Raw genomic sequence first — 56,464 nt, forward strand, 5'->3', positions numbered from 1 at the left:
TGGCGGCCATCAGCAAGCGCGGCTCAAGCAATTTACCCGACGCTAGTCGCGCCGGCATAACCGCCAGCTGGATCGGATTGATCAGGACGTAACCTTGGCCGATCGAGGTATTGGCCGTGTCATAGCCCTGCCATTCGCGATTATACTTTTTCCGAAGCCATTCCGGGTTTGGCATCGTGCCAAAGCGCTGGGTCGGGATCGGCAAATCGAAGTGCTGGCCATAGCCCAAATACTGAACCATTTCGGTGGTCTGCCCAGGATCGGTGATCAGGCCGGTCGCCCAGAAATAGGTATTGCAGCTGCGCTCGATCGCCTGATGCATGTCCATCAACCCATGGACCGCGTCGCACCGGAAGTAGCGATTGCCGATCCTCAAGCCACCTGGACAATTAACGCGTCGGCTGGGGTCAATACCCTGCTTTAGGAAGGCCAGCGCCATGGCCGGCTTGATCGTCGATCCGGACGGATAGAGACCTTGTGTGACCTTGTTGAGAAGCGGAATATGATCGTTCTCGGACAAGACCCGCCATTCGGTCCGGCCGATACCGCTGCTGAAACTGTTTGGGTCGTACGCAGGCATGGACACGAAGGCCAATAGATCGCCGCTTGCCACGTCCATGGCGACCAGCGCCCCCGATTGGTCGCCCATTCGCCGCGCTGCATATTGCTGAAGCCCCTGGTCGATGGTCAGCTGGACGGTATTGCCGCTGCGGTCGGGCTTGGGCTCGAGCTCGCGCACCAGTTTGCCGCGGGCGGTCAGTTCGACGCGCTGCCCGCCGGGCGTTCCGCGCAGACTGCTTTCGAGAGTCTTTTCAAGGCCTTCCTTGCCGATCTTGAAGCCCGGCGTAATCAGCAGCGGGTTCTTGTCGCGCTCATAATCCTTGGCCGACGCGGCGCCGACATAACCGACCAAGTGCGCCACCGCCGGCCCGTCGGGATAGAAGCGCGAGAATCCGCGCATTGGCTGGACCCCCGGGAGTTCCGGCAGCCGAACAACGACCTTCGCATAATTCTCGTATGGGACGTTCTCGGCGACCTGGACCGGCTGATAGCCACGTGCCGCCTTCATATCCCTGAGAATGCGGTCGACATCGTCGATGCTGAGGTCGAGCAGTTGGGCCAGCGTCTTCAGCGTCTGTTCGAAGTTCTCGACCTGCTCGGGGATAAGATCGACTCGAAAATCGCTGCGGTTGATCGCGATCGGCTTGCCGCGGCGGTCGACCACCCAGCCGCGCCGCGGGGGCACGATAATCAATTGCACTCGATTGCTTTCGGACAGCAATTGATAATGCTCGTTCTCGGCCACCGACAGCCAACCGAGCCGGCCGATGAGCACCGCGCCGACCCCCACCTGGGCGCCGCCGGTAAGCAGCATCCGCCGCGAAAACGTCATTGACTGGTGGGCCGACGTGACGCGCTTGCCGTTCCGTAACGGCCCGCGTTTTACCGGTCGCTTGCTCGTTGGAACTTTGCTCATCGACCAAGTCTCCAGCGATCGATCCGGCCCACCAGCCAGGCCGCGATCGGGAACACAAATATCGCAATCAGCAGCGGCGGCAGGATCGTGGCGAAGGCTCCGGCCGGGCCGGTCAGGCTGGCGATCCAATATTCGAAGCATTCACCGAGCAACAGCAACAGCGCCGCGAGGCCCCACTCGATCCAATAATCACGCCACATCGTGCGCCGGTCGACAAGGTCGAGCAGCACCATGGTGGCGCTCCACAATACGACCGACATGCCTAAAGGAGCGCCGGTGACGAGGTCATTGGCGAAACCCAGCGGCGCCGCCCACCACGCCGGCCACGGATCCGACCGCAGCAACCGCCAGGCGATCAGCACCAGGAAACCGAGGTCGGGATACCAGCCGCTGGTCGAAACCAGCGGCAGCGTTGACAGCATGGTGCCGGCGAAGACTGAAATCGCCGGAATATAGGGCGCGGTGGGGCGTGGACCTTGCCCGATGCGTCGTCCCGAACTGAGCGCGGCGCGAACCATCACGGTGCCTCCGCGAGCGGCAAAGGCTCGGTTGCTTGGGCTTCAGGCTCGAACGGCGCTTCGACCACCGCGAAGCTGGTGTTGACGGGGTCGGCTAGCGGTACCGCGATCGCGCCGTCGTCGTCGAGGCGGACCACCCGGGCGATGGGCACCAGGGGCGGATAAAGCCCGCCAGTACCTGAAGTGACGACGATATCGCCACGGCGAAAGGGATTGTGTCCGACTTCCAGCGGCCTCAAGTCCACCGTACCGTCGCCGCGCCCTTGGGAAATGACCGGTTGCCCGCCGCGCAGGATCCGCGCCGGGACAATGTTCGAGCGGTCGGAAATCAGCAGCACGCGCGACGCCAGCCGGCCGGCGTCGATGATCCGGCCGATCAGCCCATCGGGGGAGCGCACCGGCATGCCGACCTGGACGCCATCGCCAGTGCCGACCGACAGCACCGCGAACCGGCGCGGGCTGCTCAGCGATGAGCCGACGATCCGACCGGCGGCGATGGCGGCGCGGCTGTGCTCCCGCAGCTGCAAGGCGGCCTTGAGCTGCCCATTTTCCTGCAGGATGGCCTTGGCTTCGATCATCCGCTGCAGCATTTTCGTGCGCTCGGCCTTGAGCTTGGCGTTCTGGTGCGCGGCATCCCAATAATTGCCGGCGCCGCTGACTAGTCCCTCAGCAGTCGAAGCGACTTCGTTAAGGGCGCCGCTGATCGGCGCGGTGACATCGAGCGCGGCACCGCGCACCGTTTCAAAACTATTGGGGGCAAGCAGCGACAATGCGAGTAGCAAGACGCCGGTAACCAGCCCGGCCATAACCGCCAGGAAGCTGAAAAACAGCCCGTATTGAGCGCGTCTCGACCAGCCCGGACGCGGCGGCGCCATCGTTCAGCGCCCGTCAGGCGGTTTGCAACACACCGCGGAACTGCTCTTCTTCGAGCGCCCGGCCGGTGCCCAGCGCAACGCAGGTCAGGGGATCGTCGGCGACGGTGACTGGCAAGCCGGTTTCGTCGCGCAGCACCTCGTCGAGGCCCTGCAGCAGCGCGCCGCCGCCGGTCAGCACGATGCCCTGGTCGCAGATATCGGCGGCGAGTTCGGGAGCGGTATTTTCAAGCGCGATGCGGACCCCTTCGACGATCGTGCCAACGGGCTCCGACAGCGCCTCGGCGATTTGCCCCTGGTTGATCGAGATTTCCTTGGGGACGCCGTTGACCAGGTCGCGGCCCTTGATGTGGACGGTCTTGCCGATGCCGTCGACCGGCGGCTTGGCGATGCCGACTTCCTTCTTGATCCGCTCGGCAGTGGCTTCGCCGATCAGCAAATTATGGTTGCGCCGGACGTAGGAGCTGATCGCTTCGTCCATCTTGTCGCCGCCAACCCGCACCGACGTGGTGTAGGCCAGGCCGCGCAAGGACAGCACGGCGACTTCGGTGGTGCCGCCGCCGATGTCGACGACCATCGATCCAATCGGTTCGGTGACCGGCATGTCGGCGCCGATCGCGGCCGCCATCGGCTCCTCGATCAGATAGACCGAGCTGGCGCCGGCATTGGACGCGGCGTCGCGGATCGCGCGGCGTTCGACCGAAGTCGATCCCGATGGCACGCAGATGACGATTTCGGGAAAACGCCAGGCGCGCATCTTGCCGCCTTGGACCTTGTGAATGAAATGCTTGATCATCTGTTCGGCGACATCGATGTCGGCGATGACTCCGTCGCGCAACGGCCGGATGGCCTCGATTTGGTCGGGCGTCTTGCCCATCATCAGCTTGGCGTCGACGCCGACGGCCTTGACCCTTTTGACCCCGTTGATGGTCTCGATCGCCACCACCGACGGCTCGTTGAGGACGATGCCGCGCCCGCGCACATAGACCAAAGTGTTGGCGGTCCCGAGATCGATCGCCATGTCGTGCGACATCCATTTGAACCAGCGCGCCCAGAACATCCGTTTTATGTCTTTCGTTTTATCCGCGACTGGCGGTTAACGATGCCGCTAACCCATTCACGAATAAGTAAACCCCGACCCGTGAACGCGTTGTAAATTCCGGTGAAAATCAACCCTTCGCGGAAGTGATTCGATTGGGCTAGGACCCTTAACATGTCAATAACGCTGCTGCCTTCCGAACTGATTGATCGCATCGCCGCCGGCGAGGTGGTCGAACGGCCGGCGAGCGCCTTGAAAGAACTGGTCGAAAACGGACTGGACGCGGGCGCGGGGACGATCGCCATCCGGCTGGCCGGCGGCGGCATCGACCTGATCGAAGTGATCGACGACGGCAGCGGCATGGGACCGGCCGACTTGGCCCTCGCGCTTGAGCGGCACGCGACCTCGAAATTGCCCGACGGCGCCATCGACCGGGTGACCAGCTTCGGCTTTCGCGGCGAAGCGCTGCCGTCGATCGCCAGCGTGTCGCGCTTGACCCTGGAAAGCCGGATGCGCAGCGCGGATGGCTGGCGAATTGCTATCGACCACGGTGCCAAAGTGGGCGAGGGGCCAGCGGCACTGCCGCCCGGCACCCGGGTCAAGGTCGAGGAATTGTTCGCCAAGGTCCCCGCCCGCCGTAAGTTCCTGCGCTCGCCCCGCGCCGAATATGCCGCCTGCCTCGATGTCGTGAAGCGCCTCGCCATGGCCCGCCCGGACGTCGGCTTTAGCCTCGAACATGACAGGCGGCGCATCCTGTCGCTGCAGCCGGCGAGCGCCCCGGCGCGGGTCGCCGAGATCCTCAGCCACGAACTCGACCGTCACGGCATCGGCATCGATTGCGCTCGCGACGGCCTCGGCCTGACCGGCGTGATCAGCCTGCCGACCTTCAATCGCGGCCTGTCCGACCAGCAATTCCTGTTCGTCAATGCGCGGCCGGTGAAGGACCGGTTGCTGGTCGGCGCCCTGCGTGCCGCCTACCGCGACCTCATCGCTCGCGATCGCCACCCGATTGCCGCGCTGTTTCTCCACGTCCCGCTCGAGGATGTCGACGTCAACGTCCACCCGGCCAAGACCGAGGTCCGCTTTCGCGATCCATCAGCGGTCCGCGGGCTGATCGTCGGCGGCCTCCGCCACGCGCTCGACGAAGCCGGCCATCGCAGCGCCGTCCATGACCAGGCCGCCGCGCCGGTGATGTGGACCAATAGCGAAACGTACCGTCATCCCGGTGAAAGCCGGGATCTCATGCCGAATGGGCAATATCTCCCTGGGGCCCCGGCGTTCGCCGGGGCGACGATGTTGGCCGAGGCCCGCGCTTTGTTTGAATCCCAGCCCGCCGCCCGCGCCGAAGCGGCGACGGAACCGGTGCCGAGTTTCCCGCTCGGCGTTGCCCGCGGGCAGGTGGCGGCGACCTACATCGTCGCCGAGGCCGAAGACGGGCTGGTGATCGTCGACCAGCACGCCGCCCACGAGCGGCTGGTGCTCGAGCGGATGCGCCGGGCTCGCGGGGAGGGAGCTGGCGTCGCCCCGCAAACCCTGCTGATCCCCGAAGTGGTCGAACTCGATGAGCCCGATTGCGATCGCCTCGAAGCCGCCATCCCCGACCTCGCCGCGCTGGGTTTGGAAGTCGAACGCTTCGGCCCGGCGGCGATGCTGGTCCGCGCCACACCCGCCCCGCTCGGAACGACCGATGTCCGCGGTCTGCTCACCGATCTCGCCGCCGAGCTTGCCGAACTCGGCCAGGCGCTCGGCCTCCGCGACAAGCTCGACCTCGTGTCCGCGACCATCGCCTGTCACGGCTCGGTCCGCGCCGGGCGCATCTTGTCGGTCGCCGAGATGAACGCCTTGCTGCGCGAAATGGAAGTCACGCCGCGCTCGGGCCAGTGCAATCACGGCCGCCCGACCTGGGTCAAACTCGGCCACGGCGAGATCGAGAAACTGTTCGGGCGCCGATAGGCGGCCCGTCACGGTGACATCATTGCCTTTGGCCGCGACCAGCCGCCCATGCGTAATGTCTGCGATCCACCCATTGCGGACAGGAGTGCACTCCCGTAGCCTGAAGTCGTGTGAAGCTACGTGGACCCGACGGGGTAAGCCGCCCGTTCGACGTCCATCGTGCAGCAGTGTCGAAAAGGGGATCTGAACATGTCCGACAACAAGCCGCCCGCAGAGGTCGACGTCACCAAGGAATGGCGGGCGACGCAAGGCCAGGCATCGGCCGCCAAGCGCTTGCGCATTTTCGCCGCGCTGGCGTGGATCGTCGCCATCGGCGGTGAGATCGCCGGCATCGTCTTGCTCCGTCAACACAAGTTCGACCACGGCAACCTGCCGCTGCTGATCGGCATCCTGGTCGGGATCGCTATCTTCGCCATCGCCGGCAGCCTGATGTGGAAGGCGGCCAACAAGCAGGATCCAGCCACCAAGTCCGAGCCGGTCAAATTCTTCGTCCAGAACCAGCTCGGCGCGATCATCACCCTGATCGCCTTCCTGCCGCTGGTGGTCCTGATCTTCATGGACAAGGACATGGACCCCAAGAACAAGAAGATTGCCGGCGGCGTCGGCGCCGTCCTGGCCGTGGTCGCGACGCTGATCGGGGTCAGCTGGAACCCGCCCTCGGTCGAGCAATACACCCAGGACATGAACAAGTGCGCGGACCAGATCAAAGCCAGTCAGCCGACCACGGCCTGTTCACCCGAGGTCGCGGCCCAGGCGCAGGACATCGCCAAGGACTCGGCCACGGTGGCTGAAGCGACCAAGGATGCCGCCCACCCGGCTGGCCAGGATGTCGTCTACTGGATCGCTCCGGAGAACGGCGCCAAGACAGCCGCGACGCCGCATGTCTTCCACATCTGCCAAGCAGTCAGCCCGATGCGCGGCAAGACCGTCAATCACGGTTCCGTGACGACGGCCTATTCGGAAAACGCCACCCGCATCACCAAGCAGATTGCGATGGAGCAAAAGCAGTGCGGATTCGCGAGTTCGACCTAAGCCGGTCCGCGATTCCGCCGTGCTTGCCAGATCCCGCCACCGCGGCGGGACTGGCTTGGCGTGATCGGACAGCTGGGGCGTAGGCGGGCGCAACCCCATGGCAGAATCTGACCAGGGCGCGGGGACCATCCCTCGCCGAAGCGACCGGCGACCGCGCAAGCTGCACGGTTACTTTATCGTCTTCAACCTGATCTTCGCTGCCATCGTGCTGACCGGGTTTTCACGAACCTTTTTTCTTCCCGTGGCGCGAGGAACATTCGCGAAGCCGCTGATCGTTCACATTCACGGCGCATTCTTCTTCGCCTGGACCGGATTGTTGGTCAGCCAAACCTTTCTCGCTGCGACGAAACGGCTCAAGGCGCATCGGAAAGTTGGTTCGTTCGCCGGTTGGCTGATCCTGCCAATGCTGACCCTCGGGACCGTCGTGGCGGCGCGGGATACGATTCACGACGTTCGCGCCGGCGGCGGCGATGCGGCATTGTCCTTTTTCTACGGCGAACTGGCCGATCTGGCGATGTTCGGGCTCCTCGCGGGCGGCGCAATGCTGCTGCGCTCCAAGCCGGACTATCACAAACGTTGGGTGATCCTGGGAAGCCTCGGGCTGATCGGGGCTGCGATCGGCCGTATTCCGGAAATCAGCGCCTTCGGTTTGTCCATCTTCCTGGGGGCGATCGCGTCCGTGGTCGCCTACGACATCGCCAGCCGCCGCACAGTCCATCCGGCCACCCTCATCGGCGCCGCGATTCTGTTGTTGATCGGTCTGTCGGAAGAGCGGATCGGCAATACCGCGGCCTGGCTAAACGCCGCGCACCGTCTTTTGGCCGTTTGATACATGATCAGCGCCGACCATATTCCGCTTTCCAACTGAGGCGGCCGCAAGCGAGCCCTAACCGGCGGGCGTTCAGCCTAGCGGACGAAACCGCCCGCCCAGTCGGCCGTTGCTTGCAGTTCATCGGGCGTCATCCCGGAATGCTCTACCGACGCTGCGAGGGCGCGAAGCGCAATCAGATCCTGCCCGCGAAGTGGTTCGTCAAAATGGATCCCGCATCGTCCGTGGATGGTCCAAACAACCGTTCCAAGTGTATCGATCGCGCCGCACTTCAAGATGATGTCCTTCCCCACTGCGGGCAAGTCGCCAGCCTCTAGCCGGGCACCGGTGCGAGAGACGTCCAACAGCCTGACGCTGTTGCGGCCACCAAGATCTTCGACGGCCGCGGGCAACAAAATGTATGCGCGCGGCTCGCTTCTCCGTCCCCGAAGCTCGGGATCGTCATTGCGGGGCGCATTGCGCCGGTCTGATTGGGCGGCGGCCATTCGACCCGAATAGGATGGTTTGATTAAAATCAAATTATGATCGTGAGATCGCGGTTTCTGCCCCCAAACGTCCGCTTTCGACACTTTGCGGACATTCGCGGACGGCTTGTTTCTCGCCCACATGCGCGTCAAGCTCGCCAGAGGAGATCGAAACATTGGCGGAGCGGAAATGACCAACCCATACTTTCTCGTGTTTGTCGGCGGAGGGTTCGGTTCGGTCTTGCGCTTTGCGACTTATCACGCCGCCCGGCTGTGGCTGCCACCCAGCTTTCCGTGGGGAACGCTGGTGGTGAATGTCCTGGGCGGCGTTGCGGCGGGCGCGCTGGCCGGCTGGATCCTGTCGCGGTCGATCGGCGGGGCGGATTCCATTTCGCTGTTCCTGATGACCGGACTGCTCGGCGGTTTCACCACCTTCTCGGCCTTTAGTGTCGATGCGGTGCTATTGTGGCAACGCGGTGAACCCGCGACGGCATTCGCTTATGTCGCCGCATCGGTGCTGTTGGCGATTGGCGGAGTCGTTGCCGGAATGAGCATCGTGCGTGCGTTTGCCTGACGCTTGTTGGCGGGCGACTTTGCCGACTGCATAGGCTATGCACCGATCTTCGCGATAGGAGCCGGGGCCATGGCCGAGAGAGACCGCGTCTATTACGCGCGGCGCGCCGCCGAGGAGCTTGAGTTGGCGCTCGCCGCAACCGACGACCATGCCGCCGAAGCGCACCGCCATTTGCAGCGCGCCTATCTGGAACGTGCGTTGGTTGGCGACCGCCCAGTCCCCGTTGACGAGGTGGTCGGCTAGGGCTTGGGCCGCAACGATCTGAACGCTTGCTCGACCGGCAGGGCGCGGGCTTCGGCGCGCGCCTGTTCGAGCCGCGGATAGCCGTCTGCTTCCTCGCGCGTCAGGGCGTTGGCGAATTTCCCGGCGCGGATTTCGGTCAGCACTTCGGCCATCCGCTGGCGAACGCCGGCATCGACGATCCGCGGGCCGCCCAGTGTCGCGCCGAGTTCGGCGGTGTTGGAAATCGCTTCGCGCATCCCGGCGATGCCGCGCGCCTCGATCAAGTCGGCAATCAGCTTCAATTCGCCGACGCACTCCATATAGGCGACTTGTGGGGACACGCCGCCGGCGACCAACGTGTCGAAGCCGGCGATGAGGATTTCGGGCACCGCGCCCCACACCACGGCGCTCTCATTGAACAGGTCGGCTTCGCACTCCTCGGCGAAGCTTGAGGCCAATAATCCGGCGCGCGCGCAGCCGATCGCGCGCCCGTACGCGAGCGCTAATGCGCGCGCCGCGCCGCTGCGGTCCTGCGCCACCGCCCACAGCGCGATCATCCCGTCGCCTTGCTGGTAGAGCGACCGCAGCGCGGTTCCCGGCCCCTTGGGTGCGACCATGAACACGTCGAGGTCGTCGCGCGGGGCGACGAAATGGAAGTGAATCGCGAGGCCGTGACTGAAGCCGAGCGCCGCGCCGGGGCGAATGCTTGGCTCGATTTCACGATACAGGCTGCCGAGGATTTCGTCGGGCGCCAGCAGCATGACAAGGTCGGCCGACGCCACCGCATCCGCGACCAGCGCGACCTCGAGCCCGTGGCCCAGCGCTTCGGTCGAGCTCGACGACCCGCCGCGTAAAGCCACGACCACATCGACGCCACTATCATGCAGATTGAGCGCCTGGGCGCGGCCCTGGTTGCCGAAACCGACGATTGCCACGCGCTTGTTCAGCAGCGGGGCGGGGTCGATGTCGGCGTCGCGCAGGATATCCATCGCGGTCGATTAGGCGTTTGGCTTGAGCAGTTCCAGCGCCGCTTGGTCAGCGGGCGTGGTCCATCGCGGCCAGTCGGGCGGCGGCTGGTGAGCGAACCAGGTATATTGCCGCTTGGCGTAATTGCGGGTCGCCTGCTGGCCGCGGGCCATCGCCGCCGAGCGGTCGATCTCGCCATTCAGGAACGCGCCAATTTCGCGCACGCCGATCGCCCTCATCACTGGCAGTTTGGGGTCGAGCTTGCGTTGGACGAGGGCTGCAACCTCCTCGACCGCACCGCGCTCGACCATTTGCGCAAAGCGCTCGTCGCAGCGGGCGTAGAGCCAGGCGCGCTGGGGCAGGAGGATAAGCGGGCGCAACGTCACGGCGTCGCCGATGCCGCCCTGGCGATGTTGCTGCCACTCGCCGAGCGTCCGGCCAGTCGACAATATCACCTCGAGTGCGCGCGCGATCCGCAGGGAGTCCTTGGGACCGAGCCGCGCCGCCGCGGCGGCGTCCAGTTTGACCAGGCGAGCGCGATTGGCTGCGACCGTCGCCGCGCGCACCTCGCTTCGGACCCCGGGATCGATGGCCGGAATCGGTGCTATCCCATTGATAAGTGTGTTTAAATATAAACCCGTTCCGCCCACGAGGATGGCCATCTTGCCATGCGCATGCGCGTCCTCGATTTCCCGCCGCGCCATCGCCGCCCACTCCGCCGCGGAACATGGCGCGGCACCATCCAGCACGCCGTAGAGCCGATGCTCGGCGCGGTTCAGCTCTTGTTCGCTGGGAGCGGCGCTGAGGACTGGGAGGTCGCGATAGAGCTGGGCGCTGTCGGCGTTGATGATCACGCCGTTGGCCAGCTCGGCCAGCGTCAGGGCCAGCGCCGACTTGCCGCTCGCCGTCGGACCGGCAATGACAGCGACTGGAGGATGTGTGGGCATTGCGACGCTGATAGCAGCCGGACGGCTCGATGACAGGCTGGTCCACACGGCGCGATCCGTGCTGGCTAACGCTGGAGTTCGCGTCGGCGATTTGAGCTGGATCGATGCCGGCGACGCCGCCGACCTGACGATCGACGGCGAAGCGGCGACAGCGCGCGTCGCGCTCGACATGATCGATGGCCTCGATTTCGCGGTTCTGGCCGGCGAGCGGGTACCCGCGCAGCTGTTCGTCGCCGACATGGATTCGACGATGATCGGCCAGGAATGCATCGACGAGCTGGCCGATTATGCCGGCGTCAAGGACGCAGTCGCGGCAATTACCGAGCGGGCGATGCAGGGCGAGCTCGATTTTGCCGCGGCGCTGGCCGAGCGGGTCGCGCTCCTCAAGGGGCTCGACCACCAGATTATTGCCAAATGCCGCCAGGCGAGAATTCGCCCCAATCCGGGCGCGGCGACGCTGGTCGCGACGATGAAGCGACATGGCGCGCTGACTGCATTGGTGTCGGGCGGTTTTACCGACTTTGTCCGACCGGTCGGCAAAGAGCTTGGGTTCCAGCAGCTGCGCGCCAATGCTTTGGGCGTTGAAGATGGCAAGTTGACCGGGACAACGGTCGGCAAGATTGTCGACGCGCAGGCCAAGCGCCATTTCGCCGAGCAACTGCTCGCTGACCTCGGAGTCGGGTTCGAATCGCTCATCGCGGTCGGCGACGGGGCCAATGACGCTCCGCTTATCGCCATAGCTGGCCTTGGCGTCGGCTATCGCCCCAAGCCGGCCCTGGCCGCGGTCGCCGGCGGCATCATTCGGCATCACGACCTTACCGCTGTGCTGTGGATGCAGGGCATCCCGCGCCGCGATTGGGTCGTTATTTAGCCGGCACCGGGAAGCAGGGCAGGCCAAGCAGGCCCGCGCAAGCGGCGGCGGCTTCGGCTCTGCTTGCGTACGGTCCGGCCTGCAGTCGCGTGATTGCACCAACAGCGACGTAATATGGCTGGCGGCCAGCCAGTTTGGCGCTACCCGACAGTGTGTTGAACAAGGCCTCGGCAGACGCGCGCTTGGCAAAGGCGCCCAGCTGCACTCGCCAAGCGCCTGTCGCGGCAATGGCGGGCACCTTGGCCGGCACAGCAAGCGATAGCTTGGGTGGAGTCTTGACTGGCTTCATCGCCGGACCCGGCTTCACCGACGCGACTTTCACCGGCGCCGCCTTTGACCGTGCGAGGGCCACACCGTTCTGGCGCTGATCGAGCGGAATGAGCTGGTCCATTTCGGCGAGCGTCGTCTTGGCCGGAGCCAGGCCTTGGGCCGCGGCCCGGCTGACATAAGCGTAAGCAAGCACCGGGTCGCGCGCCACGCCATCGCCGTTGAACAAGGCGGTGCCATAGATCAGCAGCGCCCGCGGCTCGCCCTGTTCGGCGGCCGATCTGAGCCAGCGCATGCCACCGACGCGATTGCCGGTATCGAACAGCAGCAATCCCAACGTCGTCTGCGCGTCGACATGGCCCTTGCGGGCGGCGCGCTCGAGCCAGGTCTGGGCGGCGGCAAGATTGATCGGAACGCCGCGGCCAAGACGATAGGCCTGGCCGAGATTGAAGGCGGCGTCGGCATCATCGGCCTCGGCGAGCGGGCGCCAAATCGCGACCGCGGCGGGATAATCGGCCCGCTGCCAGGCGTCGATGCCGGCCTTAACCGACTGCGCGGGCGCGGGTACCGCGATGGCCAGTAGCGCCGTGGCCAGAGCAAGTTTGCGCATCATCGCATTCATCCAGCGCATTTAGCGCCGGTTCTCGGCAGGCAACAAGGTCGGGCCAATGTTAACCAGATTTTAGAGGCTTGAGTGTCACTCCCGCCACTCAACGCAGATTATCGGGCGGGGGAAAAGAATGCGCGTTCTGGCAATGGCATCGCAGAAGGGCGGGTCCGGCAAGACGACTCTGTCCGGCCATCTCGCGGTGCAGGCGCAGTTGGCGGGCGCAGGCCCGGTCTGCCTTATCGACATCGATCCGCAGGGAAGTCTCGCCGATTGGTGGAATGAACGCCAGGCCGACATGCCGGCTTTCGCCCAGACCACGGTCGCCCGCCTCGCCGCCGACCTCGAGGTTCTCCGCCAGCAAGGTTTCCGCCTGGCCGTCATCGACACCCCGCCAGCCATCACCATGGCCATCCAAAGCGTGATCGCGGTGGCTGAGTTGATCGTTATTCCGACCCGTCCAAGCCCACATGACCTTCGTGCGGTCGGCGCCACGGTCGATTTGTGCGACCGCGCGGGCAAGCCGCTGCTGTTCGTCGTCAATGGCGCGACGCCCAAAGCCAAGATTACTTATGAAGCCGCGGTCGCGCTGTCGCAGCACGGCACGGTGGCTCCGGTTACCGTCCACCACCGTACCGATTTCGCCGCGTCGATGATCGACGGCCGCACCGTCATGGAGGTCGATCCCAACGGCCGCTCCGCCCGCGAAGTGGTCGAGCTTTGGGATTATATCTCGGATCGCCTCGAAAAGAATTTTCGCCGTACCGTGTTCGCGGCCCCCGGTGCCGCAGCAGCGACAAATGCACCTCGCCCGGTCGGCGGCTTCGGCCGCCGCGTGGCCGGCCAGTAAGGGGGCTGCACAGTGAAAAGCGGACCCAAGTTGAACAGCGAGCCCAAGGTTTTCGCATCGCTCTCGTCGGGCCTCCTGGCCCGCAAGGGTGCGGCTCGCCCGGCGATGCGACCCCAGGGCTTTGGCCAGGGCGGTGGATCGCTCGAAGACCTTGGCTGGGACGATCTCGGTTTCGAACCACCCAAGCCGGTCGCAGGATCGCTGCGCGACGATACGCACGACGCGTTCGGCGCGGAGCTGGAAGAGCAGCCGTTGCGCAGTCCCGTCGCGGCGCTCACGCCGGTGCAGTCGCCCGTCCATAGTCAGCAAGCCGAGCTGGTTGGCCGGCTGAACGTGCCGGACGAGGATTTTTCCGAACAAGGCGAAGACTTTGACGAGACGGCCGAGCTTTACGAGCCCGAGCCCGTGCCCGAGCCCGAGCCTGTGCATGACTCGGCTAGCGTTGCCGAATTTCCATTGGCGGTCGTCGAGGCGGTGCCTGCTCCGCGCTCGGTCCGCGTCCCAGCTCCGGCTGCGCGGCGCGAGGCGAGTCCGCGTGCCGCACCGGGAAGCAAGGCCAAGGCGGCGTTCACGCTTCGCCTCGACCCGACTCGCCATCTTAAACTCCGTCTTGCCTGCGCCGTTGGCGGCCGCTCGGCACAGATGCTGGTGACCGATGCGCTTGATGCGCTGCTGGATGCCATGCCGGAGCTCGATGCCATGGCTGCCAAGGCCAACCGCAAGGGATAAATTGATGTCTAGATCGCTTCGCTTCGCACCTGCATTCACGGCAATCGCCATGGCCTCGGCCATCGCCGGCTGCGCCGCTCCGCAGTTCGGCACGCGCAGCGCCTCCAACTTCGGCGGCAAGATCGACACGGCCAACATCGGGGTTGCGACCAAGGCCATGATGGCGCTCAATGCCAAGGATTATTTGGCCGCGGTGAAATATGCCGAACAAGCGGTTGCCAATAGCTCGAACGATGCCGGCTTTCGTGCCTTGCTTGGCAATGCGTATTTCTCGTCGGGCCGCTTTGCCTCGGCCGAGTCCGCATTTCGCGATTCGCTCGCGCTCATCAACAACCAGCCGCCGGTGATCCTCAAGCTGGCACTGGTCGAAATCGCCCAGGGCAAGAACGCCGAAGCGTTGCAGTTCCTAAGCTCGGCCCGCGCTATGCTGGACCCCGCCGATTATGGCCTTGCGGTCGCGTTGGCCGGCCAACCGCAGGAAGCGATCAAGGTGCTCGAAGCCGCCGCTCGCGAAGTCGGTGCCGATGCGCGGGTCCGTCAGAACCTCGCTTTGTCCTATGCGCTGATCGGCGATTGGGACTCGGCTCGCACCATCGCCGCGCAAGATGTTCCAGCCAATCTGGTTGATGCCCGGATCCAGGAATGGATGCAGTTCGCCAAGCCGACGGCCGCATCCGACCAGGTTGCTGCCCTGACTGGGTTCCGCCCGGTGGCCGGCGATCCTGGCCAGCCGACTCGCCTGGCCCTACGCACCGTGGAAACCCGGACCGCCGAAGCCGCGCCCGTTGTTGAGCAGTCGCCCGTTGCCCAGCCCGAACAGACGCAGTGGGCGGAAGTCGTTCCGCAAGCGGTGACCCAGCCGGTACCCGCATCGCAAGTCGCAGACGTTTCTGCGCCTCCAGTGGCCACGGTATCGCCTGAATCTACCGCTGCAATCATCGCCGCAGCTGCCGCATCTTCACCGGAAGCGCCGGCAGCTTATGCCGCAATGGCTGTATTCAATCAGCGGGCACAGTTGAGGAAGCAAGCCAAGGCAGCAGCACAGCGCCCTGCGGTGCGACAGGCATCCCTGCGGCGGGCAACTGGAAAGTCCACGTCGGTCGTGCAGCTTGGCGCTTATGGTTCGCCGCAGCGGGTCGCCGCCGCGTGGAACAATGCCGCCCGTCGCCACGCGATGTTGCGCGCTTATTCGCCGATGAGCGCGCGTTTCACTGGCCCCAAAGGCCTAGTGTACCGCCTGGCGGTGCAGGGATTCAACGACCCAGAGCAAGCGAAGAATCTGTGCCTGTCGCTGCGTCGCGCGGGCGGAACTTGCTTCGTGCGCACGGTCGCCGGCGACGTTCCTGTTCGTCTTGCTTCGCGCTAGGCCAGTTCGCCTCGCTTCGCGTTAGGCGGGGCCGCCGACCAACAATTGCAGGCAGGCCATGCGCACGGCCACGCCCATTTCGACTTGAAGCGGAATCAACGAGCGCTGTTCATCGTCGGCAACGGCGCTGTCGATCTCGACGCCGCGATTCATTGGCCCCGGATGCATAACGACGGCGGTGGGCGCCGCAGTCGCCAAGCGCTCGGCAGTTAGACCGTACTGCGCCAGATATTCACCGGGAGCGTCGCCAAGATCGGTTTCGAGCCGTTCGCGCTGCACCCGCAGCATCATGATCACGTCGGCGCCCGCGATTGCCGCATCGACATCGCCGCTACCTTCGAAGTTGTCGGGCAGCAAGGCCGGGGGGCCGGCGAGCCGCACTTCGGCGCCAAGGCGCGGCAGCAGCTTGGCGTTCGATCGCGCGACCCGGCTGTGCTTGATGTCACCGCAGATCGCGACTTTGAGGCCCTCGATGCGGCCCAGGCGGCTGCGAATGGTCAGCGCGTCGAGCAGGGCCTGGGTTGGATGTTCGTTGGTACCGTCGCCGGCGTTGATCACCGGACAGTCCATGATCCGCGCCATCCGCGCCGGCGCTTCATTCTCGAAGTGGCGGATGACCAGTACATCGGGGCGCATGGCATTCAGCGTTCGCGCCGTATCGTCGAGCGTCTCGCCTTTCCTGGCCGAGGACTGTTCAACCGGGAGGGTTACCACTTGCGCTCCCAAGCGCTGGGCAGCGACCGAGAAAGACATCAGCGTCCGGGTCGAATTTTCGTAGAACAGGTTGAACATGATCCGGCCGGCGAGGGGAACGTCCGCGGCCCGGCGGGCGCGATTGGCCGCCGCCCAACGCGCCCCCTGGTCGAGGATGGTCGCGATCTGGTCGTCGCTGAGCGAGTCGATTGAAAGAAGATCCACGAGGCGGCGGCTTATTCGGGACCGGCGAGATTGGCCAGTGCATCGATCGCGCCCTGGAGGATGTGGGCGGCAGCGAGCTTGTCGACCGCCGCGGCTCGTTTGGCGCGGCTGACATCGGCAGCGATCATCGCCCGCTCGACCGCCTGGGTTGACCAGCGCTCGTCCCACAGCAGGATTGGCAACGCGAGCACCAGGAGATTGCGCGCGAACGCCCGTACCGATTGCGTTTGGGATGAATCGCTGCCGTCGAGATTGAGCGGCAGTCCGATGACCAGGCCGACAATGGACTCGCGCTCCACGAACGCCCGCAGCGCCGCGAGATCGGTGGTGAACTTGGTCCGGCGCACGGTCTCGGCCGGGCCGGCAAAGCTCCAGCCGGGGTCGCAGGTTGCAAGACCGATAGTCTTGGTCCCGACATCGAGCCCGGCAAGCTTGCCAAGGTCGGGGAAGGAGTCAGCGAAGTTCGCGGGCTGGGTCGTAATCATGGCTGCCATGCCGCCAGCCGTCGTGCCGCATCGCCCCGGATCGACCCCCAGAACAAAGCGAAATCATAGACGTGATAATTGTTGCCCGGCAGAACGTAAGGGCCGAGTGGCGGGATTGCGCCGTCGAGGATCAGCAGGCCCTGGTCGCAGTGCGCGCCGACCGCCCCGGCAACCAGGTCGGCACTGGCGAAATCGCCGCGTGGCACGAGCGTCCCGGCATTGGCGGCGGGCGGCGCTAGACCGCCTTGCGTTCCGGTGAGCGGATTGACGCACAGCATGTCCGCGCGCCGCCGCTCGACACCGCTTGGCCCCTTGGTCCCGTGCCACGCGTCGAGCATCAGCGAGGCGTTGGCGGGCTCGGCGAAGCTTTGCCAAGACAGCACGCACGCGGTTTGTTCGGGCGCGGTGCAGGGCGGAAGTCCTATCGCTGGCAGGTCGGCGGCAATGCTCAATGGCCAGCCGACGACGTACGCGGCGACCAGCCGGCCCTTGAGCGCCTGGCCGCGCTCGGCCAGCAGGCGCGACAGATGGAGCGCGCCCTGGCTATGGCCGGCGACGATGATCGGGGCGTCCGACGGTGCCTCTTTCAGAAATTGATCGAAGGCCGCGCGAACATCGCGATAGGCAAGGTCGAGCGCTTGCCGGGCGTCCACGCTGCGGAGCAGGAACGCACCAAAAGCCGCTTGGCGATACCGCGGCGCCCAGACCTGGCCGGCGCTAGTCAGAGCGCTGGCCTGGCTTTGCACGAACAGCTTGGTGCGCAGATCGGTCTGCGTATCGGGGTGGAGCGCCGCGTTCCAGTGGTCGCGCTCGAGATAGGTGGTCGGATGAATGTAGAAGATCGCGGCGGGCGGAGTAGAAGTTCCTGGCGACGTCTGCGTTGGCAGCCAATTGGACGGATTCTGGGGCAAGTCCGGTCGGGCGAGCCAATTTTCCGTCTGCGCATAGTCCGGCCTGCTTTCCGGCGGGGGCGGCGCGAAATGCCCTTTGGGAATCGTGCTTTCGAGCAGCACGCGGTCGCCGAACTGAAAAATGGCGAACGCCCCCGCGACGGCGATCAGAGTCAGCCAGAAGACGACGAACAGGAAACGGCGCGCGCACATGGGCGGCAGCACTATGGGCCAGCGCTCCCGGCGGCAAGTTCGCTTGCTCGCAACCTAGGCCAGTGCCACACGGGTTGTGATCGGTGAGGGGAGCGGAATTGCGACAGGACAGTGCGGACGCATGGCCGTTGAGGCCATGGCTGATGGCGGCAATCTGCGCGATCGGCGGACTGATTTTCAACTGGCTGACGGATCATCGATATCCCGAAGCGGTCGCTCCGGAGCGGTTGGCGGCGGCGACCTTCGTCGCAATTGCCGTGGTTGCATTGGTATTGACCGTCGAGCGCCGCCGCTGGCAATGGGCATTAGCCTTCGCTGGGGGCTGGGGCCTCGTCATCGCCGGTGTCGGCTGGTTTACTGCGAGCTACAACAGCAATCCGACGATCTTCGAATGGCCGTATCTGTCGGGTATTTTCGCGGTCCTGATCGCGGCGCCATTGTTCCAGACCGTGCGCGACGAAGGGGCTTGGCGATTTCCGTACGAGAAGTTGCACAACCATGCCTGGATGGACGCCGTCATCGGTGCTGCCAGCCTTTTCTTCACTGGTGTGGCATTCTTGCTCGCCTGGCTCATTGCCGGCCTGTTCAATCTCATTGGGATCGAGGCCGTCAAGAATCTTCTGGAAAAAGAATGGTTCGGCTGGATGCTCGCGGGTTTCGCCTTTGGCGCTGCCGTCGGACTCCTGCGGGAACGTGATGCGCTGCTAACGACTCTACAGCGGTTGGTGATGGTCGTGTTCTCGGTGCTAGCGCCCGTTCTGGCGGTGGCGCTGGTCCTGTTCCTTGCTTCAATGCCGTTTACCGGACTTGATGAGCTATGGAAATCCGACATCCCTGCGACCCCGCTTCTTCTCCTCGCGGGCGCGGGTGCGATTCTGCTTGTCAATGCGGTCATCGGGAACGGCAAATCTGAACGATCGCCGAACCGGGTGTTGCAATGGTCGGCGCTGGCATTGGTGCTCACCGTGCTCCCGCTGGCGCTCATCGCCGCTCTGTCGATCGGCCAGCGGATTGGCCAATATGGCTGGACGCCGGAGCGCATTTGGGGGGTGATCGCGGTCGTCGTCGCGATTGTTTACGGAGCAGCCGGTTGGTGGGCGGTGTTCAAGGGGCGCCTCGACTTCGACGACCACGTTCGCCCGCTGCAGATTCAATTGGCGATCTGCCTGTGCGGGTTAGCCTTGTTCCTCGCCCTGCCGATTCTCGATTTCGGAGCCATTTCGGCCAAATCCCAGATGGCTCGAATGGTCAACGCACGGATTCCCGCCGCGAATTTCGATTGGCGGGCGATGGCGTTCGATTTTGGTCCCGCCGGTCGCCGGCGTCTCAGGACTTTCGCTCGCAGCGGTTCTGCTGACCAGCGCAAACTGGCGAGTGCGGCGCTTGCCTCGAACAATCGTTACGACGTTGAGGAGCAGGTTCAGAAGGTGGAGAGTGCAGCCAACCTCGGCACCCGCCTGCGCGTATTGCCTGAGGGGACCGTGCTTCCGCCCGACCTGCTGAGCTCGATTGCCGGGACACGCTATTGCCGCGTTGGACCCTGCGTCACGATATTGGCCGGTGAACGCCGGGCGGTCATCGCCGGACCATTGATCAAGGACGGCACGGTCGAATCCGCATTGCTCGAGCGCAACTCCAAGGGCGTTTGGTCGGAGGACGTAACGGCACTGTCCGTTGCGAAACCGCCGTTCCGCCCCAACCTCGAAAGCGCTCCGGTCGAACTGCGCAAGGTCGAGCGGCGGCAATTGTTCGTCGATGGAATGCCGGTGGGTAACGCCTTCGAATAGCACCTCGCTTGAAGCACCGAGAGCGCCCTGCTAGCCGCGCCTTATGTCCGTAAACACTGAACAGGTGCGCCATATCGCCAAGCTTGCCCGGATCGCCATGAGCGATGCCGAGATCGCAGCGCTGGTGCCAGAATTGAACGCCATCATCGGCTGGGTCGAGCAATTGGCCGAGGTCGACACAGATGGTGTCGAGCCGCTGACCGCGGTGATCGACCAGAAATTGCGCTTGCGCGACGATGCGGTGACCGATGGCGATTGCCGCGATGCGGTGCTGGCCAACGCGCCAGTCGCCGAGCACGGATTTTTCGCCGTGCCCAAGGTGATCGAATAGTGTCGCTGACGACCAAGACGATCGCCGAGCTCCGCAATGGCTTCCGGGGCGGCGAGTTCACGGCACGCGAAATCGCCGAGGCGTTCAACGCCGCGGTTGCCGGAGCGCGGGGGCTGAACGCGTTCACGGTCGAGACGCCGGACGATGCGCTTGCCGCGGCGGATGCGGCCGATGCGGCGCGTGGCAAAAGCGAATTGGGCGCGCTCGCCGGCATTCCGCTCGGCATCAAGGATTTGTTCGCTACGCAGGGCGTCGATACAACCGCCGGCAGCAACATCCTCAAGGGTTTCAAACCGCCCTATGAATCGACCGTCAGCGGTAATCTTCGCCGGGCCGGGGTGGGGATGCTCGGCAAGCTAAACATGGACGAATTCGCCATGGGCTCGTCGAACGAGACCAGCGCCTATGGGCCGGTGATCAGCCCGTGGAAGCGCAACGACGGCGGCAATGCGGCTTTGACTCCGGGCGGCTCGTCGGGCGGATCGGCGGCGGCGGTCGCGGCGGGTATCGTTCCCGGCGCCACTGGCACCGACACTGGCGGCTCAATCCGCCAGCCCGCCGCCTTCACCGGCATTTGCGGCATCAAGCCGACCTACGGCCGCTGTTCACGCTGGGGGATCGTCTCGTTCGCTTCGTCGCTCGACCAGGCCGGGTCGATGGCCAGGACAGTGCGCGATTGCGCGATCCTGTTGGAAGCGATGGCGGGTTTCGACCCGAAAGACTCGACCTCGCTCGACTTGCCGGTACCGCAGTGGGGAGCGAATCTATCCTCCGATCTCAAAGGCAAGCGCGTCGGCATCCCCACCGAATACCGCATCGATGGCGTCCCCGCCGACATCGATGCGCTGTGGGACCAGGGCGTGGAATGGCTGCGCGACGCGGGCGCCGAGCCGGTCAAGATTTCGCTACCGCACACCCAATATGCGTTGCCGACCTATTACATCATCGCCCCCGCCGAAGCCTCGTCCAACCTCGCCCGCTATGACGGCGTCCGCTACGGCCTGCGCGAAGACGGCGAAGGCGGGCTGGACGGCATGTACGCCGCGACCCGCGCTGCCGGCTTCGGTGCCGAGGTCAAGCGGCGGATCATGATCGGCACTTATGTGCTCTCGGCCGGGTTCTACGATGCTTATTTCACCAAGGCGCAGAAGGTCCGCACCTTGATCAAGCGCGATTTCGCGGCCGCGTTCGAGGCGTGCGACCTGATCCTCACCCCGACCGCTCCATCGGCGGCGTTCGGGCTTGGCGAGAAAACGGATCCGCTGGCGATGTATCTGAATGACGTGTTTGCGGTTCCGGCCAGCCTCGCCGGGCTGCCCGCCATGTCGGTCCCCGGCGGGTTGGACGGGCAGGGCCTGCCGCTCGGCCTCCATCTGATCGGCCGCGAACTCGATGAGCAGGGCGTCCTCAATGCCGCCTTCGCCATCGAGGAACGCGCCGGCTTCACTGCGAGACCGGAGAAGTGGTGGTGAGCACTCCTTATCGCATTACCGGCGCGACCGGCGAGTGGGAGGTCGTGGTCGGCCTGGAAGTCCACGCCCAGATCGTGTCCGAATCCAAGCTGTTCAGCGGCGCTTCGGCGGTCTTCGGGGCCGAGCCCAACAGCCATGTCAGCCTGGTCGACGCGGCGATGCCGGGGATGCTGCCGGTGCTCAACCGCGAGTGCATCCGCCAGGCGGTGCGCACCGGCCTGGCGCTCGACGCCAAGGTCAACGCCTACAGCCGTTTCGACCGCAAGAATTACTTCTACGCCGATTTGCCGCAGGGCTATCAGATCAGCCAGCTCTATCACCCTTTGGTCGGCGAAGGCGCCATCGAAGTGCTGCTCGACGACAAGGATGAGACCAGCACCAAGGCGATCGGCATCGAGCGCATCCACGTCGAGCAGGACGCGGGCAAGCTGATGCACGACCAGCACCCGACCATGAGCTATGTCGACCTCAACCGCTGCGGCGTCGCGCTGATGGAGATCGTTTCGCGGCCGGACATGAGTTCGCCAGCCGAAGCAGGGGCTTACCTAAGAAAGCTCAGAGCAATACTGCGCTACGTCGGTTCGTGCGACGGCAATATGGAGGAAGGCTCGATGCGCGCCGACGTCAACGTCTCGGTGCGCAAAGTCGGTGACGAACTGGGCACCCGGACCGAGACCAAGAACGTCAATTCGGTGCGCTTCGTGATGGCGGTGGTCGAGCATGAAGCCAGGCGCCAGGTCGAGCTGATCGAGAGCGGCGGCACGGTCGCCCAGGAAACCCGGCTGTACGACCCCGACAAGGGCGTCACCCGCTCGCTGCGGTCGAAGGAAGACGCGCACGATTACCGCTATTTCCCCGACCCCGATTTGCTGCCACTGGAGCTCGACGAGGCGTTCCTCGCGGAGTGCAAGGCGTCGCTGCCCGAACTCCCCGACGCCAAGCGCCAGCGCTACGAAGCGCTCGGCATCCCGCCGTATAACGCCGGCGTGCTGACCGCCGAGGTTGAGAGCGCGCGCTGGTTCGATGCGTTGCTCGAGGGCGGGGTCGAACCCAAGGCCGCCGCCAATTGGGTCGCGTCGGAGCTTTACGGGGCATTGAACCGGCTTGGCAAAGGCATTGCCGAAAGCCCCGTGAGCCCGGCGCAGGCCGCCGAGCTGCTCGCCCTGGTCGGCGACGGCACGCTTTCCGGTAGCCTCGCCAAGCAGGTGTTCGAGATCATGCTCGAAACGGGCGACGGAGCCGCCGACATCGTCGACAAGCGCGGATTGAGGCAGACTTCAGACACCGGCGCGATCGACACCGCGGTCGATGCGGTGCTCGCCGCCAACGCCGACAAAGTCGAGCAATACCGGGGCGGCAAGGAAGCCCTGTTCGGCTTCTTCGTCGGCCAAGTGATGAAGGCGATGGCCGGCAAGGCCAACCCTAAGCTGGTCAACGACCGGCTGCGGGCGAAACTGGATTGAGCCACATGCGGAAATGCCTTCTCTCCTTCACTCTCGTGGCAAGCGCCGCTTGCGCCCAGCCGGCCGCCCCGGTGCGGCTCGCCCCCGGGGTGCCCGGGCTCCTCATCGTCGTCTCGGTCGACCAATTTTCCGCCGATTTGTTCGACGAATATCGCCCGCACTTTACCGGCGGGTTGGCGCGCCTGGCCCGGGGGACGGTGTTCCGCAACGCCTATCAGAGCCACGCCGCGACCGAGACTTGCCCAGGTCATTCGACGATCCTGACTGGCGACCGGCCGGAGCGCACCGGAATCATCGCCAACGCCTGGGTCGACCAGTCGCAGATCCGGTCCGACAAGACGGTTTACTGCGCCGAGGACGAACGCGTGCCGGGATCGTCGTCGATCGCCTACACCGTCTCGCCAATACACCTGAAAGCGACGACTCTTGGCGAGCGGATGAAGGCCGCCTGGCCGGCAAGCCGTAATGTCACGGTCGCTGGCAAGGACCGCGCGGCGGTGATGATGGGTGGGCACACGCCCGACCAGCGCTGGTATTGGGACGCCAAGCGCTTTGCGACCGATCTGCGCGTCGCGCCGCCGGCCAGTGTGACGCGGGCCAATGCGACGGTCGCCGCCCTGATCGCCGCTCCTCAATTGCCGCTGGAGCCACCGCCCTTGTGCTCGGCCAAGGCGGGCATCGTTGCGCTCGAAGGCGGCGGCAAGCCGGTTGGCGACGGTCGCTTTGCGCGGGCTGCCAGCGACGCCAATGGCTTTCGCGCCTCGCCGGCGTTCGATGGGGCGGTCTTGGCGCTAGCGGCAGGGCTGATCCAGGACATGAGGCTGGGCGGAGGCACGTCGCCCGATGTGCTGTCGATCGGACTGTCGGCAACCGATTACGTTGGCCATAGCTACGGCCCCGGCGGGCAGGAGATGTGCCTCCAATTGCTGTCGCTCGACCGCGATCTCGGTGATTTCTTCGGCCTGCTCGATCGCAGCGGAATCGACTATGCGGTGGCCCTGACCGCCGACCATGGCGGCGAGGATATTCCGGAACGCCTGCGGCTGAAGGGCGTCGCCGCGGCGCGGGTTGATCCGGCGCTGGCGGCGACCGAGGTCGGCAAGACCATCGCGGCCAAGCTCAAGCTGAGCGGGCCGGTGCTGATCGGCGGATTTTTTGGTGACATTTATCTCGATCGGGCGCTCAAGCCGGCCGATCGGGCGCGAGCCCAGCGCGAAGCGGTCGCGGCATACTCTCGGCACCCACAAGTGGCGGCGGTGTTTACCGCCGGCCAGCTCCGCCGTGTTGCCGTGCCGGCGACGAGTCCCGACAAATGGACCCTGGCCGAGCGCGCGCGCGCCTCGTTCGATCCGCAGCGGTCGGGTGATCTCATCGTGCTGCTCAAAAACCACGTCACGCCAATCGCCGACACCAGTTTCTATATCTCCACCCATGGTAGTCCGTGGGATTACGACCGCCGCGTGCCGATCCTGTTCTGGCGCCCAGGGATGACGGCGGCGGACCGCAACGAGCCTATCGAGACGATCGATATCATGCCGACGCTAAGCGCGATGATCGGCCTTCGCATCGTCTCTGCAAGCATCGACGGCAAGTGTTTGCCGGGCATCCAGGGGATTGCTTGCCCAGGCCGCTAATCGTTTAAAAATGCTGGTCTTTTTTTAATCCGGCGTTCATTGACAGGCGGGCATTAGATTGTAGTCGAGGCGGCCGCAGTTGGCGGATCGCGGAGGGTCAAAATGCGTCATTGGGGCATCGCACTCGTCCTTGCGCTCTGTGTGCCCGCAGCTGGGTGCGTCCAAACGCGCCAGTACGCCGACCTGCAATTCACGCCGCCCGAGGGCGATTACCGGCTGCTGGTCATGCGCCCCGATGTGACGGTCAATTCGGTGACTACCGGGGGCCTGAACGAGCCGCGCGCCGACTGGACCGAACAGGCCCGCACCAACATCATCGCGGCGATGGCAGCGCAGCAATCGGCGCGCGGCGGCAAGGTCAAGGTCCTGGCGCATCGCAACGAGCTTCCCGGCGTCAGCGAGGAAACGGTCGCCGATCTGGAACGGCTGCATTCGGCGGTCGGCAATTCGATCGCGCTGCACAAATATCTCGGCGCCTATCTGCCGAGCAAGAGCCGCCGCGGCCTCGATTATACGCTCGGCGAGGAAGCCGTCGCCCTCGGTCGCAAGACTGGGTATGATTACGCGCTCTTCATGTACGCCGAAGACAGTATCGTCTCGAGCGGCCGGGTTGCGCTCCAGGTGCTTGGCGTCGCCGGCTGTATCGTCGGTTTCTGCGCCCCCAATATCGGCGGCGGCGGCCAGTTCGCTTACGCGTCGCTGGTCGATCTGAAGACCGGCGATGTGGTCTGGTTCAACGTTGTCCAGACCGGTAGCCAGATCGCCGGCATCAAGATGGGTGACCTTCGCACGCCACAAGGATCGGCCCAGCTGGTCGAGCGACTGCTCGGGCGGATGAAGCCGGGCTACGCCATTCGTCACCCGGTGGTGCAACGCTGATGGCTGGGCACTGCCAATCGATCGATCGCCGCGCGCTGCTGGTCGGCGGCGGTGTCGCGGCCGCTTCGCTGGCCACCGGCGTGGCCCAGGCCCGGATTCGGCCGGCCGACATGCAGCCGCTGATCGGTCCCGGATTTCGTCCGACCGACACCGACGAGCTCGGCCTGTGGCAGCAGATGGCGCGGGTCGAGGAAGAGGTGTCGGGTTCAAACCTGCTGATCAAGGATCCGGCGCTGATCGGCTATCTGCGGGACCTGATCGGCACGGTCGGCGGGCCGGCGGCGCAGGACATGCGCATCTATCTGGCGCGCATTCCAGATTTCAACGCGGTGATGTTTCCGACCGGTTTCGCGGTGGTCTTTTCCGGGCTGCTCCTCCGAATGCGCAACGAAGCCCAGCTGGCTGGCGTGATCGCCCACGAATCGGGCCACTTCCTGCGTCGTCACATGATCCGCAGCTGGCGCGACACGCGCCGCAAGAGCGACATCTTCGCGATCGGGTCGATGGCCCTGGGAGTCGCCGGCGCTGGCGCCGGGATCTATACCGGCGACATCACCCAGCTGGCCCAACTGGGCACGATCCTGTCGTTGTTCCGCTACAGCCGCGAAATGGAGGCCGAAGCCGACGCAATGGGCGCGCGCCTGCTGGCCCAGAACGGCTATCCAGCGATCGAGATGGCCAATACCTGGGAGCAATTGATCGGCGAAGAGGATGCCAGCGCCAGGCATCGCCGCAAGCGGCGCGACCGCGGTCATTCGTTGTTCGCCACCCATCCGGCGCCCGAAACGCGGATGGCCGATCTCAAACTCGCGGCCGCCGATGTGACCGTGCCGGGCCGCATTTATGACAGCCGCCGCGCTCGCTACCTCCAGGCGATTGCGCCGGTCCGGCAGATGCTGCTCGATGACCAGGTTAAATTGAACGATCCCGGCGCGTCCGAATATTTGATCCAGACTTTGGCTAAGGACGGCTGGAACGGGTTGCTGCGGTTCTACGAGGCCGAAGTCTGGCGCTTGCGCAATCGCGGCGGCGACGCCCTGCGCGCGGCCCAGGGCTATGCCGTCGCTGTCGCTTATCCGGACGCCCCGCCCGACGCGTGGCGTTGGCACGGCCTGTCGTTGATCAAGGCGGGCCGGCGAGCGGAAGGGCAGGCGGCCCTGACTCACTATCTCGCGCTGCAGCCCAATGCCGCCGACGCCCCCTTCATCCGCCAGCTGATCAGCTAGACGGAGCCGTGAGCCAATGACGCGCAATGCGAACCTGTTGATTGCCGCCGCCGCGCTCGCCCTGACCGGCTGTTCGTCGCTAGGTGCCGGTGAAGGGTTTGGGAGCGATTATTATTCGCTGGTCCGGGTTGGGGACAGAGCCGTCGGCGACGGCTCGATGATTGTCGCTGCACCGCGGCCGTGGAACCGCACCCGGAAATTGTTCATCTTCGACGATGTCCGCTGGGTCGAGGACTGGACGCTCAATGGCCCGCTGCTCGACGGCATGAGCTTCGTCGCCGGGCTGCCGAACGGCAAATATTTGATTCGCCAGAGCAGGCGCGAAGACCGGCAGGTGCCCGGGTTTCGTTCGGACATGTCGGCACCCGAATTCACCGCGATGCTCGAAAGCCTGTACCGGGTGCGGGGCGGCGCCGTCGATTTTCGAACGACCTCGCTGCAGCCACGTGGCTTCCTCGGTGCCAACGGATTCCAGTTCGACTTCGAGCATCTCGATTCGGACGAATTATGGCGCCGCGGCCGCGTGGTGGGCGCAGTCGTCAACGGTAAGCTCTACCTAATCCTATTCGACGCTGCTCGATCGCATTATTTCGGCAGCGCCGTCGGCGATTTCGAAGCGATGGCCACGTCCGCGCGGTTGCGGCGCTAAATCAGGAAATTTCTCCCACCGGAGAGATCGGGGTAGGCGATGGTTCGGTTCCCGGATGCGATGGCGACGGGACATCGATGTCCGGGGTGGTCGGCGGGTTTTCATTCGGCGCTTCGCTCGGTTGGCCCGGCGGTGAAGGCTGGCCGGGCATTGGCGGTTCGGGGGTGGTTGGCGGTTGTTGCATGACGGGCTGCTCCTTTTCGTAGGAACGCCCGCCCTATGCTGGAGGTTGCTTATCCCGGTCGCGCTTGCCCCGGAGCCTATCCTTGCTATAGGCCGCGCACCTTCGAAGGGCCCGCGCGCGCGTGGCGGAATTGGTAGACGCGGCAGGTTTAGGTCCTGTTGTCGAAAGACGTGGGGGTTCGAGTCCCTCCGTGCGCACCATTTCGCCAGGCAAGGGCGAATAAATAATTGAACGGACTGAACATTGACCATGAAAACCGTCGAGACGGAAAACCAGGGCCTCAAGCGGGCCTTCATGCTGACCATTGCCGCCAAGGACATTGAGGCGCGCGTCGACCAGGAAGTGCGCCGACTTGCGCCGCAGGTCCGCATGCCCGGCTTTCGCCCCGGTAAGGTGCCGGCCAATTTGATCCGCAAAATGCACGGCGATGAGCTCCAGCGCGATGCCTTGAGTGGGGCGGTGCAGGATGGTGTGCAGCAATTGCTCGAGGAGCAGAAATTGCGACCGGCGCTGCAGCCCGAAGTTGTGCTGGACGAGCAATATGAACCCGGCAAGGATGCTGAGGTCCGGGTCAGTCTTGAAGCGCTGCCGGATGTGCCGGCGCCGCAGATCGACGGCCTGACGCTCGAGCGATTGACGGTCGAGGTCGACGAAACCCAGGTCGATGATCAGCTCCAGACCCTGGCGAGCTCCAACAAGAGCTGGAGCGACGCGCCCAAGAAGCACCTCGCGCGGCTTGGCGATTTGGTGGTGATTGATTTCGCCGGTTCGGCCAAGGGCGAGCTGTTCGAAGGCGGCACGGGCGAGGACATGTCGGTCGAATTGGGCTCGGGCCAGTTGATCCCCGGGTTCGAGGACGGGCTGGTGGGCGCCAAGACCGGCGACAAGCGCGACGTCAAAGTGACGTTTCCCGCCGATTATCCGTCCGACAAGCTCAAGGGCGCGGCCGCGACCTTCGCCGTCACCGTGAAGGCGGTGAAGACCGCCGGCGAGGCCAAGGTTGACGAAGCCTTCGCCAAATCGCTTGGCCTCAAGGACCTCGACCAGCTGCGCGGCCTAATCCGCGACCAGCAGCAGCAGGAATTGAACGGGCTGACCCGCACACACATGAAGCGGCGACTGCTCGACCAGCTGGCCGCCAACCATGACTTCCAGGTGCCGCAATCGATGGTCGATGCCGAATATGAGAATATCCTGCAGCAGCTTCGCCACGAGGCCAGCCATGAGGCCGATCCCAAGGCTGCTTTGGCCGAAATCGACAAGGACGCCGCGGAATATCGGGATATTGCCGAGCGCCGGGTGCGCCTTGGCCTGCTGCTGTCGGAAATCGGCCAGGCCAATGGCGTCGAGGTCAACGAGCAGGAGATGAACCGGCTGATCGGGCAAGCGGCCTCGCAATATCAGGGCAAGGATCGCGAGCGCTTTATCCAATATGTCCAGCAGGAGCCGATGGCCGCTGCCCAGTTGCGGGCGCCTTTGTACGAGGACAAGGTCGTCGATTTCCTGTTTTCGAAAGCCAAGGTGAGCGAGCGCACCGCCAGCCGCGCCGAGCTCGAGGCCGATCTCGAAAGCGAAGAGGGCCACGTCCACGGTCCCGGCTGCGGCCACGACCATGTCAAGCCGGCCAAGACAGCCAAGGCCAAGAAGACGACAGCCAAGCCGGCAAAGGCCGAGGCCAAGCCCAAGCCGGCAGCCCCGGCCAAGGGTAAGGTCGTCGAAACCAAGGCCGACGCGCCAAAGTCCGCTAAGCCTGCTGCCAAAAAAACGGCCAAGGCTCCGGCCAAGAAAAAATAATTGTTATGCCGCGAAAGCGGGAATCCATTTTCGATCGCTGGGCGTAGTAAGAAGCGGTCCCCGCATTCGCCGGGATCGGGCTGTGAAGGCAATGCCATGATCGGATCTGCAAGCGAACTCGAGCTAGTCTGCAACGATTTGCATGCAGCGCTTGGCTTTCTGAGCAAGCTGGGGCTGCGGCTGGACGTCATCTATCCGGCGGATCAGCCGCACACGGCAATCCTGACCGATGGGGGCAAGACCGTTCGCCTCACGACGCACCCGGATGCGGGTCCGCCGCCTGGGGATCTACCTGCTTTCCTGCCAGAATTCTCACTCACGCCCGTTGGTGGTTCGTCCAGCGACGGCCGCGCAGGCATGCACTACCGCGACCTTATCCCGAATCGCCTCGGTGGCCATTACATCGCTTCGCACATCACCATATCAGACGGCGGCCCGGTGCCAGACTGGGTCCACTTCCATCGCGTCGCATTTCAAATGATCTATGTTCGCAAGGGCTGGGTTCGCGTCGTCTACGAGGACCAGGGCGAACCCTTCGTCTTGCGGGTTGGCGACATGGTCTTGCAGCCCAGCGAAATTCGGCACCGGGTGCTGGCGAGTTCACCGGGACTGGAAGTTATCGAAATCTCTTGTCCCGCCTTGCACGAAACATTCGCCGACCACGACATGGCCCTGCCAAACGGCCGCGACGCCGGCAGGAAGTTCAGCGGGCAGCGCTTCCTGCGGCACGTCGCGAGCGAAACGCCGTGGATTCCATCACATGGCGGCGAAGCGCAGGAGACCGGCATGGGCGATGCCACGAATGGCCTTGCCGAGGTGCGCACCCTGAGGCCAGGCCTGTCGTCGGGCTTGGCCTTCCCGCCGCACGACGGGGAATTGGTGTTCGGCGTCGTGCTCGAAGGCTCCGCTCGCCTCCACTACGGCGGCATCCATTTGCTGGGCCCGGCGGACGCTTTCGTCATTCCGCCGGGTGAACCCTGGAGCCTCAGCGACGCGTCGGAGAGCTTACGGCTCCTGCAGGTCACGACCGCCCGATCCGGCGGCAAGGAGGAATCACGGGTTGTTCTGGGCGACAACGAGGAATCCACCTTTCTTGAACTGCACGCTAGAAGACGCGGGATGCCCGCCTTCGCGGGGACGACAATGGGGGGTCAATGACCGCGCAATCTCAACCGCGCATCGCCGTTTTGCTGCCGTGCTTCAACGAAGCCGCGACCATCGCCGCGACGGTTGAGGGGTTCCGCGCCGCACTGCCGTCTGCCCAGGTTTACGTCTTCGACAACAACAGCAGCGACAGAACGCGCGAGATCGCCGCGGCCGGCGGCGCAATTGTGCGGTCTGAGCGCCAGCAAGGCAAAGGCCATGTCGTGCGCCGCATGTTCGCCGACGTCGACGCCGATGTGTACCTGATGGCGGACGGCGACCTGACCTATGATCCCAAATCCGCGCAAGCGATGGTCGACCTGCTCCTGGCCGAGCAGCTGGATATGGTGGTTGGCACCCGCAAGCATCAGGAAAAGGACGCCTATCGCGGCGGCCATGTGCTCGGGAACAAGCTGTTTACCGGCATCCTCGCCGGCCTGTTCGGCCGCAGTTTCTCGGATATTTTCTCGGGCTACCGCGTTTTTTCGCGGCGCTTTGTCAAAAGCTTCCCGGTTCTCTCGTCGGGATTCGAGATCGAGACCGAGATCAGCGTCCACGCGCTCGAATTGAGAATGCCGGTGGGCGAGGTGGAGACCGCTTACGGCGCACGCCCCGAGGGTTCGGAATCAAAGCTTTCGACCTATGGTGACGGCTGGCGGATCCTGAAGACAATCGGGACGCTTTATCGGATCGAACGGCCCGTCCTGTTTTTCGGTTTGATCGGGGCGATGCTGTTAATCGCGGCGTTGATCCTCTCCGTGCCGCTAATCCTCACTTACCTCGACACCGGCCTGGTACCGCGCGTTCCGACCGCGATCCTGATCACCGGCATGACGATTATCGCGGTTTTGTGCTTTTTTGCCGGGCTGATCCTCGACACCGTCACCCGCGGCCGCCGCGAAGTTCGCCGGCTCGCCTACCTCGCGCTTCCGGCTCCCGGAGCACCTATACTGTAGACGATTTGCATCACCCGGCAGAGATTGTGACATGTCGGAGACTCAAGGTCTTCCTCCGTAACGATCTCTGCCTTACGCTGCCCCGACTTCGCGGCGATCGTTCGCTGCGCTCACAGGGGGAAAATCTATGAAGCGGGTCGAAATCGCTCTTCGTGCCAGCGCTGCGCTGGCCGCCATCGTCGCCGGATCAACCGGCGCCCAGGCGCAAACCACGCAGCCGCCGGCAGATGTGAATCAGGTCCAGGCAGCGCCCTCGACCGACGCGACCTCCCAGGGTGAAATCGTTATCACCGGATCGCGCATTCGCCGCGATCCGCTGTCGCAGGAACAGCCGATTGTATTCATCGACCAGAAGGACATCGCCAAGACCGGCCTCAACTCGATCAACGACATCCTCCAGCGCCTGCCGAGCAGCGGCGGTGGTATTAACGGCCGCAATAACACTTCGGGCAACGTCGGCAGCCCGCCGGATGGCGGCGGCGTTGGCGCCGGTGCGGCGGAAATTGATCTGCGCTATCTCGGCTCGCGCCGCGTTCTCGTCCTCGTCGACGGCCTGCGCTTCGTCAACGGCGCGTCCGCCAGCGGCGTTCCTGGTTCAACCGATTTGAACGCCATCCCCGCGGCATCGATCGAACGGGTCGAAGTCCTGCAGGACGGCGCGTCGGCGATTTACGGGTCGGATGCGATCGCCGGTGTTGTCAATATCATCACCAAGCGCCGCCAAAAGGGCTTCGACGCATCCGCGCAGCTCGGCGAATATCTCGACGATAGTGACGGCTTCAGCCAGAATTACCAATTGAGTTGGGGCAATGGCGGCGACGGCCCTACCCAGATTGTTATCGGCGGCAATTTCGTCAAATCCAACGGCGTGCTCGCGGGCAATCGCGCCCTGTCGGCGTTCCCTCAGCCATATTCGACCACTTGCCTCGACGGTGGTTGCTCAAGCTATCCGTTGACCGGCCGGTTCGTCACGACGATCGGTGGGGATCAAACGCTAAACAAGCCGGTGCTCGGCACGCCGGTGTATCCGACTGATTTCATGCCTTTTACGACTGCTGATCGGTTTAACTACGGTCCGTTCAACTTCCTCGAAACTCCGAGCAAGCGCTACGGCATCTTTGCTAATTTGACTCAAGAAATTGGGCCGGATACCCATTTCCGGGTCAAGGCGCTGTGGAATCGACGCGAATCGAAGAATCAGGCGGCGTTTCTGCCGCTTGGGATCGGGCCCGATGTCGGCAACGGCAATCTGCTCGACACGATCACTGTGTCGGCGACCAACCCTTTCAATCCATTCGGCGTCGACCTCGTTGCTGGCTCGAATTACAGCCAGATCAAGCGCCGGGTCATCGAGGGCGGCCTTAGGCGGTACAACCAGACCGTGAATACAATTTACGGCGTGGCCACGCTGGACGGAAAGTTTGGCATCGGCAACGGCGAGTGGTTCTGGGACATCAACGGAAGTTATGGCCGCAACAGCGCCAAGCAGACTTTCCTCGGCAATATTAACGCGCAAAAACTTCAGCAGGCGCTCGGCCCGGTTGCCAGTTGCACCGGCGCCTGCGTCCCGTTCAACATCTTTGGAACGCCGGGCTCGATCACCCAGGCGATGCTCGATTTCGTCGGCTTCACCGAACATGATTCGAGCGTCCAGAAGACTTGGGACTTCACCGCCAATATTTCGGGCAATCTGATCGACCTGCCGGGTGGCCCGCTCGGGCTTGCTGCAGGCGTTGAGTACCGTGATCTAACGGGTCGCTTCGATCCGGATCCGATTGTCGCGGCCGGATTTGGCTCCGATATTCCTTCGCAGCCGACCAAGGGCAAATACAATGTCAAGGAGGCCTATGCCGAGCTTAATGCTCCGCTGCTCAAGGACCTCCCTGGCGCCGAGCTGCTTGAGCTTAATGGCGCCGTTCGCTTTTCCGACTATTCAACTTCGGGATCGACCACGACGTTCAAGGCTGGGGTTAACTACAAGCCATTCCACGATCTTCGCTTGCGCGGTTCGTGGGCCGAAGGATTCCGGGCACCGTCGATCGGCGAATTGTTTGGGTCCTTGTCGCGGTTCGACTCGGCGATCGACGATCCCTGTTCAATCCAGAGCTTGCAGGCACGCAGGTTCAATAACGACCCCGCGGTTGCCGCCAATTGCGCCGCGCAAGGCGCCCCGTTGGGCTCTAACACCGCTCCCACCGACCAGCTTTCGGTGATTACCGGCGGTAATCAAAACCTGAAGCCCGAAACATCGAAGAGCTGGGTGATCGGTGGAGTCTACAGCCCGGGCTTCATGTCGGGCTTCTCGATCGAGGCCAATTGGTACGACATCAAGATCAGGGGCGCGATCCAGGCAATCGGTGCCCAGACCACGCTGCTGCGCTGCGTTTACCAGAACGATCCGCTGGCGTGCGGCAGTGTCACGCGCTCGGGCACAGGAAACATCACGGCTATTCAAGGTACACTGCAGAATATTGCCGGGATCCATACCCGCGGCATTGATCTCAACGTCGCCTATCACACCGCCAAGGCATCGTGGGGCCAACTCGGATTGACCTGGAATAATACATTCCTGAACAAGTTCGACGTCACCACGCCGACCGATGCCGGGGTCGCGGTCGAACATCGTGCCGGTACCGAGCTGGGTAGCCCGGCGCAAGGTTATCCGCGGTGGAAGTCAATCGGCTCGATCGATTGGAACGGCAACGCCTTCGGCGCGACCCTTACTGGCCGCTATATCTCGCGCCTGACGGAAACGGGGAACGGCAACTCGCCGCTCAAAGCGACGTTCTATACAGACGGGCAGTTGCGTTGGACGCCGTCGTTCAGAATGCTTGGCGACCTCGGCTTTGCCATTGGCGTCAACAACATGTTCAACATCAAGACGCCGGGCTGCGTCAGCTGCGACATCAATAATATCGATCCGACGACATACGACACGCCGGGCCGCTATTATTACGCCCGCATTGGCGTGAAATACTAAGCCTCATCGGCTCAACAAGGGGGCGGTCCGGCGATGCCGGGCCGCCCCTTATCTTTGGGTTGGCTTGAACCTTTCCGACTTTGCCCCGATGTAGGCGTGACCAACATAAGGGACCCGCGCACCACCATGGACCATCAAGACATCGCTTCGCAGCTCGTGCCGATCGTCATCGAGCAATCCAACCGGGGCGAACGCAGCTTCGACATCTATTCGCGGCTGCTGCGCGAACGGATCATCTTCGTTACCGGCGCTGTCGAGGACCATATGGCCTCGCTGATCACCGCCCAATTGCTCTTTCTCGAGTCCGAAAACCCGAAAAAGGACGTGTTCATGTACATCACTTCGCCAGGCGGCGTGGTCACCGCCGGCCTCGCGATTCATGACACCATGCAATATATCCGCCCGAAAGTCGGCACGGTGTGCATCGGCCAGGCGGCGTCGATGGGCAGTTTCCTGCTCGCCGCCGGTGAGCCGGGGATGCGAGTCGCGCTCGCCAACAGCCGGATCATGGTTCACCAGCCGTCGGGCGGCGCCCAGGGCATGGCCGCGGACATCGAGATCCAGGCGCGCGAAATCCTGCGCATGCGCCAGCGGCTAAACGAGCTGTACGCCAAATATACCGGCCAGAAGATCGGCGACATCGAGAAAGCCATGGACCGCGACAAATTCCTTGAGGCCGACGAGGCCAAGGAATTCGGCATCATCGACGAAGTGTTCGACAAGCGGCCGGAAGGCGGCGAGGGCGACACCACCGGCGCGGCCACGATTACGCCAGTTTAGGCGACAGTCTGGGGGCAGTATGAGGATATTGATCTTTGCGGCGGCGATGGTCGCGGCTGCTCCCGCTTTCGGTCAGGCGCTCGACGTCCACGCCGGTCGGCTGATCGACCCGGCGACCGCGACCGTCCTTACCGACCAGCGCATCCGCATCGTCGATGGCAGAATCGTCTCGGTCGCGCCGTGGCGGGCAAGTGCGAATGACAGCGCTGTGGTCGACTGGTCCGGTTTCACCGTTCTGCCGGGCCTGATCGACCTGCACACCCACCTTGCTGACGGCGCGATTGAGGCCAACGCCAACGACCCGGCCGAACCGTTGAAGCATAGCGAGGCGGCAACCATCCTCGCGGGTGCCGCGGCGGCCCGGACCGAGCTGCGATCGGGCTTCACCACGGTTCGCGACGTCGGCGTCTACCGCGGGCTGACCGATGTCGCATTGCGCGATGCGATCGCAGCTGGCCAGGTTGACGGACCGCGCATGTTCGTCGCCGGCGGCTATATCACCACGCCCGGCGGCGGCGGCGAGATCGACGCGCTCGCTCCGGACATCCCGCTGCCCGAGACGTTTCGCATCGGCGTCGTCCACAATGCGTCCGAAGCGCGCGACCGGGCGCGCTATCTGCTCGACCATGGCGCCGACTTCATCAAGCTCATCGCAACCGGCGCCGTGCTCGCGCTCGGCAGCGAGCCCGGCGCGCTCGAGCTCAGCCCGGAAGAAATGCAGGCGGCGTGCGACGAAGCGAAACTGCGCGGCAGTTACTGCATTGCCCACGCCCACGGCATCGAAGGGATCAAGGCGGCGATCCGCGCCGGCGTGCGCACCGTTGAACATGCCAGCTACCTCGACGCCGAGGGGATCGCCATGGCCAAGGCCAAGGGCGTTTGGCTCGACATGGACATCTACAATGGCGATTACATCAACGACGTCGGCACCAGGCAGGGCTGGCCAGCGGAATATCTGCGTAAGAACATCGAAACCACCGACGTCCAGCGGCGCGGTTTTGCGGCCGCGGTGAAAGCCGGCGCGAAACTGACGTTCGGCACCGATGCCGGAGTTTATCCGTACGGCCTCGGAGCACGGCAGTTCGCCTACATGGTGCGCTACGGGATGACGCCGATGCAGGCGATCCAATCGGCGACCAGCGAAGCGGCCCGGGCGCTGCGCCTGGACGGCAAGGTGGGAAGCCTCGCGCCGGGCGCCTTCGGTGACCTGGTCGCGGTGCGCGGCGATCCGCTCAAGGACGTTGCGGTGCTCGAACATGTCGATGGCGTGATCAAGGATGGCCGACTGATCCGCTAAAGCACGCGTAGTTTATTTTCACAGTCATTTGTTCCCCTATTGTTCTAGCGGAACAAAGAGTATACGAATGACCGATCCACAAGGCGGGGCTTGGCCGCCGCATGGACGCATTATTTGACTGGGAGACAAGGGTCATGGCAGCGCAGCTCAAGGTGGTCGCAACGGAATCGGGCAATATGGACAGGCAGAAGGCGCTCGAAGCAGCGCTCGCGCAAATCGACCGGGCCTTCGGCAAGGGGTCGGCGATGAAGCTCGGCAGCCGCGAGAAGATGGAGATCGAAACGACCTCCACCGGCAGCCTCGGGCTCGACATCGCGCTTGGCGTCGGCGGATTGCCGCGCGGCCGGGTAATCGAGATCTACGGCCCCGAAAGCTCGGGCAAGACGACGCTCGCTTTGCACGCCATCGCCGAGGCCCAGAAATTGGGCGGCAGCGCCGCGTTCGTCGATGCCGAGCATGCGCTCGACCCGTCCTATGCCAAGAAATTGGGCGTCGACATCGATGAGCTGATCGTGTCGCAGCCCGACACCGGCGAACAAGCGCTCGAGATTGTCGACACATTGGTGCGGTCGAACGCGATCGACGTGCTGGTCATCGACTCGGTTGCGGCGCTGGTACCGCGGGCCGAGATTGAGGGCGAGATGGGCGACAGCCATGTCGGCTTGCAGGCGCGGCTGATGAGCCAGTCGCTGCGCAAGCTGACCGGGTCGATCAGCCGCTCGCGCTGCACGGTGATCTTCATCAACCAGCTGCGGATGAAGATTGGCGTGATGTACGGCAATCCGGAGACCACCACCGGCGGCAACGCGCTCAAATTCTACGCCAGCGTGCGCCTCGACATCCGCCGCATCGGCCAAATCAAGGACCGCGACGATATCGTTGGCAACGCCACCCGGGTGAAGGTGGTCAAGAACAAGGTCGCGCCGCCGTTCAAGCAGGTCGAATTCGATATCATGTACGGCGAAGGCATTTCCAAGGTTGGCGAAATTCTCGACCTCGGCGTCAAGGCCGGGCTGGTCGAGAAATCCGGCGCCTGGTTCAGCTACGATTCGATCCGCATTGGCCAGGGCCGTGAGAACGCCAAAATCTACCTCAAAGAGAACCCCGACGTTGCGCAGCGGATCGAGAATGCGATTCGCGGCCGCACCGACGAGGTCGCCGAAGCGCTGATGATCGGCGCCGACGAGCCCGAGGAAACGGGCGGCAACGACCCGATCGACGCCTAGCCGAGATCCTCGGGGATACCCGGCGGATCTTCCGGGTCGCCCGGAACGACCCGCAACCGGGCAAAGAGTTTCTTGGGCTCGGTCAGGACGATCATCGTGAAAGCGGCCACGGCACAGACGGCAACGCCGACCAGGAACGGGGTCGGCGTACCGTCGAACGCCTGGCCAATCCCAAAGCCGAGGATGGCGGCGCCCAAGGTGCTGGTGACGCCTTGGACCGATGCGGCGGTGCCAGCGATCGGCGCCATATGCTCCATCGCCAGGGTGCCAAGGTTCGACGACGTGAAGGCGAAGCAGCACATGGTGAGACTTTGCAGGATGACGAAGCTCAGCAGCGTTTCGTAACCCAGCAGCGCAATCGCCGCGTGGACCAAAGTGACCAGTGTGAACGCGGCGGCCGAGGTATGGCCGACGCGCCTGAGACCATAGCGGCCGACGACGCGCGAATTGAGCCACGAGGCGAGCGCCATCGGCGCCGCGATCGCCGCGAAGACCACGCCGATGTACCCTCCTTCGTGAAAGGCATCGAAAATGATCTGCTGGATCGAGGAAATATAGGCCACCAGGCCGGCAAAGGTGAGGGTCAGCGCAATCGTGTAGCCGCGTGATTGCCGCTCGCGCATCGTCTCGGCGATCGCGCCCGCCATGGCGCGCCAGGCGAGCGAGCGGCGATAGGCCGGGTGCAGCGTTTCGGGCAGTCGCCACGACGTCCACACCAACATGATCAGCGCGTAAACCGCGAGCACCAAGAAGATCGCGCGCCACGAGGCCACCAGCAGAATCGCTTGGCCGATGTTGGGGGCGAGCACCGGCACCAGCATGAAGACCATGAAAACGAGGCTCATGACCCGCGCCATGGCTTCGCCCTCGAACAGGTCGCGGACCATGGCGATGACCAGCACGCGCGTCACCGCGGCCGACGCGCCCATCGCCACCCGGCCCGCGATCAGCAACTCAAAGCTGCCGGCGAAAGCGCACAGCAGGCCGAACATGCCATAAAGTGTGATGCCCGCGGCCAACACCGGCTTGCGCCCGAACCGGTCGGCAAGTGGCCCCCAAATAAGCTGGGTCAACGCGAAGCCGATGAAATATGCGATCACCACCAACTGGCGGTGGTTCTCTTCAGCAACGTTGAGCGATCGGCCGATCGCCGGCAGCGCCGGGATCATCGCGTCGATGGCAAAGGCGTTCAACGCCATCAAGCCGGCGAGCATGACCGTCATTTCGCGCGTTCCGGGGCGCCGGACGCCGTCGTGGGAAGTGGATTCGAACATGGAGGCGCGACTGCTGGCGAAGCGCCGCACGACATGCAAGAGATAGCCGATGAAGACGCCACAGGCATCGGCACAGGTGCGATTGATCGGGCTGCCGACCGACAGCCATTCGTCGTTCCTGCGCGGCGCGGCCAGCGCGCCGGCGGCGATCCGCGCGGCATTATTCTCCGATCACGGCAATCCGGCCTCGGAATCGGGCCTCGAATTGGGCGCCGACATTCATCTCGACGATGCCGGCGACCTGCCGCTCGAGGAAAAGCCGGGCGATGTCGACCTGATTAGCCAAGCCGCGACAACCGCCGCGCGCGACGGCGTCGTGCCGATCTTCCTTGGCGGCGATCATATGGTCACCTTCCCGATCGTCGCCGGTCTCGCGGCAGTGCACGGCCCGCTCGGCATCCTGCATTTCGACGCGCACCCCGATCTTTACGACGACTTTGGCGGTGACCCGCTGAGTCATGCGTCGCCCTTTGCCCGGATCATGGAACGCGGCCTGGCCATCAGGCTGGTCCAGGTCGGGATCCGGACGCTCAACCAACACTGCCGCGCGCAGGCCGAACGCTTCGCCGTCGAGATGGTCGAAATGCGCGACTTTGCCCCCGACCGCGTGCCGATTCCGCCGGCCCCGCTCTACATCAGCATCGACCTCGACGCGCTCGATCCCGCGTTCGCGCCGGGCGTGTCGCACCACGAACCCGGCGGGTTGAGCGTCCGTGACATATTGTCGGTGCTGGACCGCGTGCCAGGACCGCTCGTCGGCGCCGACATCGTCGAATATAATCCATCGCGTGACATCAATGGAATGACCGCGGTGGTTGCCGCCAAACTGGTCAAGGAGCTGGCCGCGCTCGCGGCAAAGGGGGATTGATGAAGTCCATGGTTTCGCGACGACACCTGCTGCAAGGGACGGGCGCGCTCGCCGGTGCGGCCCTGTTGAGCGGCGCCGGTATCCGCGCGGCGACGGCGGCGGTCGCAGACTTGACGCTGATCCCACTGCCGCCGCCGATCGACCGCGCCGAACGCTTGCGGCGCCTCGCCAAGGCTCGCAGCCTGATGAAGCAAAACGGGATCGGCTCGATCCTCGTCGAATCCGGGCCCAGTCTTGATTATTTCACTGGCGTGCAATGGTGGCGTTCGGAGCGGCTGACCGCAGCGGTCATTCCGGCCGAAGGCGAGCCGATCATCGTTACGCCATTTTTCGAGCGGCCGTCGGTCGCTGAAAGCCTTGGTATCCCGGCAGAGATTCGGACCTGGAACGAGGACGAGGAGCCGTTGAAGCTGGTCGCCGATTTCCTGCGCGAACGCGGTATTGCCAAGCGGCCGGTCGGCTTCGAGGAGACCAACCGCTTCTTCATTCTCGATCGCTTGCTGCAGCAATTGAAAGCCGTCAACGCGGTCAACGCCAACCGGGTCGTCCGCGGCTGCCGGATGTTCAAATCGCCCGCCGAGCTCGGGTTGATGCAGGCGGCCAACGACATCATGCTGGCGTCGCTTCGTTTTGCCGGCGAGCGCACGCGCGAGGGCATGACCCCGGCCGACATCGACGCGATGATTGCGTCGGTCCACAAAACCATGGGATCGGATTACGCTGGCGGGCTGGTGCTGATCGGTGAATCTTCGGCCTATCCGCACGGATCCCATAAGCCGCAGTTGGTCAAACGCGGCGACGTTATTTTGATGGATTGCACGTCGTCGGTCCACGGCTATCAGGCTGATATCACGCGGACCTTTGTGTTCGGCGCCGACCCGACCGCCGAACAGCGTAAATTGTGGGACCAGGTCCATCGTGGTCAGCAGATCGCGATCGCGGCGGCCAAGGTCGGCGTGCCGGCGGGCAAGGTCGATGACGCGGTCCGCAAAGCCTATGAAAGCTGGGGCTATGGGCCGGGTTATCGGTTACCAGGTCTGTCACACCGCACCGGTCACGGGATCGGCATGGAAGTGCACGAGCCAGTTTATCTCGTGCATGGCGAGATGACCCCGCTGGCACCGGGCATGTGCTTCTCCGACGAGCCGGGACTCTATATTCCGGGGAAATTTGGCATCCGCCTTGAGGATTGCTGGCACATGACCGCCAGCGGCCCCAAATTCTTCACTCAGCCGCCGCCGAGCATCGACCGCCCGTTCGGTTAGAAATGGTCGTGGATCTTGCCCTTGCGCTTGACGTGCGATGGCGCGTGCGGTGGTTCGATATCGACCGGCTCCTCGGCATCCAGATTGCCTTCCCAGCGCGCGACGACGCTGGCCGCGACCGCATTGCCGACGACGTTGGTCGCCGATCGGCCCATGTCGAGGAAATGGTCGACGGCGAGGATCAGCAGCAGTCCCGCCTCGGGAATCTTGAACATCGACAGAGTGGCGGCGATTACCACCAGGCTGGCGCGCGGCACCCCGGCCATGCCCTTCGACGTGATCATCAACACCAGCAACATGGTGATTTCCTGGCCGAGGCTAAGGTCGATACCATAGGCCTGGGCGATGAAGATCGACGCGAACGTCATGTACATCATCGACCCGTCGAGATTGAACGAATAGCCCAAGGGCAGGACGAAGCTGGCAATGCGCGGCGGCACCCCGAAGCGGTCGAGCGCTTCCAGGGTACGCGGGTAAGCGGCTTCGCTCGACGCGGTCGAGAAAGCGAGCACCACGGGATCGCGGATATAGCGCACCAAATGGCGGGTCCGGGGGCCGACAATGACGAATGCCGCGCCGATCAGGATTGCCCACAGGAGCGCCAGGCCGAGATAGAAACTGCCGACGAATTTGCCGAAGGTGGCGATGATTTGTGGGCCGCGTTCGGCAATCGCTCCGGCCACCGCCGTGAACACCGCGAACGGCGCGAACCGCATCACATAATTGGTCAGCTGGAGCATCACGCTGACCAGCGATTCGACGCCGCGGACGATCGGTTTTCCCTTCTCGCCGATGGCGGTCAGCGCGACTCCGAAAAAGATCGAGAAAATGACGATCGGCAGGATCTCGTTGGTGCTCATCGCGTCGAAGATTGAGGCGGGCACCAAATGGCTGACGAAATCCTTGAGGTTGAAGGCGGCGGTCTCGACCCCGCTGGTGGCGGTTACCGGCGGCAATGGCAGGTTGAGCCCGACGCCGGGCTGGAGAAGGTTGACGAGAACCAGCCCGAGAGTGAGCGAGACGAACGTGGCGAGGATGAACCAGCCAAGCGAGCGCAAGCCGACGCGGCCTAATGCGGCGATGTCGCCCATGTGGGCGATGCCGGCGACCAAGGTCGAAAACACCAGCGGCGCAATGATCATCTTGATGAGGCGCAGGAACAGGGTGGTGACGATGCCCATATAGCCGGCGATCTCGGTCAGGCGGGCAGCGCTTTCGGGCGTGCTATCATCGATGGCGGCGTTGATCGCCCAGCCAGCGATGACGCCAAGGGCGAGCGCGAACAGAATGTACCAGGTCAGTCGCTTGTTCACGCGCGTTCCCCTTTTCGAGATGTTATTCCGAACCAAGCCGCTGGGCCGGCGCCCGTCAAGCCAGTGCGTTGCGCCAACGCTGCAAAGGGGACGGTCTCTGGCCGCCGCAGTCGTTCAGGCATAGCAAACCCGCGCGCCTGGCCCGGGCGCTTGGGGCGCTCGCCGACCGTGTTTCGTGCCTTGCCGCGGCTCGAAAATATTCTCAGGCCGGTTCGGGGATCCGCTGCTGGACGATCTTGTCGGCCAGCGTTCCGTTCAGTTCGGCGAGATGGTCGAAGTCCGCTTCATAGGTAGCAAGGCCGTGGCTCTGCGACCGCAATTCGGCTTCTAGCCCATCGAGTTCGAACTCGGGGATCAGTGCATCGACCCGGTCCCAGCCGGTCCAGCCCTCCCGCGGCACCATGCCGAGCATTTGACCGCGGCGGCTGGCGACCGCCGACGTGATGCGGCTGGTGGCGCTGGTTGGACAGACGACGGTCAGCCGTTGCACGGGTTCGAGGAGGTGCGGGCTGGCGGCGGCCAAGGCTTCGCTCATGGCGATCCTACCGGCCATGCGGAACGCCAGTTCGGAGCTGTCGACGCTATGATAGCTGCCGTCGATCAAGGTCACGGCGACATCGACCACGGGAAAGCCCAGGGGTCCCTTGTGCATCGCTTCCTTGACGCCGTGTTCGACGGCCGGGATCCATTGCCGCGGCACGGCGCCGCCGGTGATCTTGTCGTGGAACTCGAATCCGCCGCCGCGCGGCAGCGGCTTGATCTCGATGATGACGTCACCAAACTGGCCATGGCCACCCGATTGCTTCTTGTGGCGGCCCTTCTGGGTGACCGAGCGACGAATGGATTCGCGATAGCCGATGGTCGGCGGATGCGATTTTACTTCGACGCCATAGCGCCGCTTCAATCGCGCCAGCACAGTGTTCAAATGTTCGTCGTTGACGCCTTTTAGGCGCAGTTCGTGGCTGGCCTCGTCATGCTCGAGGATCAACGCACTATCCTCTTCGATCAGGCGCTGCAGGGCGCCGGCCAGGCGGACGTCGTCTTTGCGGTCGGCTGGCTCGATCGCCAGCGCGAAATTGCGCGACGGGAATTCGCTGTCGATTGGTGGCGGCAGCTTGCCCATGCCAAGCCATTCGCCGGCCTTGACGCTGTCAATCTTGGCGACCGCGACGATGTCGCCATCGCGGGCTTCGGCGACCTTCTGTGACTTGTCGCCCTGCATCCGGAACAACGCGCCGAGCCGGGCTGGTTCGCCGTTACTGCTCTTGACGTCGGAGCCCTCACCGAGGCGGCCGCCGAGCGCTCGCGCCAGCGCCAGCCGCCCCACCGACCCGCCGTGGTGGATCTTGAACACATGCAGCGATGGATCGGTCACCGACAGCCGCCGTGCGGCCGCTGCCGGGGCCGGCGCTTCGTGGCGCAGCGCCTTCAACAACCGCCGGACGCCCCACGCGCTGCTGGCAGAACCGAATAATACCGGCACGCCGAGGCTTTCGCCGGTCTCGCGCGCGAGATCCTGGAGAATGCGATCCTGGCTCGGGGCTTCGTCCATCAGCAACTGCTCGAGCAGTTCATCGTCGTGGTCGGCGAGCTGCTCCAACATGTGGGTGCGGGCTTCGGCCTCGCGTTGCTGGAGGTCGGCCGGGATCTCGATTAGCTCGCTATTCTTGCCGGGCCGGTAGTGGAAAGCGCGTTCTAGCGCGAGATCGACGAAGCCGGTCACCTTGTCGCCTTCGCGGATCGGGATCTGGCGCGCGATCAATGGCGACACGCTCATCGGCTGCAGTGCCGACAGGAGATCGCGGATGCGGCCGTGGGCCTGGTCGATGCGGTTGACGAAAATGAGATGCGGGATGCCGAGCTCGTCAAGCGTACGCAGGGCAGGGGCGGCGAGCGGCGCGCGCGCCGGATCGGGATCGACGACCAGGATCGCCATGTCGGCAAGTGCCAAAGCGCGCGCGCCGTCAGCGGCGAAACCGACCGAGCCAGGGTTGTCGATGATCGCGAATTGGTCGCCGAGATAGTCGAAATGGTAGAGGTTAAGTTCGGTCGAGCCGCCGCGCTGGCGGGCTTCGGGGCTGCTGTCGCCGGTACTGGAGCCATTGGCGGTCGCGCCCAACCGGTCGGTTGCGCCGGCCGCGAACAGCATCGCTTCGGCCAGGCTGGTCTTTCCCGCGCCAGCCGGTCCGACCAGCGCGATAACTCGAGTGCCTTTTGATTCTCCGCTTTTGGTTACAGCGCCCATGTGACTCTCCTCTCGTCCCGATGCCGGGCGCGCGAGTCGCCTGAAGGCGCACTTGGCGCGCTCTTCCAAACCACCACCGTCCGACTCTTCGCGGCGGAAGGCAAGGGGGTCGTCGATGCGAGGACGTCGCCGCGGGCTAGGCCGCGGGGAGCAGCCTTTTCTCTCCTGCCAGCCGCAGCAGTGCTGATTGCAGCTTCTCGAACGCGCGGACCTCGATCTGGCGAATTCGCTCGCGGCTGACGTCGTAGACCTGGCTCAATTCTTCCAAAGTCTTTGGCTCGTCGGTCAGGCGGCGTTCCATCAGGATATGCTTTTCGCGTTCGTTCAAGGATTCGAGCGCATCGATCAGCAAATCGTGGCGCACGCGGTTTTCCTCATCCTCGGCGAGGAGCTCATCTTGCAACGGCCCATTGTCGACCAGGAAATCCTGCCACTGGCTCTCGCCTTCGCTGTCCTTGAGCGGCGCGTTGAGCGAGGTGTCACCACCGTGGCCCATGCGCCGATTCATCGAGATGACCTCTTCCTCGGTGACGCCGAGGTCGGTCGCGATCTTGGTCACGTCGGCGGGCTTGAGGTCGCCTTCCTCGAACGCGTCGATCTGGTTCTTCATCCGGCGAAGGTTGAAGAACAGCTTCTTCTGCGCCGCCGTGGTGCCCATCTTGACCAGGCTCCACGACCGCAGGATGAATTCCTGGATCGAGGCGCGGATCCACCACATGGCGTAGGTCGCGACGCGGAAACCGCGGTCGGGCTCGAATTTCTTGACGCCCTGCATCAGGCCGATGTTGCCTTCGGAAATCAGCTCGCTGACCGGGAGGCCGTAGCCGCGGTAGCCCATGGCGATTTTGGCCACGAGCCGCAGGTGCGAATTGACCAGCTTCGCCGCCGCGTCGGTATCGCCATGCTCGCGCCAGCGTTTGGCGAGCATATACTCTTCCTCGGGCGCGAGGATCGGGAACTTCTTGATTTCACTAAGATAACGATTGAGCCCGGCCTCTCCGCCTGACGACGGGATCGAGACGATGCTCTTCTGCTGTGCCATATAGTCGCTTTCTCCCTGGGCCGGGCGCTTTCGGAAAAGCCCCTAGCGTTTCAATTCCTATACACCAAGCGCGCTGAACAGTTGCTGCATGTCCGCCGGCATGCTGCTTTCGAACGACAAGTGCCGCTTGGTGACGGGGTGAATGAACCCGAGCGTCGCCGCGTGCAGCGCTTGTCGATAAAAACCTAGCTCGTTCAATAATTTACGGTGCGCCTTGCCCGACCCGCCATAAGATGGGTCGCCGATCAATGGGTGACCGATTGACGCCATATGGACCCGAACCTGGTGGGTCCGGCCGGTTTCGAGCCGGCATTCGACCAACGCGGCATCGCGCAGCAAATCCAGCCTTTTCCAGTGCGTCACCGCGCGTTTGCCGCGCCCTTCGGCGATCACGGCCATTTTCTTGCGATTGGCGGACGAGCGGGCGAGGGCGGCGTCCACCGTCCCGCCGCTTGTCCTTGGAACACCCGACACCATCGCCAGATAGCGCCGCTCAATGCTGTGCGCGGCGAACTGCCGGGCCAGGCCTTCGTGGGCGACGTCGGTCTTGGCGACCACCAGCAGCCCGGATGTGTCCTTGTCGATCCGGTGGACGATGCCCGGCCGAGCGACACCGCCGATCCCCGACAGGCTCGCGCCGCAATGGTGGAGCAAGGCATTGACCAGCGTCCGGTCGCGATTGCCGGCCGCGGGATGGACGACCAGCCCGGCGGCCTTGTCGATGACCAGCAAATGCTCATCCTCGAACACGATCGTCAGCGGGATGTCCTGCGCTTCGTTATGCGCGGGCACTGGATCTGGCACCGCCAGATCGAATGTCTCACCGCCTTTGACCTTGGTCGCGGGGTCGCGAATCAAAGGTGTCAGGGCGCCGCTACGGATCAACGCCTTTAACCGCTCGCGCGATAGCGTCGGCACCGCCACCGCCAGCGCGCGATCGAGGCGCCAGCCTGCCTGGTCCGGCTCGAGAGTGATGTGAATAATGTGCTGCCCCCCGGCCATCTGGAATGAATATGGGTTCAATGTGAGGCGGTTCAAGCCTGATAGGCGACTGGGGCTGGCCCGAGTTTACCTTGCACCCGCCAAGCCGATGCCGCACAAAACGCCGACATGAATGCCGCCGACCTTGCCAGCCTGCTTTGCTCGCGCCTGTGCCACGACCTGATGTCGCCGGTCGGGGCGCTCAACAATGGCATCGAGCTGATGGCCGACGAGCAAGACCCGGAAATGCGCGAGAAGTGCCTCGAATTGCTCGGGGAAAGCGCCCGTGCCTCGGCCAACAAGCTCAAGTTCTTTCGTCTCGCGTTCGGCGCGGCGGGCGGGTTTGGCGACAGCATCGACACCCGCGAGGCACAAGCGGCGCTTGAGGGTGTGTTCGGGCGGGAACGGCGGATCGAGCTGGGATGGATCGTCGCGGGCGACAAATTGCCCAAAGGTGCGATCAAGTTGCTGCTCAACTTGGCGTTGCTCGCCGGCGATGCCCTGGTCCGCGGCGGGCGGCTCGACGTTGGCGCCGAATCGTCGGACGACATGCTCGAACTCGTGATCCGCGCCGAAGGCCCGCGCATTCTGCTCGATCCAACTCTTCGCGAGACCTTGCTCAATGGCCAGGCCAATGGAGCGGTCGAACCGCGCGCGGCGGGTGCTTGGTTGGCGCACAGTCTGGCCGCCGAGGCCGGTGGGTCGATCCAATTGTCTGACCCGAGCGCCGAAACGCTCTTGATCGGCGCCGCGCTCCCCCTTCAGGACTAAAAGTTCGAGGCGACCCGCAGTCAGGGCTAACGCGGCATTAACTCCTGCCCGCCATAAGCGTCGCTGAACTGCAGCTGGGAGCCTCAAGCGGCGATGGACGATCTGATTGCCGATTTCGTGGCGGAATGCCGGGAGATGCTCGAGGCTTTGGGCGGCGAAATCGTCGCCTGGGAAGCCGAGCCCGACGACCGCGCGCGCCTCGATTCCATTTTCCGCTTCGTCCACACCGTCAAAGGCAATTGCGGCTTCTTTGAATTTCCGCGGCTCGAGGCGTTGAGCCATGCCGCCGAAGATGCGCTGGCGGACGTTCGGGCCGGGCGCCGCCAGGCCGATGTGCCGCTGGTCAGCGCGGTGCTTGCGATCATCGACCGGATCGGCGAGATGGTCGCCGCGATCGATGCGGGCGAGGACATGCCTGGTGGCAGCGACGAAGCGTTGATCGAGGCGCTGGCCGAGGGCGCCGAGGGACCGGCAGCCCCGGTCGCCACGACGATCGCCGAAGCCCAGGGCAAGATTGCCGCACCGCGCACCATCCGCCTGTCGGTCGAGCTGCTCGACCGGGTGATGAGTGGTGTGTCCGACATGGTGCTGGCGCGCAACGAGCTCGCCCGCCGGCTGCGCGAATCCCCAACTGATGTCCCGATCGACGGGGCGTTTGAGCGCCTCTCCGGGATTATCGCCGAAATGCGCGATGCGATCACCCGCACCCGCATGCAGCGGATCGAAAATCTGTTTGCCGCGCTGCCACGGCTGGTCCGCGATCTGTCGGCCGAGCTTGGCAAGCAGGTGCTGGTCGATATTGAGGGCGGCGACGTCGAACTCGATCGCGAGATGATCGAAATGATCCGCGACCCCTTGACCCACATCATCCGCAACGCCGTCGATCACGGCATCGAGACCCCGGCCGAGCGATTGCAGGCTGGCAAGCGCGAGATCGGCATCCTGTGCGTGTCCGCGCGCCAGTCTGGCAACCAGATCCTGATCGACATTCAGGACGACGGGCGCGGCATCGACGGCAAGAAGCTGGTTGAGAAAGCCATTGCGGCGGGAACGCTCGACAAGACCGCCGCCGCGGACCTGCTTCCCCGCGATCAACTGGCCCTGATTTTCGAGGCCGGGCTGTCGACCGCATCCGAAGTCACGGCCATCTCTGGTCGCGGTGTCGGTATGGACGTCGTGCGCTCAAACGTCGAGCGCATCGGCGGCATCGTTGAAGTCGACAGCAAGCCAGGCGCCGGCACGCGCATGACGTTGCGAGTCCCGCTAACCTTGACCATCATTCCGGCGTTGACGGTGTCGATTGGCAGCCAGCATTTCGCCATTCCCCGGTCAGCGATCGAAGAAATCGTCCGGGCCAATGGCGCTTCAGTGAAGCTCGAAAGCATTGGCGGGGCAGGGGTGGCGACCATTCGCGGCCGGCGCGTGCCAGAAGTCGCGCTCGCCGACATCCTCGGCCTCGACAGCGCGATGAAGGATGACGAGCGCACGTTGATTTTGCTCCGTCCGGCCGGCGGCGACGTCTACGCACTCGCGGTTGACCGGATCCACGATCACGAAGAACTGGTGGTGAAACCGGCCGCCCCCGCGGTCATGGCGACCGGGCTTTATGCGGGAACGACGCTAGCTGACGATGGCAGCCCGATCTTGCTGTTCGACCCCGCTGGCCTGGCCCAGGTGGGGGGCATCAAACTGGAGGCCCAGGAACGGACCGCCCGCATTGCCGAGGGTCCAATCCTCGCCGCCGTTCCGCAAGCCACCCAGGTCATCCTGTTTCGCGGACTCGACGGTGGGCGCCGGGCACTGCGCCTATCGGTTGTCGACCGTATCGAGGAAGTACAAGCCGGGGCGATCAAGCCGGGCGCTGGTCAGCTTCGGGTCCAGCTTGGCGAATCGATTCTGCCGCTGGCCGGGGTTGGCGATTCCGAGCTGCCGACCGACAAGGTGCGCCTGTTCCGCCTCAACGACGGCAACCAAGAGGTGGCTTACTGCTTCCAGGAAGTGATCGACCTGTCGATCCTCGATCATGACCTCATCGAAGCCGACTGGCCCGGCGAAATCAGTGGTGTCACCCTGATCGACAACGAGCCCGCCGAACTGGTCGACCCGCACTGGCTGTTCGCCAATCATGCCGGCGCGGTCTCGCCCCCAACCGGCGAGCAGCCGGTATGTCGACTACCCGATGGCGACCCTTGGATGCAAAACATGCTCCGCCCGATCGTCGAGGCGGCCGGCTATCGCGTGGTCGGGGACCTCGACGAGGCCAAGGCTGATCTGGTGATCGTGTCGGCGGGCGCCAAAGTCGCCAAAAGCGGCGCCGGACGGACCATCCGGCTGCGCGCCGAGCCCGACCCTGCCGGCACCAAGGATGAGAGCATTTATCGCTACGATCGGGCGGCCTTGCTGATCGCCCTGAAATCCGCCGGTGGGGGGCGCGGTCGATGAACGAACTCCTCCTCGTCGTAACCATCGCCGGAGAGCGCGTCGCGCTGTTCGCCGATGCCGTGGAATCGGTGGTCGAGCTCGACACGCTGATCCCGGTGCCGCGCGCGGCCCCGCATGTCGCCGGGCTGTCCGCGTTGCGCAGCCGCGTGCTGACGGTGATCGACTGCATGCGTTCGCTGGAACTGGGCGCGACCGATTGCTCGGATGGTATTCGTGAAGCGGCGGTGGTCGAGCTCGACGGGCATCATTATGCGCTGATCGTCGACGCCGTCGAAGATGTCGTTGAGGCGCTGTCCGACCTGTCGCCGGTGCGCGCCGCAATGGGCGCGGGCTGGGAACGGGTTTCGACCGGCATGGTCGAAACCGAAGCTGGGCCGCTGCTGGTGGTCGATGTCGCCGGACTGATCGCTGGCGTTGAAGCCAAGGCCGCTTGAGTGGACGAGCTTAAGCTCTTCGTTACCCTTCGCCATTAAACGTGCAGCCAACAATGCGGGAAAGCGGAAAATATGAAGAGCTGTCTGATCGTCGATGACTCCAAGGTGATCCGCAAGGTCGCCCGTCACATCCTCGAAACTTTGGATTTCGAAGTTGAGGAAGCCGGCGACGGACGCGAGGCGTTGTCTCGCTGCGAAGCCAAGATGCCCGACGTGGTCCTGCTCGACTGGAACATGCCGGTGATGAGCGGCATGGAGTTCCTCAAGCTGCTGCGCCAGCGCGGCCATAGCGACCAACCCAAAGTCGTCTTTTGCACCACCGAGAACGACATGGCGCACATCCGCGCGGCACTGGAAGCCGGTGCGGACGAATATGTCATGAAGCCGTTCGACCGGGAGACGCTCCACATCAAGCTTCAGCTCGTCGGCGTCGCCTGAGCTAGTCGACGTGGAGCGGGCGCTCGCCAGATCGCGGGACCGCCAGGCAGCGCCGCGAACCCCGCATCGCCGGATCCGGATGATGATCGTCGATGATTCGATGATCGCTCGGGCCGTTTTGTCGCGCATGATCGAAAGCGACGATGATTTCGAGATCGTCGCCGTGGCCGGAACCGCCGAAGACGCCATCGAAGCGCTGCACGCGGTCAACGTCGACGTCATCCTGCTCGACCTGGAAATGCCCGGCGCCGGCGGCCTCAAATCGATTCCGCGGATCATCGCTGCCGCGGGCGGCGCGCGGATCATGATTGTTTCGTCATTAGCCGACGAAGGCGCCGAGCAAACCGTGGCCGCGCTTGCTCTGGGGGCGACGGACACGCTCCCCAAGCCTGGGACTGGCCGTTTCAACGGCCGCTTTTCCGAGATTCTGCTGCGCAAGCTTAAGGCCCTGGGCTATGCTGGCTTGCCGGCGGCGGCGATTTCACCGCGCAAGGTCGAGCCCACGGGCGCCTTGCGCGCGATGCCGGCTGATCCGATCGGCATTCTCGCGATCGGAGCTTCAACTGGTGGCATCCACGCGCTCGGCACCCTGTTCCAGAATTTGCCGAAGCAGATCGGCGTTCCGATTCTCATCACGCAGCACCTTCCGGCGCCGTTCATGGCCGTGTTTGCGCGCCAATTGGGCACCGTCGCGCAGCGCGAGACGCTGGTTGCGGAAAACGGCATGGAATTGTTGCCCGACCGGATCATCGTTGCTCCGGGCGATGCCCATCTGACCGTCGACACCTTGTGCGGATTGCGCGTCGCGCGGTTGACCCACGGACCTTGCGCGAGCGGTTGCCTGCCTTCCCTCGATCCGATGCTGGCCTCGGTTGGCGCGCTCTACGGCGCGGCCGGGCTGGGCGTTGTTTTGACCGGCATGGGCCGCGACGGTGTCGAAGGTGCTGGTCGTCTGGTCGCCTGCGGCGGCTCTGTCCTTGCGCAGGACGCGGCGAGCTGCGCCGTCTGGGGTATGCCGCGGGCGGTGCTCGAAGCTGGGCTTGCCTGTGCGGTGATGCCGCCGGACAAGATCGCCCGCCGGATTGCCTCGCTGACCCGGGAAATGCCGTGCAAGTAAGCGACGCCTCCAGCCGTATTCTCGGCAGCCTGTTGGAAGCGCGGACCGGCCAGCAGCTGACGATGAGCCGGCGGTGGCGGATTGAGACGGCGCTGGCCGCTCTCCTACGCGAACGCGGCATCGCCACTCTAGACGAGTTGATTACGATTCTGGTCATGGGTCGCGAGCCGAGCCTGACTAATCAGGTGATCGAGGCGCTGCTCAACAACGAAACCTATTTCTTCCGCGACCGAACTCCGTTTGACTTGCTGGCGGCGCACGCCTTGCCAACGCTCGCCAAGCGCCACGCGGCGAGTCGCCGGATCCGCATCTGGTCGGCCGGCTGCTCGACCGGCCAGGAAGCCTACAGCCTGGCGATGCTGTTCGCCGAAAACGCGCTGGCCTGGCATGGCTGGACCATCGACATTCTCGCCACCGATGTTTCGACGTCGGCGATCGACCGCGCCCGCAGCGGAGCCTACACGCAGTTTGAGGTCCAGCGCGGCCTTGGCATCAAGCAGATGATCCGCTGGTTCGAGGAATGCGAGGACGGCTGGCGCGCGGTTGAAGCGCTGCGCAAGCCGGTCCGATTCCAGGTCCACAATCTGCTCGAGAAACCACCCCAGCCGGGCGATTTCGACATCGTGTTGTGCCGCAATGTCTTGCTCTACTTGAGCGCGGAAAAGCGCACGCTGGCGTTCGAGCGATTGTCGTCGGCAATGGCCCCAAATGGCTGGCTGATGCTCGGCGCTGGCGAAACCGTGATCGGGCAGACCCGCAAGCTTGCCGCCGACCCCAAGGCGCGCGGCCTCTATCGCCTGGTCGACGCGCCCGTCGCGGGCGTCCAAAATACCGCCAAGCGGGCCGCCCGGGGGGCTTGACCGACGGCGCCGGCTCGTGCGCCATAGCGCGCATGGAGATGATCGACCGGCCATCACCGAACTTCGACGATCGGGCGTCGCCCGTATCGATGATCGTGCTCCACTACACCGGCATGCCCGACGCCGCCGGCGCGATCGACCGCCTGACCTCGCCCGAATCCAAGGTTTCGGCGCATTATCTGGTCGACGAAGATGGCACCGTATTTCAGCTAGTCGACGAGTCGAAACGCGCCTGGCACGCGGGTAAATCACGCTGGCGCGGCGTCGCCGACGTCAATTCCGCTAGTGTCGGCATCGAGATCGTCAATCCCGGCCATGAATTCGGTTATCGGCCGTTTCCTGACGAACAGATTGCGGCGCTGATCCCGCTGGTCTCCTCGATCAAGGAGCGCCACGCCATCGGCCGCGGCAATATCGTCGGCCATTCGGATGTTGCCCCGGCGCGCAAGGAGGATCCGGGCGAGCTGTTCCCGTGGGAAGCGTTGGCCCGACGGCGACTGGCGCTGCCCAGCCCGAGGCGCGATCTCATCGACCCGTTCTGGACCGACGCCGGTTTCCTGCTGGCGCTCGAGCGGTTCGGCTATGACGTGACCGACGCGCAAAAGGCGGTGACCGCCTTCCAGCGCCGCTTCCGCCCCGACCTCATTGACGGCATTGTCGACGGCGAGTGTCGGGCCAAGCTGCTGGCATTGTTGCTTCCGCGTCCACAATAACCCATATCCCGCTGGGCCAGAGGGCCGGGCGGCCGCGGCGGAAGCTTGCTTTCGGCGAGGAAAGTCCGGGCTCCACGGAACAACGGTGCCGGGTAACGCCCGGCGGCTCCCGCAAGGGAGTTAGGGATAGTGCCACAGAAAGCAGGCTGCCCGTCTTCGGGTGGGTAAAGGCGAAAGGGTGCGGTAAGAGCGCACCGCGCGCGCCGGCAACGGCCGCGGCACGGTAAACCCCACCGGGAGCAAGACCGAATAGGGGCGGCATATGAGCTGGTTCCGGCTCGTCGCCCGGGTTGGTCGCTGGAGGGGCGGGGTAACTCGTCCCCTAGAGGAATGGTCGCCCATCCCGCCAAAGCCCTTGGGCCCAGGAGGGTGGACAGAACCCGGCTTACAGGCCCTCTGGCACTTCTTTTTCGGGCGCTCTGGTCGAGCATCGCCCACATCTCTAGTTGAGGCTGCATGGCAGGGTATAGGAGATCCGATGACTGGGGCTTTCCGCGCTGGCGGCCGTATGGCAGCAAATCGCGGGAGGCGACCAAGGTCCGCATCTGCGACCGCGATGGCTGTCAGGCGCCCGGCGACCGGCCCGCGCCGAAGGCGCCGAACAGCAAGGAGCGCTGGTATTTCTGCGAAACCCACGCCGGCGAATATAATCGCAATTGGGACTATTTTACCGGACTCGATGCCGACCAGGCCGCCGCTCGCGAGGCCGACGAAAGCGCCGAGGCCTCGGCATTCCGCCAGGCCCAGCATTGGCAATGGGGCGGCCCCGGCGACGGCAGCCGTAGCCGGGACGAAATGCGGGCTTTGGAGGCGCTCGAACTCGATAGCGACGCCGACTTCGACAAGGTCAAGGCGGCCTACCGCCGGTTGGCCAAGGAAAACCATCCCGATTTGAGGCCGGGCGACGCCGACGCGGCCAAGCGTTTCCAGCAGGTCAAGGCCGCATTCGACGTGCTGCGCCGGGTCGAGGAGCGGCGCGAAGCCAAGCCAGCCCGCTAAGGGCCGATCATGAAGGTGCTGGCGCTATACGCGATGGGTTTGGCGGGATCGCCGACATGCGCGGTGCCGCGGGTGAAGGCGATCCGGCTGGTCAACTTGGTGCATTCGCAGCGCGCGAACACGCTTTCGCCTTTGAAGGCGGGCCGCAGATAATCGATCCGCATGTCGATCGTAGCCAGCGGAATGAATTTTCCAAGCGCGGCCCAGATCGCCGTCCCGCTGGCGGTGTCGATCAGGCTGACGATCGCGCCGGAAGCGAGGAGGCCGCTGTCGGGTACGCCCACCAGTTCCTCGCGCCAAGGCAGGCAGAGTTCGGTCCAATTGTCTCCGGAATCCTTAAATTCCATACCCAGCGCACGCCCGTGACCAATTTTGCGGGCGAGTTCGAAGAACCGCGCTGGATCAAAGCGCTCGCCTTCGGCAATTGGCGCCGGAGTGTCGCTCATGCGGCCAGCCGATGGGCGGTCTCCCGGACCAGCGCAATCATGCTTGGAATGCCTTGGGTACGGTTGGCGCTCAGCTGGCGCGACAGATCGAACGGGGCGAGCGCCGCGGCGATGTCCATGCCTGCGACCACGTTCGCCGGTCTATCCTGGACCGCGGTCAGTACCAGCGCGACAATCCCCTTGGTAATCGCGGCGTTGCTGTCGGCGAGGAAATGCAGGCGACCGTCGGCGGTCCGCTGCGGATAGACCCAGACCGACGCAGCGCACCCACGCACCTTAGTCGCGTCGGTTTTCAAGGCATCAGGCATTGGCTCAAGCTTGCGACCCAGATCGATCAGCAGTCGATAACGGTCTTCGCTGTCGAGCAGCTCATATTCGTCGAGGACGTCATCAAGGGCGGGCAGGGCGGCCATGGCGGATGGTTAGCAGCGCCACGGCTTCGCGTCATCTTGCTAGCGGTCGCGGAGTTCCTCGATCTGGCGCGACAGGCTGTTCTCCTTGTCGGTGGCGATCCGCTCGAGCACGTGGAGACGCTCCGTCAATTGCTTCACTTCATCGCGCAGCCGCGCATTATCGACCGCGCTTTGCGTATCGCCCGAGGGCAGCTCGTCGTGGCGATTGCGATAGCGATACCGCGCCTTGAAGATGCCGGTGACCATCACGATCAAGATGATGCCAAGAACGAATTCATACTGGTTCATTTGACTAGGTCCCCACTGGCGATCCGTGGAGTATCGCGCAATGCTTCGATTTGCGAGGCGGTTTGCGCCCCGCCATCGGTGACGATCTGCTCGAGCACTCGTACTCGCGCTTCGAGCTGAGCGTTGCTGGCCGCATATTGCGCCGCCTTTTCCGCGGCTAGCGACGTTTCGGCGTCGAGCTGCCTTTCCCTGAAAGAGAAAAACCTGCGGGCCATGTAGATCAGCAATATCGATGGAATTGCGACGACAATCAGCAGTCCGAAGACTTCACCAGACCCCATTATGCACGCCCTTCGTTGCCATGACCAAGCAGGTCGATTTCCCTTGCCAGTCGCGACGGCTGGTCGGTGATGACCCGCTCAACGGTTTCCAGCCGGTCCTTGATCGATCCCAGCTCGGCGCGCAGCTGGGCATTCTCGGAGCTCAGGAGCTTGATCCGCTCCATCGCGTCCTTGTCTGTGCTGGGATGCAGCGCTTGGCCCCACTTGCCGTCGAGTGGATAGCCATTCTTGATCCGCAGCCAGGTGTTAAAAGCCCAGCCCGCGACGCTCACCGCGACGATCATCGCTACGTAGGGAAGAATTGTCCCGACGAATTTGAAACTCTCGATCATATCCGGATCCATGCCGTGAATTTCCTTGCTTAGGCAGTTAGCGAAGCTGGTC

56 protein-coding genes, 1 tRNA gene and 1 other RNA gene (2 of these 58 running past the window's edge) are annotated in these 56,464 nt (G+C 64.2%); 36 read left to right on the plus strand and 22 right to left on the minus strand.

The annotated features are described in order from the left end of the window. The 4 genes in view from mrdA to RMO25_RS04000 are tightly spaced (at most 13 nt apart) and all read right to left on the minus strand, a layout consistent with a single transcriptional unit that may run on beyond the window. Nucleotides 1–1,477, minus strand: the 5' portion of a protein-coding gene (gene mrdA, locus RMO25_RS03985) for a penicillin-binding protein 2 (RefSeq protein WP_309661305.1). The gene continues 464 nt to the left of window position 1, outside the view; the window shows 1,477 of its 1,941 coding nt (coding positions 1–1,477); its start codon is at nt 1,475–1,477; its stop codon lies off the left edge, out of view. Further along, nucleotides 1,474–1,995, minus strand: coding sequence for a rod shape-determining protein MreD (gene mreD, locus RMO25_RS03990; protein WP_309661306.1), 522 nt, complete (start codon nt 1,993–1,995; stop codon nt 1,474–1,476). The genes mrdA and mreD overlap by 4 nt, the downstream gene beginning before the upstream one ends. Continuing rightward, complete coding sequence (mreC, locus tag RMO25_RS03995) at nt 1,995–2,870, minus strand: rod shape-determining protein MreC (RefSeq protein ID WP_309661307.1); 876 nt, start codon at nt 2,868–2,870, stop codon at nt 1,995–1,997. Before mreC ends, mreD begins: the two co-directional genes overlap by 1 nt. A 13-nt stretch (nt 2,871–2,883) precedes the next feature. Further along, on the minus strand, nt 2,884–3,927 hold the full coding sequence (locus RMO25_RS04000) for a rod shape-determining protein (protein WP_309661308.1): 1,044 nt from the start codon (nt 3,925–3,927) through the stop codon (nt 2,884–2,886). 153 nt (nt 3,928–4,080) lie between these two features. Here RMO25_RS04000 and mutL point away from each other — a divergent pair, with 153 nt between their 5' ends. The 3 genes from mutL (at nt 4,081) to RMO25_RS04015 (ending at nt 7,720) form a co-directional block, all read left to right on the plus strand. Beyond that, on the plus strand, nt 4,081–5,859 hold the full coding sequence (mutL, locus tag RMO25_RS04005) for a DNA mismatch repair endonuclease MutL (RefSeq protein ID WP_309661309.1): 1,779 nt from the start codon (nt 4,081–4,083) through the stop codon (nt 5,857–5,859). Between the two features lie 189 nt (nt 5,860–6,048). Further along, a complete protein-coding gene (locus RMO25_RS04010; protein WP_309661310.1) occupies nt 6,049–6,891 on the plus strand; it encodes a hypothetical protein in 843 nt (280 codons plus the stop codon). 97 nt (nt 6,892–6,988) lie between these two features. Next, nucleotides 6,989–7,720, plus strand: a complete 732-nt coding sequence (locus RMO25_RS04015; RefSeq protein WP_309661311.1) for a hypothetical protein — start codon at nt 6,989–6,991, stop codon at nt 7,718–7,720. A 77-nt stretch (nt 7,721–7,797) separates the two neighbouring features. Here the strand turns inward: RMO25_RS04015 and RMO25_RS04020 are convergent, their stop codons facing one another. After that, the gene (locus RMO25_RS04020; RefSeq protein ID WP_309661312.1) at nt 7,798–8,289 is read right to left on the minus strand and encodes a PilZ domain-containing protein; all 492 of its coding nucleotides are present in this window, start codon (nt 8,287–8,289) and stop codon (nt 7,798–7,800) included. An 85-nt stretch (nt 8,290–8,374) separates the two neighbouring features. Between RMO25_RS04020 and RMO25_RS04025 the strand changes: the two genes are divergently transcribed. Both RMO25_RS04025 and RMO25_RS04030 read left to right on the plus strand, forming a co-directional pair. Continuing rightward, nucleotides 8,375–8,758: a CrcB family protein gene (locus RMO25_RS04025; protein WP_309661313.1), complete on the plus strand. Its 384-nt coding sequence runs from the start codon at nt 8,375–8,377 to the stop codon at nt 8,756–8,758. Nucleotides 8,759–8,827: 69 nt separating this feature from the next. Continuing rightward, nucleotides 8,828–9,001 (plus strand): hypothetical protein, encoded by a 174-nt coding sequence (locus RMO25_RS04030; RefSeq protein WP_309661314.1) that lies wholly within the window; start codon nt 8,828–8,830, stop codon nt 8,999–9,001. Here RMO25_RS04030 and ilvC read toward each other — a convergent pair. Beyond that, nucleotides 8,998–9,969: a ketol-acid reductoisomerase gene (gene ilvC, locus RMO25_RS04035; RefSeq protein ID WP_309661315.1), complete on the minus strand. Its 972-nt coding sequence runs from the start codon at nt 9,967–9,969 to the stop codon at nt 8,998–9,000. The two genes, RMO25_RS04030 and ilvC, sit on opposite strands and share 4 nt — an antisense overlap. Before the next feature lie 9 nt (nt 9,970–9,978). Then, nucleotides 9,979–10,893 (minus strand): tRNA (adenosine(37)-N6)-dimethylallyltransferase MiaA, encoded by a 915-nt coding sequence (gene miaA, locus RMO25_RS04040; RefSeq protein WP_309661316.1) that lies wholly within the window; start codon nt 10,891–10,893, stop codon nt 9,979–9,981. On the opposite strand from miaA, the gene serB reads away from it, so the two are divergent. Next, entirely contained in the window at nt 10,886–11,764 is an 879-nt protein-coding gene (serB, locus tag RMO25_RS04045) for a phosphoserine phosphatase SerB (protein WP_309661317.1), read from the plus strand. The two genes, miaA and serB, sit on opposite strands and share 8 nt — an antisense overlap. On the opposite strand, the gene RMO25_RS04050 is transcribed toward serB, so the two are convergent. After that, nucleotides 11,757–12,662, minus strand: coding sequence for an SPOR domain-containing protein (locus tag RMO25_RS04050; protein WP_309661318.1), 906 nt, complete (start codon nt 12,660–12,662; stop codon nt 11,757–11,759). The two genes, serB and RMO25_RS04050, sit on opposite strands and share 8 nt — an antisense overlap. A gap of 109 nt (nt 12,663–12,771) precedes the next feature. On the opposite strand from RMO25_RS04050, the gene RMO25_RS04055 reads away from it, so the two are divergent. From RMO25_RS04055 to RMO25_RS04065, 3 genes are read left to right on the plus strand one after another with little or no spacing between them, the layout of a single operon-like run. Next, nucleotides 12,772–13,488: a ParA family protein gene (locus tag RMO25_RS04055; protein ID WP_309661319.1), complete on the plus strand. Its 717-nt coding sequence runs from the start codon at nt 12,772–12,774 to the stop codon at nt 13,486–13,488. 12 nt (nt 13,489–13,500) lie between these two features. After that, nucleotides 13,501–14,217 carry a hypothetical protein gene (locus tag RMO25_RS04060; protein ID WP_309661320.1) on the plus strand — a complete coding sequence of 239 codons (717 nt, stop codon included), beginning with the start codon at nt 13,501–13,503 and terminating at the stop codon, nt 14,215–14,217. 4 nt (nt 14,218–14,221) lie between these two features. Then, nucleotides 14,222–15,583 carry an SPOR domain-containing protein gene (locus tag RMO25_RS04065; protein ID WP_309661321.1) on the plus strand — a complete coding sequence of 454 codons (1,362 nt, stop codon included), beginning with the start codon at nt 14,222–14,224 and terminating at the stop codon, nt 15,581–15,583. A 21-nt stretch (nt 15,584–15,604) separates the two neighbouring features. Here the strand turns inward: RMO25_RS04065 and RMO25_RS04070 are convergent, their stop codons facing one another. Genes RMO25_RS04070 through RMO25_RS04080 form a run of 3 tightly spaced genes read right to left on the minus strand, consistent with a single transcriptional unit; the run spans nt 15,605 to nt 18,089 of the window. Next, entirely contained in the window at nt 15,605–16,501 is an 897-nt protein-coding gene (locus tag RMO25_RS04070) for an aspartate carbamoyltransferase catalytic subunit (RefSeq protein WP_309661322.1), read from the minus strand. Between the two features lie 11 nt (nt 16,502–16,512). Beyond that, complete coding sequence (gene ruvX / locus RMO25_RS04075) at nt 16,513–16,986, minus strand: Holliday junction resolvase RuvX (RefSeq protein ID WP_309661368.1); 474 nt, start codon at nt 16,984–16,986, stop codon at nt 16,513–16,515. After that, nucleotides 16,983–18,089 (minus strand): DUF3089 domain-containing protein, encoded by a 1,107-nt coding sequence (locus tag RMO25_RS04080; protein WP_309661323.1) that lies wholly within the window; start codon nt 18,087–18,089, stop codon nt 16,983–16,985. Before RMO25_RS04080 ends, ruvX begins: the two co-directional genes overlap by 4 nt. Nucleotides 18,090–18,232: 143 nt before the next feature. On the opposite strand from RMO25_RS04080, the gene RMO25_RS04085 reads away from it, so the two are divergent. The 16 genes from RMO25_RS04085 (at nt 18,233) to recA (ending at nt 37,890) form a co-directional block, all read left to right on the plus strand. Beyond that, complete coding sequence (locus RMO25_RS04085; protein ID WP_309661324.1) at nt 18,233–19,876, plus strand: DUF4153 domain-containing protein; 1,644 nt, start codon at nt 18,233–18,235, stop codon at nt 19,874–19,876. A 43-nt stretch (nt 19,877–19,919) separates the two neighbouring features. Continuing rightward, nucleotides 19,920–20,207, plus strand: coding sequence for an Asp-tRNA(Asn)/Glu-tRNA(Gln) amidotransferase subunit GatC (gene gatC / locus RMO25_RS04090; protein ID WP_309661325.1), 288 nt, complete (start codon nt 19,920–19,922; stop codon nt 20,205–20,207). Next, a complete protein-coding gene (gatA, locus tag RMO25_RS04095; RefSeq protein WP_309661369.1) occupies nt 20,204–21,679 on the plus strand; it encodes an Asp-tRNA(Asn)/Glu-tRNA(Gln) amidotransferase subunit GatA in 1,476 nt (491 codons plus the stop codon). The genes gatC and gatA overlap by 4 nt, the downstream gene beginning before the upstream one ends. Then, nucleotides 21,676–23,142: an Asp-tRNA(Asn)/Glu-tRNA(Gln) amidotransferase subunit GatB gene (gene gatB, locus RMO25_RS04100; protein ID WP_405051835.1), complete on the plus strand. Its 1,467-nt coding sequence runs from the start codon at nt 21,676–21,678 to the stop codon at nt 23,140–23,142. Before gatA ends, gatB begins: the two co-directional genes overlap by 4 nt. A gap of 5 nt (nt 23,143–23,147) precedes the next feature. Then, complete coding sequence (locus tag RMO25_RS04105) at nt 23,148–24,776, plus strand: alkaline phosphatase family protein (RefSeq protein ID WP_405051836.1); 1,629 nt, start codon at nt 23,148–23,150, stop codon at nt 24,774–24,776. A gap of 141 nt (nt 24,777–24,917) precedes the next feature. Next, the gene (locus RMO25_RS04110) at nt 24,918–25,655 is read left to right on the plus strand and encodes a hypothetical protein (RefSeq protein ID WP_309661328.1); all 738 of its coding nucleotides are present in this window, start codon (nt 24,918–24,920) and stop codon (nt 25,653–25,655) included. Continuing rightward, on the plus strand, nt 25,655–26,881 hold the full coding sequence (locus tag RMO25_RS04115; RefSeq protein WP_309661329.1) for a M48 family metalloprotease: 1,227 nt from the start codon (nt 25,655–25,657) through the stop codon (nt 26,879–26,881). The genes RMO25_RS04110 and RMO25_RS04115 overlap by 1 nt, the downstream gene beginning before the upstream one ends. 16 nt (nt 26,882–26,897) lie before the next feature. Further along, nucleotides 26,898–27,530, plus strand: coding sequence for a hypothetical protein (locus RMO25_RS04120; protein ID WP_309661330.1), 633 nt, complete (start codon nt 26,898–26,900; stop codon nt 27,528–27,530). Nucleotides 27,531–27,829: 299 nt separating this feature from the next. Then, nucleotides 27,830–27,914 (plus strand) — tRNA-Leu (locus RMO25_RS04125). A gap of 49 nt (nt 27,915–27,963) precedes the next feature. Next, entirely contained in the window at nt 27,964–29,508 is a 1,545-nt protein-coding gene (gene tig, locus RMO25_RS04130; protein WP_309661331.1) for a trigger factor, read from the plus strand. A 138-nt stretch (nt 29,509–29,646) separates the two neighbouring features. Then, nucleotides 29,647–30,666, plus strand: a complete 1,020-nt coding sequence (locus RMO25_RS04135; protein ID WP_309661332.1) for a cupin domain-containing protein — start codon at nt 29,647–29,649, stop codon at nt 30,664–30,666. Then, nucleotides 30,663–31,607 (plus strand): glycosyltransferase family 2 protein, encoded by a 945-nt coding sequence (locus RMO25_RS04140; RefSeq protein ID WP_309661333.1) that lies wholly within the window; start codon nt 30,663–30,665, stop codon nt 31,605–31,607. The genes RMO25_RS04135 and RMO25_RS04140 overlap by 4 nt, the downstream gene beginning before the upstream one ends. 127 nt (nt 31,608–31,734) lie before the next feature. Further along, the gene (locus RMO25_RS04145; protein WP_309661334.1) at nt 31,735–34,587 is read left to right on the plus strand and encodes a TonB-dependent receptor; all 2,853 of its coding nucleotides are present in this window, start codon (nt 31,735–31,737) and stop codon (nt 34,585–34,587) included. 126 nt (nt 34,588–34,713) lie between these two features. Then, entirely contained in the window at nt 34,714–35,367 is a 654-nt protein-coding gene (locus RMO25_RS04150; protein WP_309661370.1) for an ATP-dependent Clp protease proteolytic subunit, read from the plus strand. Between the two features lie 19 nt (nt 35,368–35,386). After that, entirely contained in the window at nt 35,387–36,664 is a 1,278-nt protein-coding gene (locus tag RMO25_RS04155) for an amidohydrolase family protein (protein WP_309661335.1), read from the plus strand. 134 nt (nt 36,665–36,798) lie between these two features. Then, on the plus strand, nt 36,799–37,890 hold the full coding sequence (gene recA / locus RMO25_RS04160) for a recombinase RecA (RefSeq protein ID WP_309661336.1): 1,092 nt from the start codon (nt 36,799–36,801) through the stop codon (nt 37,888–37,890). Here the strand turns inward: recA and RMO25_RS04165 are convergent. Then, entirely contained in the window at nt 37,887–39,164 is a 1,278-nt protein-coding gene (locus tag RMO25_RS04165; protein ID WP_309661337.1) for a multidrug effflux MFS transporter, read from the minus strand. The genes recA and RMO25_RS04165 overlap by 4 nt on opposite strands. A 49-nt stretch (nt 39,165–39,213) precedes the next feature. Here RMO25_RS04165 and RMO25_RS04170 point away from each other — a divergent pair, with 49 nt between their 5' ends. Continuing rightward, nucleotides 39,214–40,032, plus strand: a complete 819-nt coding sequence (locus RMO25_RS04170; protein WP_309661338.1) for an arginase family protein — start codon at nt 39,214–39,216, stop codon at nt 40,030–40,032. Continuing rightward, complete coding sequence (locus RMO25_RS04175; RefSeq protein WP_309661339.1) at nt 40,032–41,297, plus strand: Xaa-Pro peptidase family protein; 1,266 nt, start codon at nt 40,032–40,034, stop codon at nt 41,295–41,297. Before RMO25_RS04170 ends, RMO25_RS04175 begins: the two co-directional genes overlap by 1 nt. Here RMO25_RS04175 and RMO25_RS04180 read toward each other — a convergent pair. The 4 genes from RMO25_RS04180 to RMO25_RS04195 form a co-directional block, all read right to left on the minus strand. Then, entirely contained in the window at nt 41,294–42,610 is a 1,317-nt protein-coding gene (locus RMO25_RS04180) for a dicarboxylate/amino acid:cation symporter (RefSeq protein WP_309661340.1), read from the minus strand. The genes RMO25_RS04175 and RMO25_RS04180 overlap by 4 nt on opposite strands. 202 nt (nt 42,611–42,812) lie before the next feature. Next, on the minus strand, nt 42,813–44,855 hold the full coding sequence (locus RMO25_RS04185) for an elongation factor G (protein WP_309661341.1): 2,043 nt from the start codon (nt 44,853–44,855) through the stop codon (nt 42,813–42,815). 136 nt (nt 44,856–44,991) lie between these two features. Further along, nucleotides 44,992–45,897, minus strand: coding sequence for an RNA polymerase sigma factor RpoH (gene rpoH, locus RMO25_RS04190; RefSeq protein ID WP_309661342.1), 906 nt, complete (start codon nt 45,895–45,897; stop codon nt 44,992–44,994). A gap of 57 nt (nt 45,898–45,954) precedes the next feature. Continuing rightward, entirely contained in the window at nt 45,955–46,899 is a 945-nt protein-coding gene (locus RMO25_RS04195) for an RluA family pseudouridine synthase (RefSeq protein WP_309661343.1), read from the minus strand. Nucleotides 46,900–47,007: 108 nt separating this feature from the next. Between RMO25_RS04195 and RMO25_RS04200 the strand changes: the two genes are divergently transcribed. The 9 genes from RMO25_RS04200 to RMO25_RS04240 all read left to right on the plus strand — a co-directional run bounded on the left by RMO25_RS04200 (nt 47,008) and on the right by RMO25_RS04240 (nt 54,652). Then, nucleotides 47,008–47,649, plus strand: a complete 642-nt coding sequence (locus RMO25_RS04200) for a histidine phosphotransferase family protein (RefSeq protein WP_309661344.1) — start codon at nt 47,008–47,010, stop codon at nt 47,647–47,649. 93 nt (nt 47,650–47,742) lie between these two features. Further along, entirely contained in the window at nt 47,743–50,091 is a 2,349-nt protein-coding gene (locus RMO25_RS04205; RefSeq protein WP_309661345.1) for a chemotaxis protein CheA, read from the plus strand. After that, nucleotides 50,088–50,525, plus strand: coding sequence for a chemotaxis protein CheW (locus tag RMO25_RS04210; protein WP_309661346.1), 438 nt, complete (start codon nt 50,088–50,090; stop codon nt 50,523–50,525). The genes RMO25_RS04205 and RMO25_RS04210 overlap by 4 nt, the downstream gene beginning before the upstream one ends. Nucleotides 50,526–50,597: 72 nt before the next feature. After that, nucleotides 50,598–50,963, plus strand: coding sequence for a response regulator (locus RMO25_RS04215; protein ID WP_309661347.1), 366 nt, complete (start codon nt 50,598–50,600; stop codon nt 50,961–50,963). A gap of 79 nt (nt 50,964–51,042) precedes the next feature. After that, nucleotides 51,043–52,080, plus strand: a complete 1,038-nt coding sequence (gene cheB / locus RMO25_RS04220; protein WP_309661348.1) for a chemotaxis-specific protein-glutamate methyltransferase CheB — start codon at nt 51,043–51,045, stop codon at nt 52,078–52,080. Beyond that, nucleotides 52,071–52,940, plus strand: a complete 870-nt coding sequence (locus tag RMO25_RS04225; protein WP_309661349.1) for a protein-glutamate O-methyltransferase CheR — start codon at nt 52,071–52,073, stop codon at nt 52,938–52,940. The genes cheB and RMO25_RS04225 overlap by 10 nt, the downstream gene beginning before the upstream one ends. A gap of 32 nt (nt 52,941–52,972) precedes the next feature. Next, nucleotides 52,973–53,653, plus strand: a complete 681-nt coding sequence (locus RMO25_RS04230) for an N-acetylmuramoyl-L-alanine amidase (RefSeq protein ID WP_309661350.1) — start codon at nt 52,973–52,975, stop codon at nt 53,651–53,653. 16 nt (nt 53,654–53,669) lie between these two features. Next, nucleotides 53,670–54,057: RNase P RNA component class A (rnpB, locus tag RMO25_RS04235), an RNA gene on the plus strand. Nucleotides 54,058–54,109: 52 nt separating this feature from the next. Further along, a complete protein-coding gene (locus tag RMO25_RS04240) occupies nt 54,110–54,652 on the plus strand; it encodes a J domain-containing protein (protein ID WP_309661351.1) in 543 nt (180 codons plus the stop codon). Here RMO25_RS04240 and RMO25_RS04245 read toward each other — a convergent pair. The 6 genes in view from RMO25_RS04245 to pspC are tightly spaced (at most 39 nt apart) and all read right to left on the minus strand, a layout consistent with a single transcriptional unit that may run on beyond the window. Then, the gene (locus RMO25_RS04245) at nt 54,649–55,098 is read right to left on the minus strand and encodes a PaaI family thioesterase (RefSeq protein WP_309661352.1); all 450 of its coding nucleotides are present in this window, start codon (nt 55,096–55,098) and stop codon (nt 54,649–54,651) included. The genes RMO25_RS04240 and RMO25_RS04245 overlap by 4 nt on opposite strands. Then, nucleotides 55,095–55,511: a SufE family protein gene (locus RMO25_RS04250; protein ID WP_309661353.1), complete on the minus strand. Its 417-nt coding sequence runs from the start codon at nt 55,509–55,511 to the stop codon at nt 55,095–55,097. Before RMO25_RS04250 ends, RMO25_RS04245 begins: the two co-directional genes overlap by 4 nt. A gap of 39 nt (nt 55,512–55,550) precedes the next feature. Continuing rightward, on the minus strand, nt 55,551–55,799 hold the full coding sequence (locus RMO25_RS04255) for a hypothetical protein (RefSeq protein ID WP_309661354.1): 249 nt from the start codon (nt 55,797–55,799) through the stop codon (nt 55,551–55,553). Beyond that, a complete protein-coding gene (locus RMO25_RS04260) occupies nt 55,796–56,080 on the minus strand; it encodes a hypothetical protein (RefSeq protein WP_309661355.1) in 285 nt (94 codons plus the stop codon). Before RMO25_RS04260 ends, RMO25_RS04255 begins: the two co-directional genes overlap by 4 nt. Further along, nucleotides 56,080–56,412, minus strand: coding sequence for a hypothetical protein (locus RMO25_RS04265; RefSeq protein WP_309661356.1), 333 nt, complete (start codon nt 56,410–56,412; stop codon nt 56,080–56,082). Before RMO25_RS04265 ends, RMO25_RS04260 begins: the two co-directional genes overlap by 1 nt. Nucleotides 56,413–56,449: 37 nt before the next feature. After that, nucleotides 56,450–56,464 carry the 3' end of an envelope stress response membrane protein PspC gene (gene pspC / locus RMO25_RS04270; RefSeq protein ID WP_309661357.1) on the minus strand. The gene runs 405 nt beyond the window's last position, so only the last 15 of its 420 coding nucleotides appear in the window; the start codon falls outside the window, past its right edge; its stop codon occupies nt 56,450–56,452.

The sequence above is a fragment of the Sphingomonas sp. genome, assembly GCF_031361285.1.
Taxonomy (GTDB): Bacteria; Pseudomonadota; Alphaproteobacteria; order Sphingomonadales; family Sphingomonadaceae; genus Sphingomicrobium.

Excerpts from the sequence above, each read along its gene's own strand:
- mreD (WP_309661306.1), bottom strand. The coding sequence starts at position 1,995 with ATGGTTCGCGCCGCGCTCAGTTCGGGACGACGCATCGGGCAAGGTCCA.
- RMO25_RS04105 (WP_405051836.1), top strand. The coding sequence starts at position 23,148 with ATGCGGAAATGCCTTCTCTCCTTCACTCTCGTGGCAAGCGCCGCTTGC.
- RMO25_RS04255 (WP_309661354.1), bottom strand. The coding sequence starts at position 55,799 with ATGAACCAGTATGAATTCGTTCTTGGCATCATCTTGATCGTGATGGTC.
- RMO25_RS04175 (WP_309661339.1), top strand. The coding sequence starts at position 40,032 with ATGAAGTCCATGGTTTCGCGACGACACCTGCTGCAAGGGACGGGCGCG.
- RMO25_RS04025 (WP_309661313.1), top strand. The coding sequence starts at position 8,375 with ATGACCAACCCATACTTTCTCGTGTTTGTCGGCGGAGGGTTCGGTTCG.
- RMO25_RS04250 (WP_309661353.1), bottom strand. The coding sequence starts at position 55,511 with ATGGCCGCCCTGCCCGCCCTTGATGACGTCCTCGACGAATATGAGCTG.
- RMO25_RS04170 (WP_309661338.1), top strand. The coding sequence starts at position 39,214 with ATGAAGACGCCACAGGCATCGGCACAGGTGCGATTGATCGGGCTGCCG.
- RMO25_RS04195 (WP_309661343.1), bottom strand. The coding sequence starts at position 46,899 with ATGGCCGGGGGGCAGCACATTATTCACATCACTCTCGAGCCGGACCAG.
- cheB (WP_309661348.1), top strand. The coding sequence starts at position 51,043 with ATGATGATCGTCGATGATTCGATGATCGCTCGGGCCGTTTTGTCGCGC.
- rpoH (WP_309661342.1), bottom strand. The coding sequence starts at position 45,897 with ATGGCACAGCAGAAGAGCATCGTCTCGATCCCGTCGTCAGGCGGAGAG.
- RMO25_RS04150 (WP_309661370.1), top strand. The coding sequence starts at position 34,714 with ATGGACCATCAAGACATCGCTTCGCAGCTCGTGCCGATCGTCATCGAG.
- RMO25_RS04000 (WP_309661308.1), bottom strand. The coding sequence starts at position 3,927 with ATGTTCTGGGCGCGCTGGTTCAAATGGATGTCGCACGACATGGCGATC.
- RMO25_RS04245 (WP_309661352.1), bottom strand. The coding sequence starts at position 55,098 with ATGAGCGACACTCCGGCGCCAATTGCCGAAGGCGAGCGCTTTGATCCA.
- tig (WP_309661331.1), top strand. The coding sequence starts at position 27,964 with ATGAAAACCGTCGAGACGGAAAACCAGGGCCTCAAGCGGGCCTTCATG.
- mreC (WP_309661307.1), bottom strand. The coding sequence starts at position 2,870 with ATGGCGCCGCCGCGTCCGGGCTGGTCGAGACGCGCTCAATACGGGCTG.
- RMO25_RS04140 (WP_309661333.1), top strand. The coding sequence starts at position 30,663 with ATGACCGCGCAATCTCAACCGCGCATCGCCGTTTTGCTGCCGTGCTTC.
- RMO25_RS04215 (WP_309661347.1), top strand. The coding sequence starts at position 50,598 with ATGAAGAGCTGTCTGATCGTCGATGACTCCAAGGTGATCCGCAAGGTC.
- RMO25_RS04185 (WP_309661341.1), bottom strand. The coding sequence starts at position 44,855 with ATGGGCGCTGTAACCAAAAGCGGAGAATCAAAAGGCACTCGAGTTATC.
- RMO25_RS04155 (WP_309661335.1), top strand. The coding sequence starts at position 35,387 with ATGAGGATATTGATCTTTGCGGCGGCGATGGTCGCGGCTGCTCCCGCT.
- RMO25_RS04145 (WP_309661334.1), top strand. The coding sequence starts at position 31,735 with ATGAAGCGGGTCGAAATCGCTCTTCGTGCCAGCGCTGCGCTGGCCGCC.
- RMO25_RS04015 (WP_309661311.1), top strand. The coding sequence starts at position 6,989 with ATGGCAGAATCTGACCAGGGCGCGGGGACCATCCCTCGCCGAAGCGAC.
- RMO25_RS04210 (WP_309661346.1), top strand. The coding sequence starts at position 50,088 with ATGAACGAACTCCTCCTCGTCGTAACCATCGCCGGAGAGCGCGTCGCG.
- RMO25_RS04065 (WP_309661321.1), top strand. The coding sequence starts at position 14,222 with ATGTCTAGATCGCTTCGCTTCGCACCTGCATTCACGGCAATCGCCATG.
- RMO25_RS04050 (WP_309661318.1), bottom strand. The coding sequence starts at position 12,662 with ATGCGCTGGATGAATGCGATGATGCGCAAACTTGCTCTGGCCACGGCG.
- RMO25_RS04120 (WP_309661330.1), top strand. The coding sequence starts at position 26,898 with ATGACGCGCAATGCGAACCTGTTGATTGCCGCCGCCGCGCTCGCCCTG.
- RMO25_RS04200 (WP_309661344.1), top strand. The coding sequence starts at position 47,008 with ATGAATGCCGCCGACCTTGCCAGCCTGCTTTGCTCGCGCCTGTGCCAC.
- RMO25_RS04055 (WP_309661319.1), top strand. The coding sequence starts at position 12,772 with ATGCGCGTTCTGGCAATGGCATCGCAGAAGGGCGGGTCCGGCAAGACG.
- miaA (WP_309661316.1), bottom strand. The coding sequence starts at position 10,893 with ATGCCCACACATCCTCCAGTCGCTGTCATTGCCGGTCCGACGGCGAGC.
- RMO25_RS04010 (WP_309661310.1), top strand. The coding sequence starts at position 6,049 with ATGTCCGACAACAAGCCGCCCGCAGAGGTCGACGTCACCAAGGAATGG.
- RMO25_RS04085 (WP_309661324.1), top strand. The coding sequence starts at position 18,233 with ATGGCGGCAATCTGCGCGATCGGCGGACTGATTTTCAACTGGCTGACG.
- mutL (WP_309661309.1), top strand. The coding sequence starts at position 4,081 with ATGTCAATAACGCTGCTGCCTTCCGAACTGATTGATCGCATCGCCGCC.
- RMO25_RS04115 (WP_309661329.1), top strand. The coding sequence starts at position 25,655 with ATGGCTGGGCACTGCCAATCGATCGATCGCCGCGCGCTGCTGGTCGGC.
- recA (WP_309661336.1), top strand. The coding sequence starts at position 36,799 with ATGGCAGCGCAGCTCAAGGTGGTCGCAACGGAATCGGGCAATATGGAC.
- RMO25_RS04030 (WP_309661314.1), top strand. The coding sequence starts at position 8,828 with ATGGCCGAGAGAGACCGCGTCTATTACGCGCGGCGCGCCGCCGAGGAG.
- gatC (WP_309661325.1), top strand. The coding sequence starts at position 19,920 with ATGTCCGTAAACACTGAACAGGTGCGCCATATCGCCAAGCTTGCCCGG.
- ruvX (WP_309661368.1), bottom strand. The coding sequence starts at position 16,986 with ATGATTACGACCCAGCCCGCGAACTTCGCTGACTCCTTCCCCGACCTT.
- RMO25_RS04080 (WP_309661323.1), bottom strand. The coding sequence starts at position 18,089 with ATGTGCGCGCGCCGTTTCCTGTTCGTCGTCTTCTGGCTGACTCTGATC.
- ilvC (WP_309661315.1), bottom strand. The coding sequence starts at position 9,969 with ATGGATATCCTGCGCGACGCCGACATCGACCCCGCCCCGCTGCTGAAC.
- RMO25_RS04265 (WP_309661356.1), bottom strand. The coding sequence starts at position 56,412 with ATGATCGAGAGTTTCAAATTCGTCGGGACAATTCTTCCCTACGTAGCG.
- RMO25_RS04230 (WP_309661350.1), top strand. The coding sequence starts at position 52,973 with ATGGAGATGATCGACCGGCCATCACCGAACTTCGACGATCGGGCGTCG.
- RMO25_RS04205 (WP_309661345.1), top strand. The coding sequence starts at position 47,743 with ATGGACGATCTGATTGCCGATTTCGTGGCGGAATGCCGGGAGATGCTC.
- RMO25_RS04240 (WP_309661351.1), top strand. The coding sequence starts at position 54,110 with ATGGCAGGGTATAGGAGATCCGATGACTGGGGCTTTCCGCGCTGGCGG.
- RMO25_RS04165 (WP_309661337.1), bottom strand. The coding sequence starts at position 39,164 with ATGTTCGAATCCACTTCCCACGACGGCGTCCGGCGCCCCGGAACGCGC.
- RMO25_RS04260 (WP_309661355.1), bottom strand. The coding sequence starts at position 56,080 with ATGGGGTCTGGTGAAGTCTTCGGACTGCTGATTGTCGTCGCAATTCCA.